Origin of the sequence: Pseudomonas sp. GV085, from assembly GCF_003050925.1 — a bacterium.
Classification (GTDB): Bacteria; Pseudomonadota; Gammaproteobacteria; order Pseudomonadales; family Pseudomonadaceae; genus Aquipseudomonas.
In genome coordinates, this window is the sequence record NZ_QAOV01000015.1 from 1 (window position 1) to 56742 (window position 56742).

General features: G+C 61.3%; 51 protein-coding genes and 2 pseudogenes (1 of these 53 only partly in view). 27 read left to right on the forward strand and 26 right to left on the reverse strand.

Going from position 1 to position 56742, the window contains the following annotated elements; genetic code table 11:
* Nucleotides 1–167: 167 nt before the first annotated feature.
* Nucleotides 168–1319 carry an MFS transporter gene (locus tag C8K63_RS25410; RefSeq protein WP_108219182.1) on the reverse strand — a complete coding sequence of 384 codons (1152 nt, stop codon included), beginning with the start codon at nt 1317–1319 and terminating at the stop codon, nt 168–170.
* 166 nt (nt 1320–1485) lie between these two features.
* Here C8K63_RS25410 and C8K63_RS25415 point away from each other — a divergent pair, with 166 nt between their 5' ends.
* Nucleotides 1486–2478, forward strand: a complete 993-nt coding sequence (locus C8K63_RS25415; RefSeq protein ID WP_108219183.1) for a diaminopimelate epimerase — start codon at nt 1486–1488, stop codon at nt 2476–2478.
* 109 nt (nt 2479–2587) lie between these two features.
* Here the strand turns inward: C8K63_RS25415 and codA are convergent, their stop codons facing one another.
* The 4 genes from codA to C8K63_RS25440 all read right to left on the reverse strand — a co-directional run bounded on the left by codA (nt 2588) and on the right by C8K63_RS25440 (nt 6495).
* Nucleotides 2588–3832, reverse strand: coding sequence for a cytosine deaminase (gene codA / locus C8K63_RS25420; RefSeq protein WP_108219184.1), 1245 nt, complete (start codon nt 3830–3832; stop codon nt 2588–2590).
* Between the two features lie 122 nt (nt 3833–3954).
* Nucleotides 3955–4776: an alpha/beta fold hydrolase gene (locus C8K63_RS25425; RefSeq protein ID WP_108219185.1), complete on the reverse strand. Its 822-nt coding sequence runs from the start codon at nt 4774–4776 to the stop codon at nt 3955–3957.
* A gap of 208 nt (nt 4777–4984) precedes the next feature.
* On the reverse strand, nt 4985–5341 hold the full coding sequence (gene queD / locus C8K63_RS25435; protein WP_108219187.1) for a 6-carboxytetrahydropterin synthase QueD: 357 nt from the start codon (nt 5339–5341) through the stop codon (nt 4985–4987).
* 74 nt (nt 5342–5415) lie between these two features.
* Entirely contained in the window at nt 5416–6495 is a 1080-nt protein-coding gene (locus tag C8K63_RS25440) for a hypothetical protein (RefSeq protein WP_108219188.1), read from the reverse strand.
* 225 nt (nt 6496–6720) lie between these two features.
* Between C8K63_RS25440 and C8K63_RS25445 the strand changes: the two genes are divergently transcribed.
* The 3 genes from C8K63_RS25445 to C8K63_RS25455 are packed head-to-tail and all read left to right on the forward strand — an operon-like array spanning nt 6721 to nt 9026.
* On the forward strand, nt 6721–7041 hold the full coding sequence (locus tag C8K63_RS25445) for a PepSY domain-containing protein (RefSeq protein ID WP_108219189.1): 321 nt from the start codon (nt 6721–6723) through the stop codon (nt 7039–7041).
* A gap of 3 nt (nt 7042–7044) precedes the next feature.
* Nucleotides 7045–7713 carry a response regulator transcription factor gene (locus tag C8K63_RS25450; protein WP_108219190.1) on the forward strand — a complete coding sequence of 223 codons (669 nt, stop codon included), beginning with the start codon at nt 7045–7047 and terminating at the stop codon, nt 7711–7713.
* A complete protein-coding gene (locus tag C8K63_RS25455) occupies nt 7710–9026 on the forward strand; it encodes a sensor histidine kinase (RefSeq protein ID WP_108219191.1) in 1317 nt (438 codons plus the stop codon). The genes C8K63_RS25450 and C8K63_RS25455 overlap by 4 nt, the downstream gene beginning before the upstream one ends.
* 128 nt (nt 9027–9154) lie before the next feature.
* On the opposite strand, the gene C8K63_RS25460 is transcribed toward C8K63_RS25455, so the two are convergent.
* The 3 genes and pseudogenes from C8K63_RS25460 to C8K63_RS31280 form a co-directional block, all read right to left on the reverse strand.
* Nucleotides 9155–10831 (reverse strand): MFS transporter, encoded by a 1677-nt coding sequence (locus C8K63_RS25460; protein ID WP_108219192.1) that lies wholly within the window; start codon nt 10829–10831, stop codon nt 9155–9157.
* 306 nt (nt 10832–11137) lie between these two features.
* Nucleotides 11138–11893, reverse strand: coding sequence for a methyl-accepting chemotaxis protein (locus tag C8K63_RS31275; RefSeq protein WP_371319125.1), 756 nt, complete (start codon nt 11891–11893; stop codon nt 11138–11140).
* Between the two features lie 102 nt (nt 11894–11995).
* Nucleotides 11996–13285 (reverse strand): annotated as a pseudogene (locus tag C8K63_RS31280) (HAMP domain-containing protein); the annotation flags it as partial.
* Between the two features lie 331 nt (nt 13286–13616).
* Between C8K63_RS31280 and C8K63_RS25470 the strand changes: the two are divergent.
* The 4 genes and pseudogenes from C8K63_RS25470 (at nt 13617) to C8K63_RS25480 (ending at nt 17084) form a co-directional block, all read left to right on the forward strand.
* Nucleotides 13617–14933, forward strand: coding sequence for a Na+/H+ antiporter family protein (locus tag C8K63_RS25470; protein ID WP_108219194.1), 1317 nt, complete (start codon nt 13617–13619; stop codon nt 14931–14933).
* Between the two features lie 197 nt (nt 14934–15130).
* Nucleotides 15131–15949, forward strand: a pseudogene (locus C8K63_RS31285) (cache domain-containing protein); the annotation flags it as partial.
* 102 nt (nt 15950–16051) lie between these two features.
* The gene (locus C8K63_RS31290) at nt 16052–16807 is read left to right on the forward strand and encodes a methyl-accepting chemotaxis protein (protein WP_371920807.1); all 756 of its coding nucleotides are present in this window, start codon (nt 16052–16054) and stop codon (nt 16805–16807) included.
* Nucleotides 16808–16922: 115 nt separating this feature from the next.
* A complete protein-coding gene (locus C8K63_RS25480) occupies nt 16923–17084 on the forward strand; it encodes a metallothionein (RefSeq protein ID WP_108219196.1) in 162 nt (53 codons plus the stop codon).
* Nucleotides 17085–17087: 3 nt separating this feature from the next.
* Here the strand turns inward: C8K63_RS25480 and C8K63_RS30390 are convergent, their stop codons facing one another.
* The gene (locus C8K63_RS30390) at nt 17088–17228 is read right to left on the reverse strand and encodes a hypothetical protein (protein ID WP_158273962.1); all 141 of its coding nucleotides are present in this window, start codon (nt 17226–17228) and stop codon (nt 17088–17090) included.
* 34 nt (nt 17229–17262) lie between these two features.
* Nucleotides 17263–17490, reverse strand: a complete 228-nt coding sequence (locus tag C8K63_RS25485) for a DUF6555 family protein (protein WP_108219197.1) — start codon at nt 17488–17490, stop codon at nt 17263–17265.
* A 146-nt stretch (nt 17491–17636) separates the two neighbouring features.
* Here C8K63_RS25485 and C8K63_RS25490 point away from each other — a divergent pair, with 146 nt between their 5' ends.
* The 5 genes from C8K63_RS25490 (at nt 17637) to mnmH (ending at nt 21907) form a co-directional block, all read left to right on the forward strand.
* A complete protein-coding gene (locus C8K63_RS25490; protein WP_108219198.1) occupies nt 17637–18416 on the forward strand; it encodes a helix-turn-helix domain-containing protein in 780 nt (259 codons plus the stop codon).
* A 106-nt stretch (nt 18417–18522) separates the two neighbouring features.
* A complete protein-coding gene (locus tag C8K63_RS25495) occupies nt 18523–18696 on the forward strand; it encodes a DUF1427 family protein (protein WP_108219199.1) in 174 nt (57 codons plus the stop codon).
* Nucleotides 18697–18724: 28 nt separating this feature from the next.
* Nucleotides 18725–19681, forward strand: coding sequence for a zinc-binding alcohol dehydrogenase family protein (locus C8K63_RS25500; RefSeq protein ID WP_108219200.1), 957 nt, complete (start codon nt 18725–18727; stop codon nt 19679–19681).
* Between the two features lie 88 nt (nt 19682–19769).
* On the forward strand, nt 19770–20804 hold the full coding sequence (selD, locus tag C8K63_RS25505) for a selenide, water dikinase SelD (RefSeq protein ID WP_108219201.1): 1035 nt from the start codon (nt 19770–19772) through the stop codon (nt 20802–20804).
* Complete coding sequence (gene mnmH, locus C8K63_RS25510) at nt 20804–21907, forward strand: tRNA 2-selenouridine(34) synthase MnmH (RefSeq protein WP_108219202.1); 1104 nt, start codon at nt 20804–20806, stop codon at nt 21905–21907. Before selD ends, mnmH begins: the two co-directional genes overlap by 1 nt.
* Before the next feature lie 138 nt (nt 21908–22045).
* On the opposite strand, the gene C8K63_RS25515 is transcribed toward mnmH, so the two are convergent.
* A complete protein-coding gene (locus tag C8K63_RS25515) occupies nt 22046–22717 on the reverse strand; it encodes a histidine phosphatase family protein (protein ID WP_108219203.1) in 672 nt (223 codons plus the stop codon).
* 363 nt (nt 22718–23080) lie between these two features.
* On the opposite strand from C8K63_RS25515, the gene C8K63_RS25520 reads away from it, so the two are divergent.
* Nucleotides 23081–23791, forward strand: a complete 711-nt coding sequence (locus C8K63_RS25520) for a glutathione S-transferase family protein (protein ID WP_108219204.1) — start codon at nt 23081–23083, stop codon at nt 23789–23791.
* 120 nt (nt 23792–23911) lie between these two features.
* Here C8K63_RS25520 and C8K63_RS25530 read toward each other — a convergent pair whose 3' ends face one another.
* Complete coding sequence (locus C8K63_RS25530; protein ID WP_108219205.1) at nt 23912–25447, reverse strand: FAD-dependent oxidoreductase; 1536 nt, start codon at nt 25445–25447, stop codon at nt 23912–23914.
* 137 nt (nt 25448–25584) lie between these two features.
* On the opposite strand from C8K63_RS25530, the gene C8K63_RS25535 reads away from it, so the two are divergent.
* On the forward strand, nt 25585–26676 hold the full coding sequence (locus C8K63_RS25535) for a DUF1615 domain-containing protein (RefSeq protein ID WP_108219206.1): 1092 nt from the start codon (nt 25585–25587) through the stop codon (nt 26674–26676).
* Between the two features lie 77 nt (nt 26677–26753).
* On the opposite strand, the gene C8K63_RS25540 is transcribed toward C8K63_RS25535, so the two are convergent.
* Nucleotides 26754–27194 carry a phage infection protein gene (locus tag C8K63_RS25540; protein ID WP_108219207.1) on the reverse strand — a complete coding sequence of 147 codons (441 nt, stop codon included), beginning with the start codon at nt 27192–27194 and terminating at the stop codon, nt 26754–26756.
* A gap of 261 nt (nt 27195–27455) precedes the next feature.
* Here C8K63_RS25540 and C8K63_RS25545 point away from each other — a divergent pair, with 261 nt between their 5' ends.
* Nucleotides 27456–28079: a glutathione S-transferase family protein gene (locus tag C8K63_RS25545; protein ID WP_108219208.1), complete on the forward strand. Its 624-nt coding sequence runs from the start codon at nt 27456–27458 to the stop codon at nt 28077–28079.
* A 64-nt stretch (nt 28080–28143) separates the two neighbouring features.
* Here the strand turns inward: C8K63_RS25545 and C8K63_RS25550 are convergent, their stop codons facing one another.
* Entirely contained in the window at nt 28144–28584 is a 441-nt protein-coding gene (locus C8K63_RS25550) for a CBS domain-containing protein (protein ID WP_108219209.1), read from the reverse strand.
* 332 nt (nt 28585–28916) lie between these two features.
* Here C8K63_RS25550 and C8K63_RS25555 point away from each other — a divergent pair, with 332 nt between their 5' ends.
* Nucleotides 28917–31277, forward strand: a complete 2361-nt coding sequence (locus C8K63_RS25555) for a DNA polymerase II (RefSeq protein ID WP_178086792.1) — start codon at nt 28917–28919, stop codon at nt 31275–31277.
* On the opposite strand, the gene C8K63_RS25560 is transcribed toward C8K63_RS25555, so the two are convergent.
* Both C8K63_RS25560 and C8K63_RS25565 read right to left on the reverse strand, forming a co-directional pair.
* Nucleotides 31242–31712 carry a DUF1810 domain-containing protein gene (locus C8K63_RS25560; RefSeq protein ID WP_108219211.1) on the reverse strand — a complete coding sequence of 157 codons (471 nt, stop codon included), beginning with the start codon at nt 31710–31712 and terminating at the stop codon, nt 31242–31244. The genes C8K63_RS25555 and C8K63_RS25560 overlap by 36 nt on opposite strands.
* A gap of 29 nt (nt 31713–31741) precedes the next feature.
* A complete protein-coding gene (locus tag C8K63_RS25565; protein WP_108219212.1) occupies nt 31742–32563 on the reverse strand; it encodes an aldo/keto reductase in 822 nt (273 codons plus the stop codon).
* A 397-nt stretch (nt 32564–32960) separates the two neighbouring features.
* Between C8K63_RS25565 and C8K63_RS25570 the strand changes: the two genes are divergently transcribed.
* A complete protein-coding gene (locus tag C8K63_RS25570; RefSeq protein WP_108219213.1) occupies nt 32961–33746 on the forward strand; it encodes a sulfite exporter TauE/SafE family protein in 786 nt (261 codons plus the stop codon).
* A gap of 20 nt (nt 33747–33766) precedes the next feature.
* Here C8K63_RS25570 and C8K63_RS25575 read toward each other — a convergent pair whose 3' ends face one another.
* Nucleotides 33767–34135, reverse strand: coding sequence for a VOC family protein (locus C8K63_RS25575; protein ID WP_108219214.1), 369 nt, complete (start codon nt 34133–34135; stop codon nt 33767–33769).
* 180 nt (nt 34136–34315) lie between these two features.
* Here C8K63_RS25575 and C8K63_RS25580 point away from each other — a divergent pair, with 180 nt between their 5' ends.
* Nucleotides 34316–34885, forward strand: a complete 570-nt coding sequence (locus C8K63_RS25580) for a DUF4174 domain-containing protein (RefSeq protein WP_108219215.1) — start codon at nt 34316–34318, stop codon at nt 34883–34885.
* Nucleotides 34886–34995: 110 nt separating this feature from the next.
* Here C8K63_RS25580 and C8K63_RS25585 read toward each other — a convergent pair whose 3' ends face one another.
* A complete protein-coding gene (locus tag C8K63_RS25585) occupies nt 34996–36219 on the reverse strand; it encodes an AAA family ATPase (protein WP_108219216.1) in 1224 nt (407 codons plus the stop codon).
* 523 nt (nt 36220–36742) lie between these two features.
* Between C8K63_RS25585 and C8K63_RS25590 the strand changes: the two genes are divergently transcribed.
* On the forward strand, nt 36743–37090 hold the full coding sequence (locus tag C8K63_RS25590; RefSeq protein WP_108219295.1) for a DUF6124 family protein: 348 nt from the start codon (nt 36743–36745) through the stop codon (nt 37088–37090).
* 194 nt (nt 37091–37284) lie between these two features.
* Here the strand turns inward: C8K63_RS25590 and ampC are convergent, their stop codons facing one another.
* The 3 genes from ampC to C8K63_RS25605 all read right to left on the reverse strand — a co-directional run bounded on the left by ampC (nt 37285) and on the right by C8K63_RS25605 (nt 41257).
* Nucleotides 37285–38394, reverse strand: coding sequence for a class C beta-lactamase (ampC, locus tag C8K63_RS25595; protein ID WP_371920808.1), 1110 nt, complete (start codon nt 38392–38394; stop codon nt 37285–37287).
* 148 nt (nt 38395–38542) lie between these two features.
* Nucleotides 38543–39886 (reverse strand): glucarate dehydratase, encoded by a 1344-nt coding sequence (gene gudD, locus C8K63_RS25600; protein WP_108219218.1) that lies wholly within the window; start codon nt 39884–39886, stop codon nt 38543–38545.
* Nucleotides 39887–39910: 24 nt separating this feature from the next.
* Nucleotides 39911–41257 (reverse strand): MFS transporter, encoded by a 1347-nt coding sequence (locus C8K63_RS25605; protein ID WP_108219219.1) that lies wholly within the window; start codon nt 41255–41257, stop codon nt 39911–39913.
* Nucleotides 41258–41538: 281 nt separating this feature from the next.
* Here C8K63_RS25605 and C8K63_RS25610 point away from each other — a divergent pair, with 281 nt between their 5' ends.
* Nucleotides 41539–42249, forward strand: coding sequence for a FadR/GntR family transcriptional regulator (locus C8K63_RS25610; protein ID WP_108219220.1), 711 nt, complete (start codon nt 41539–41541; stop codon nt 42247–42249).
* Between the two features lie 135 nt (nt 42250–42384).
* Here C8K63_RS25610 and C8K63_RS25615 read toward each other — a convergent pair whose 3' ends face one another.
* Nucleotides 42385–43296, reverse strand: coding sequence for a DMT family transporter (locus tag C8K63_RS25615; protein WP_108219221.1), 912 nt, complete (start codon nt 43294–43296; stop codon nt 42385–42387).
* 96 nt (nt 43297–43392) lie between these two features.
* On the opposite strand from C8K63_RS25615, the gene C8K63_RS25620 reads away from it, so the two are divergent.
* Nucleotides 43393–44256, forward strand: coding sequence for a LysR substrate-binding domain-containing protein (locus tag C8K63_RS25620; protein ID WP_108219222.1), 864 nt, complete (start codon nt 43393–43395; stop codon nt 44254–44256).
* Between the two features lie 23 nt (nt 44257–44279).
* On the opposite strand, the gene acnA is transcribed toward C8K63_RS25620, so the two are convergent.
* On the reverse strand, nt 44280–47021 hold the full coding sequence (gene acnA, locus C8K63_RS25625) for an aconitate hydratase AcnA (protein WP_108219223.1): 2742 nt from the start codon (nt 47019–47021) through the stop codon (nt 44280–44282).
* 298 nt (nt 47022–47319) lie between these two features.
* Between acnA and rlmM the strand changes: the two genes are divergently transcribed.
* Both rlmM and tusA read left to right on the forward strand, forming a co-directional pair.
* The gene (gene rlmM, locus C8K63_RS25635; protein ID WP_057715663.1) at nt 47320–48393 is read left to right on the forward strand and encodes a 23S rRNA (cytidine(2498)-2'-O)-methyltransferase RlmM; all 1074 of its coding nucleotides are present in this window, start codon (nt 47320–47322) and stop codon (nt 48391–48393) included.
* 192 nt (nt 48394–48585) lie between these two features.
* Nucleotides 48586–48837 carry a sulfurtransferase TusA gene (gene tusA / locus C8K63_RS25640; RefSeq protein ID WP_007987255.1) on the forward strand — a complete coding sequence of 84 codons (252 nt, stop codon included), beginning with the start codon at nt 48586–48588 and terminating at the stop codon, nt 48835–48837.
* A gap of 138 nt (nt 48838–48975) precedes the next feature.
* Here the strand turns inward: tusA and C8K63_RS25645 are convergent, their stop codons facing one another.
* A complete protein-coding gene (locus C8K63_RS25645; protein WP_108219296.1) occupies nt 48976–50379 on the reverse strand; it encodes an MATE family efflux transporter in 1404 nt (467 codons plus the stop codon).
* A gap of 266 nt (nt 50380–50645) precedes the next feature.
* Between C8K63_RS25645 and pdxB the strand changes: the two genes are divergently transcribed.
* Entirely contained in the window at nt 50646–51788 is a 1143-nt protein-coding gene (gene pdxB / locus C8K63_RS25650) for a 4-phosphoerythronate dehydrogenase PdxB (RefSeq protein ID WP_108219224.1), read from the forward strand.
* A 207-nt stretch (nt 51789–51995) separates the two neighbouring features.
* On the opposite strand, the gene C8K63_RS25655 is transcribed toward pdxB, so the two are convergent.
* Complete coding sequence (locus C8K63_RS25655; RefSeq protein WP_108219225.1) at nt 51996–52175, reverse strand: PA1571 family protein; 180 nt, start codon at nt 52173–52175, stop codon at nt 51996–51998.
* Between the two features lie 253 nt (nt 52176–52428).
* On the opposite strand from C8K63_RS25655, the gene C8K63_RS25660 reads away from it, so the two are divergent.
* A complete protein-coding gene (locus C8K63_RS25660) occupies nt 52429–54210 on the forward strand; it encodes an ABC transporter transmembrane domain-containing protein (protein ID WP_178086797.1) in 1782 nt (593 codons plus the stop codon).
* 40 nt (nt 54211–54250) lie between these two features.
* Here C8K63_RS25660 and C8K63_RS25665 read toward each other — a convergent pair whose 3' ends face one another.
* The gene (locus C8K63_RS25665) at nt 54251–56179 is read right to left on the reverse strand and encodes a transglycosylase SLT domain-containing protein (RefSeq protein WP_108219227.1); all 1929 of its coding nucleotides are present in this window, start codon (nt 56177–56179) and stop codon (nt 54251–54253) included.
* Nucleotides 56180–56394: 215 nt separating this feature from the next.
* Between C8K63_RS25665 and C8K63_RS25670 the strand changes: the two genes are divergently transcribed.
* Nucleotides 56395–56742 carry the start of an ATP-binding cassette domain-containing protein gene (locus C8K63_RS25670; protein ID WP_108219228.1) on the forward strand. It continues 1572 nt past the right edge of the window, so the window shows 348 of its 1920 coding nt (coding positions 1–348); the start codon lies at nt 56395–56397; its stop codon lies off the right edge, out of view.

The window sequence follows — 56742 nt, forward strand, 5'->3', positions numbered from 1 at the left end:
AATGACGGTCTCTGCCCCGCGCACGCTCTTCAACTCTAGCTCCCTCAGTTTGCTGCGCGACAGCGCGGCGTCGAAGACGAGGCGGCCCCTCCTACGGGTTTTGCGTACACCCGCAAAATGACGGTTGTACCGGACCCCTGTAGGAGCTGGCTTGCCAGCGAAGCTTTTCAGACCTTCAACACCTTCCCGCCAATCGCCACCGCCACCAGCAGCACCGCCATCAAGGCAAAGGCAAAACTCAGGCTGCTGCCATGGGCGATGAAGCCGATCACGGCCGGTCCCGCCAGAATGCCCGCATAACCCAGGGTGGTAATGGCCGGCACGGCGATGCTTTCGGGCATGACGGTCTGCTTGCCGACTGCGGTGTACAGCACCGGCACGATGTTCGAACAACCGGCACCCAGCAGCGCATAACCCACCAGCGCCGCCTCCCAGCTCGGTGCGAACGTCGCCAGGAACAAGCCTGCGGCAGCCGTCAGCCCGCCGAACACCATCACCCGTGTCGCGCCCAACCGCCGTACGATTTTGTCACCGGTCAAACGCCCGGCAGTCATGGTCAAGGCAAACGCCGCATAACCAAGCCCCGCATACGCCGTGTCTATACCGCGTTCCTGCGCCAGGAACACTGCGCTCCAGTCCAGCGCCGCGCCTTCGGCGAGAAATACAATGAAGCACATGCCCCCGATGAACAGGACGATGCCATGGGGTACCGCAAACGCCGGCCCCGAACTCTCGCTGCCGTAGGGCAACAGGTGCGGCACGGCCTTGGCCAGCGCGATCAGCAACATCACGATCACCACCAGCGTGGCCCCCAGCGGGGAAATCCCCAGGCCAAGCAATCCGCTGACACCCGCCGCACCGACAATCCCACCCAGGCTGAACAGGCCATGGAAACCCGACATCATGTTTTTGCCGCTGGCGCGCTCGACGATCACGGCTTGCAGGTTGACCGTCGAATCCACCGTGCCCAGGCCCGCGCCGAACATGAACAGCGCCGCGATCAAGGCCGGAATCGATGACACCGTCGCCAGCAGCGGCAGGGCGGCACAGATCAGCAGGGTGCCGCCGGTCGTCACCCGCCGGCAGCCGAAACGCGTGGCCAGGATCCCGGCCAATGGCATCGCCAGGATCGAACCCACCCCCAGGCACAGCAGCAACAATCCCAGGGTGCCTTCATCCAGCCCGGCCCGGGCCTTGGCATAGGGCACCAGCGGCGCCCACGCGGCGATGCCGAACCCGGCGATGAAAAAGGCGATGCGCGTGGACATTTGTTCCAGGCGGCCTGGAACGAAGGTGGTTTGACTGTTGAGGCTGGTCATATCAATCCCTGGCAAAAAAACGTCACGTCCTCAACGGACAGTGATCGACCGGTGAGGGTTCGATCAGTGCCTGGAAAGTTTTACGGTCAAACAGGGCGACATCCTTGCACAGTGCCGCTGTTTTTCGCGATATGTTGAGCCATTCCAATGACACGCGGAGGGCGCCATGGCGCAGCGGTACGATGCACGGGGCAATATTTACATCGTGGTAGCGCCCGAAGAACTGCGCCGCCAGGGTATCGACCTGCCCGATCAGGCCAGCCAGGCAACGAAAACCCTCGAAGCCTGGGCGGTGGCCGCAATCGAGGCTTGCTGCAGCTGGGCTCCAGGCACTCGACCGTCCGGCAGCAAGGATCATCGCAGCGACGGATTGCTGGTCGGACCGTTTCAGTCGTCGCCACCCTTTGATCTGTTGATCGTCAACACCGACGGTACCCTGGCCGAGCGCAGTGGCAACGGACTGACGATTTTTTCCCAGGCCCTCAGCGATCAAGGGCTGTTGCCGCAGAACGAAGCCTGTCTGCTCAGGGTTCATCACGACAAGGCTGATACGCCTTCGCCGGGGCAGACTTCAGTGAAAGCCGCAGAGGTAGATGGTGTGAAGGGTTTCTGGCTCGATCTGGGTCAGCCGGGATTCGGGCCGGCGGCGGTCAGTGCTCACGGGGTTGCAACGGCGATGTTCAACGGCCGCGAACTCAGCCACGTTAAACAGTTGTCGGCGCTCAATGGCGCCTGGTCGCGTAGCCAGTTCGCGCGGGTCGGTAATCCGCATTGCGTGACGCTGGTGGAAAACGCCGACGACTTGCCCGGCAATGAGCAGATGCGAGAACCGGGATTGTCTGAGGGGCTGACGCGAATCGCCTACGCGATGCCCACCGGGGCAGGGCAGCCCTGTGCGGCGGGGATCAATCTGCAATGGGCCACGCGCTTGTCCGAAGGGCACATCGCCGCGCGGGTATTCGAGCGCGGCGAGGGGCCGACGGCGTCTTCGGGGACCAGCGCCAGCGCGGTGGCCTGTGCGGCGTGGCGGGTAGGTTGGGTGACTGCCGGGGAAGTGAAGGTGACGATGCCGGGTGGCACGGCGCCGATCTTGCTGGAAGAGGAGATGGGGGAATTGAGTCGGGTCAGTCTGTTTGGTACGGCTCGAATGGTGGATTGACTTCGAAATAGCCATCGCGAGCAGGCTCGCTCCTACAGGTTTTATGTCGTTCACAAAACCTGTAGGAGCGAGCCTGCTCGCGATGGGGCCAGTCCGGTCAACGCAAATTTCAGCTCAGACCAGCAAACTCCACCACCGGCATCGTCCGCTTCATCAACACCTTGCCATTGCGTATCGAGTACAGCGGCAACCCCTGGCTGCGGATCACCTCGTAATCACTCTCTGCCGACAGAATCAGCAGATTCGCCGGCCGCCCACGTTCCAGGCCATAGCGATCGCCGAGGTTCATGGCTTTGGCGCTATTGTCCGTCACCAGGTCCAGCGCACTTTGCAGGTTGCGATAACCGAGCATGTGGCAGATGTGCAGCCCGGCTTCCAGCACCCGCAGAATATTGCCATTGCCCAGCGGATACCACGGATCGACGATCGAGTCCTGGCCGAAGCATACGTTCATGCCCGCTTCCAGCAACTCGTTGACCCGGGTCACGCCCCGGCGTTTCGGGAAACTGTCGAAGCGCCCTTGCAGGTGGATGCTCTCAGTGGGGCAGGAGACAAAGCTGATCCCCGAATGCCCGAGCAGGCGAAACAGCTTGGCGCAGTAGGCGTTGTCGTAGGAGCCCATGGCCGTGGTGTGACTGGCCGTCACCCGTGAACCCATGTCGCGGCAGCGGGCCTCTTCGGCGAGCACTTCGAGAAAGCGCGAATGCGGGTCGTCGGTTTCGTCGCAATGCACGTCCACCAGGCAGCCGCTGCGTTCGGCCAGGTCCATCAGGAACTTCACCGAGCTGACGCCCTGGTCGCGGGTGTATTCGAAATGCGGAATGCCGCCCACCACGTCCGCCCCCATGCGGATGGCTTCCTCCATCAACTCACGACCATTGCGGTAGGACTCGATGCCTTCCTGGGGGAACGCGACGATTTGCATATCGACCAGATGCCGGCTTTCCTCGCGCACCTCGAGCATCGCCTTGAGCGCGGTCAGTTGCGGGTCGGTGACGTCTACGTGGGTGCGCACATGCTGGATGCCATGGGCGGCGAGGGCCTGAATGGTTTTCCTGGCCCGGACCTTGGTGTCCTCCAGGGTGATGGTCGCCTTGCGCTCGCCCCAGCACTCGATGCCTTCGAACAGCGTGCCGCTCATGTTCCAGCGCGGATCACCGGCGGTCAGGGTCGCGTCGAGGTGGATGTGCGGCTCGACGAAGGGCGGCACCACCAGATTGCCGCCAGCATCCAGATCGTCGGGGCCCAGGGTCGGGGCTTCGATCTGGCGGGTGATGCTGCTGATCAGGCCGTTTTTCAGGTACAACTCATGCAGGCCTTCCTGGTTGCGCAGACGGGCGTTGATGATGTGCATCGGGCGAGTCCTTTTGGCGAATCGTGTAGGCAATACCTCTACGTTAGCTCGGTGTCGGCAACTCTTGCCAGTGACATTGATCAGCGCAGTCCAAATGTGGGGATGGGGTTTGTTCAGGAATATTACTGCCGAGGCAAAAACCGCAGCAGCGCCGCGACTATGGCTTCGGGCGCGTCTTCCTGAACCAGATGACCGGCGTTGGGTATCGGATAAAACTGCGACCCTGGAATCATCCGGTGCAGCGCGCGCCCGCGTTCGATGGAAATCCACTGATCGTCTTCACCCCAGAGAATCTGCACCGGGCAGCGTATCGTCGGGTACAGCCCCTCAGCTTCACGGGTATAACGCTCGTCCATCTGCGCGATCTGCCGATAGAACGCTGCTTGCCCCGGCTCTCCCAGCCATGGCTGCACATAGGGGGCGAGTTCGGCGTCGGGGATTTCGCGCTGGATGGCCCCGCGAATATAGGTCGGCACGATGGCGCGCTGGATGTAATCGGGCAGTCCGCTGAACGCCGCTTCATGCTGACGCACATGCTGCACGAACGGCGAACCCCAGGGCGTCAGCGCCACCGGGTCGATCAGCGTCAGGCTGCGGTAATCCTTGCCGTTGAGCAGATGTGTGCGCAGGGCGGTGGCGCCGCCGAAGTCGTGGGCCACCACGTCGGGGCGATCCAGGCCCCAATGTTCCAGCAACTGTGCCAGCAACTGGTTTTGCACGCCGAGCGAGACATCGGCGTCGGGTTGCGCCGACTGCCCATAGCCCAGCAAATCGAAGTAGTAGACGCGGTGAGTGGCCGTGAAATACGGTGCGATCCGGTGCCACACGCAAGAAGAAAAGGGCGTGCCATGCACCAACACCAGCGGCGGGCCGTCGCCGCGCACGGCGTAGCGCACCTGATGTCCGTTGAAGGCAAAGACCTGATCCAGCGGCCAGTCAGTCATGGGTTTGTCCTCTTGGCGGGGGAAGACGCAAAAGCATAGGCATAAAAAAACAGCCGATGAAGGCTGTTCTTTATTTCCCTGACAAAACGCAGGTCCCTTGTAGGAGCGAGCCTGCTCGCGAAGAACGTCAACGATAACGCGTGGTATCTGGCAGTCCGCGGTGCTCTGGCGTCCATCGCGAGCAGGCTCGCTCCTACAGGGGGGGTCTTTATTCGCCGCGATAGATGCAACCGCTGGTGCAGGTTTCGTGGATACGGATCGCACTGAGCTCCGGCAGCAATGGTTTCATTTCCTGCCAGATAAACTTGGCCAAGACTTCACTGGTCGGGTTTTCCAGGCCCGGAATGTCGTTCAGGTAGTTGTGGTCCAGGCGCTCGTACAGCGGCTTGAAGATTTCCTTGATTTCCGAGAAGTCGCGGATCCAGCCAGTGTGCGGGTCGAGGTCGCCGCTCAGGTGGATTGCCACTTTGAACGAGTGACCGTGCAGGCGGCCGCATTTGTGGCCATCCGGTACGTGGGGCAGGCGGTGGGCGGATTCGAAGGTAAATTCTTTGAAGATTTCCACAGTTTTTCAGCTCTGTTCAGGTGGCGTTCGCCGCAGCGATTCGGGCAGGTGGCGAGTTTACCAGTTTGTCCTGACTAAAGGGTCAGCAAGCGCTCGCCGAGGCGACCGTTGGCGGCCAGTTCGAGGAATTCGTCCCCCATGCGGCGGCTTTCATCCATGGTCGTGCGCCAGTATTTCTGCCGGCTCGGGGCGTCGCCCATGAAGCGCTTGAAGTCGTTGCGGTCCGGCAGTTTGCCGTAGGGCAGGCGCGCCAGGTAGTCCTTCGACGGCGCCAGCAGCAGCACGTTTTGCAAGCGTGCCGGGCAGGCGCGGCGCCATGGCAGGGTCTTGTCGAACCAGCCGGGAATCACCCGGTCGGTGAAGTGCGGGTAGAGCACAATGTCGTTGCCGCTGTAGGGCAGGTCCAGGTGGTAATCCAGCAGGCCGCCGTCGCGGAAGGTCCCGGTGCCGGCGCCCGGCAGGTCGCGCACCCCTTCCATCACCATCGGAATCGAGCCCGAGGCGAGCAAGGCCTGGCGCAAATTGCCGGCGTTGAGGGCGACGAAGCGCGACGGGAAGTCATTCAAGGCATTGACCGGCGGCGCCAGGCGCGGGTCGTGGATGATCAGGCGTTCGAAGTGCCGGGCCAGCCGCGCCCGGCCGCGCAGGTTGTCGGCGATGACCGAGGACAGACCCAGCCCGAGGCGGCCGCGATGATCGTCGGCCAGCAGGCCGTGGCTTTTGACCACCATGATGTTCAGGCGGTAATCACTGTTGCCGAGGATCGAGGCGTCGCGACCGTCGAGCAGCTCATTGAGCATGCGCCGGGAACTCTGGCTGATCTGCGCCATGGTCACGCCCTTGGCGAAATTCTGCTCGGTGTACAGCTGCCCGAGACGCCGGATGCCCTCGGCGGCGTCCGGCAGACAGGCGCTGGCGAAGCGCCAGGAACCCACTGATGCACCAATCAGCGAGCGTTCCCGCGGTGCCGCCGGCAGCCACTCGCCGAACAGCGCCAGGTCCAGTCCCTGAATCCCCAGCGCCTTCGGACCGCCGGCCGCACCGGGCAAGGTGCCGACCTCGGCGGCGTTAAGGCCGTTGGCGCGGATGTGCGCACAGGCGCGCGGACCGGCCTTGAGGGTCAGGGAAGGGAACTTGATGTGGATGGCGGTCATACCGGTCTCGATGTGTGTAGGAGCTGCGGTGTCAGTGATGATGGCAATTCAGATTCAATTAAGTTCAGCGGGTTAAGGTGGCTCGCCTGGACCCCGACGCAACGCTGAGGTAGCGCGACGCTGATACCATAGTGGCTTTCGAGAAGCTCACACCACTGGCACCGACCGGGATCTGGAATCAGACGCTGTCAGCGGGCAGGTTCTCAAGAATCATCAGGATTGGTAATGAAGGTGTTTCTATTCAAGCGATGCACCGGCAGCTGGATAGCGCTGGTGCTTCTGGCTTTTTGCTCGGCAGTGATGGCCCGCGACCTGGACCAGGATGAAGCCCTGCGCCTGCGTCAACAGGGCGTGATCCTGCCGCTGGAGCAACTGTTGCAGCAGGCAATGGATCGCTACCCCGGCGCGAAACTGCTGGAAGCCGAGCTCGAAGAAAAACACGACGTCTACATTTATGAAGTCGAACTGCTGACCCCTGAAGGTGTGGTCCGCGAACTGGGCATCGACGCCACCACCGGCCGTTTACTCAAAGACAAGGAAGACTGATCCATGCGTTTGCTGCTGGTGGAAGACCATGTGCCCCTGGCCGACGAACTGCTGGCCGGCCTTGACCGCCAGGGTTATGCGGTGGACTGGCTGGCCGATGGTCGCGACGCGGTGCTTCAGGGCAGTACCGAACCTTATGACCTGATCGTCCTCGACCTCGGTTTGCCGGGTGTGCCGGGGCTGGAGGTGCTGGCGCAATGGCGCGCCACAGGGCTGGCCACGCCGGTGCTGATCCTGACCGCCCGTGGTTCCTGGGCCGAGCGCATCGAAGGCCTGAAGACCGGCGCCGATGATTACCTGACCAAACCCTTTCATCCCGAAGAGCTGTTTTTGCGCATCCAGGCGTTGCTGCGCCGCTCCCATGGCCAGGTCAACCAGCCAACGCTCCAGGCCGCCGGGCTGCACCTGGACGAAGGTCGGCAGTGCGTTGTCCGCGACGGTGCGGACATTCAGCTGACCGCCGCGGAGTTTCGCCTGTTGCGTTATTTCATGCTGCACCCCGAGCGGATCCTCTCCAAAAGCCACCTCGCCGAGCACCTCTACGACGGTGAAACCGAGCGCGATTCCAATGTGCTGGAAGTCCACGTCAACCATTTGCGCCGCAAGCTCGGCAAAAGTGTGATTGAAACCCGTCGCGGCCAGGGTTACCTGTTCGGCGGGCAAGCCCGGTGAGATCGATCCAGCGCCGCTTGAGCCTGGGCCTGATCAGCGTGATGGTGGTCGTTGGCCTGGTACTGGCGCAAACCAGCCTGTGGTTGTTCGAAATGAGTTTGCAGCGCTACCTCGAAGCCGGGTTGCGCAACGACAGCGAGAACCTGCTGGCGGCACTGGTGCGCGGGCCGCAGGGCTTGCAACTGGATGAACGACGCCTGTCACCGGCCTATCAGCGGCCGTTTTCCGGGCATTATTTCCGCATCGATCTCGCCGACGGCCATTGGCGTTCCCGTTCTTTATGGGATCAGGAATTGCCGGTGCTCGATCACACCGGCCTGCATGGCAACCTGCAACTGGGGCCGGAAGGGCAGCAGTTGCTGGTCCTGCGTTCGGACTATCGACGTTCGGGGGTGCCGATCTCCATCAGCGTCGCCGAGGATTACACGCCAATACGCGAAAGTTTCCGGCTTATGCAACAGCTCGGGTTGGGCCTCGGTTTGACCGGGTTGCTGCTGATCCTGCTGCTGCAACGGATCACCGTGCGCCGCGCCTTGCGCCCGCTGGAACAGGCGCGCGAACAAATCGCGCAGTTGCAACAGGGCCAGCGCTCGCAACTCGACGATCGGGTGCCGGTGGAACTGGAGCCGCTGGTGGCGCAGATCAACCACTTGCTGGCCCACACCGAAGACAGCCTCAAGCGCTCGCGCAATGCCCTGGGCAATCTCGGCCACGCGTTGAAAACGCCGCTGGCGGTGCTGTTGAGCCTGGCCTCGAGCGAACAGCTTGAGGCGCACCCGCAACTGCGCAAGACCCTCAAGGAACAACTGCAACAGGTCGAGCAACGACTCAATCGCGAACTCAATCGTGCGCGGTTGTCCGGCGATGCGCTGCCGGGCGCGCTGTTTGATTGCGATGCTGAACTCCCCGGACTGCTGGCAACCCTGAACATGATCCATGGCGAACACCTGGCGCTGAGCTACCGCGCACCGACCGGCCTGCAATTGCCCTGGGATCGTGAAGACCTGCTGGAACTGCTGGGCAACCTGCTGGACAACGCCTGCAAATGGGCGGATGCCGAGGTGCGGCTGAGTGTGGTCGAGCGGGCGGAGGGGTTTGAACTGAGTGTGGAAGATGATGGGCCGGGCATTCCCGAAGAGCGTCGTGATCAGGTGTTCAGTCGGGGGACACGGCTGGACGAGCAAACCCAGGGGCATGGTTTGGGGCTGGGGATTGTGCGCGATATCGTTGATAGCTGGGGCGGCAAACTGTCGTTGCTGGAAAGCGAGTGGGGCGGATTGAAGGTCGTCATCGAGTTGCCCAAACACACCTGAGGCCACACCAAGAACCCTGTAGGAGTGAGCCTGCTCGCGATGGCGGAGTGTCAGTCGATGAAAATGTTGGCTGACACACCGCCATCGCGAGCAGGCTCACTCCTACATTGATTTGTGTTGTGTCTGGCTTATGTGTGATGAATCTCCCGATCCTTGGTTTCCGGCATGAAGAAAATACCCAGCACAGCCGTCATCACCGCGATGATGATCGGATACCACAGCCCGTAGTAGATATCCCCAGTGGCCGCCACCATGGCGAACGCCACTGTCGGCAGGAAGCCACCGAACCAGCCATTGCCGATGTGATAGGGCAGCGACATCGAGGTGTAGCGGATGCGCGCCGGGAACAGTTCCACCAGCCAGGCGGCAATCGGCCCGTAGACCATGGTCACGTAGATCACCAGGATGGTCAGGAGCAGTAGCACCATCGGGTAGTTGGTCTTGGCCGGGTCGGCCTTCTCGGGGTAGCCGGCGTCCTTGAGGGCAGTGACGAGGTTGGCGGCAAAGGCGTCGTTCCTGGCCTTGAAGTCGGCGGCCGGCATGCCGGTGCCCTCGAAGCTCTCGATCACTTTCTCGCCAATGCGCACCTGCGCAACAGCGCCCGGCTCGGCGTTCACGTTCTTGTAGGGGATGGCCTTTTTAGCCAGCACGGTCTTGGCCAGGTCACAGGAACTGGTGAATTTGGCCTTGCCCACCGGGTCGAACTGGAACGAACACTGGCCGGGATTGGCGATGACCGTGACCGGATTCTTCTCCTGCGCAATGAACACGTCCGGGCTACCGTACTGGGTCAACGCATGGAAGATCGGGAAATAGGTCACGGCCGCCAGGATACAGCCGGCCATGATGATGCCTTTGCGTCCGATGCGGTCGGACAGGCTGCCGAAAATGACGAAGAACGGCGTACCGATCAGCAGCGAGCCGGCGATCAGCAAATTGGCGGTCTGCGGGTCGATCTTCAGCGTCTGCAGCAGGAAAAACAGCGCATAGAATTGCCCGGTGTACCAGACCACTGCTTGACCTGCGGTACCACCGAGCAGGGCCATGATCACGATCTTGAGGTTGTCCCAACGAGCGAAGGACTCGGTCAACGGTGCCTTGGAGGACTTGCCTTCGGCTTTCATTTTCATGAACACCGGTGATTCGCTCAATTGCAGGCGGATGTACACCGAGATGATCAACAGCAGGATCGACAGCAGGAATGGAATCCGCCAACCCCAGGCTTCGAAGGCTTCTGTGCCCAGAGCGGTGCGGCAGGCGAGGATCACCAACAGTGAAAGAAACAGACCGAGGGTGGCGGTCGTCTGAATCCAGGAGGTGAAGTAGCCTCGTTTGCCCTTGGGTGCGTGTTCGGCCACGTAGGTCGCTGCGCCGCCGTACTCACCGCCCAGCGCCAGGCCTTGCAGCAGGCGCAGGCTGATCAGAATGACCGGCGCGGCTACGCCGATGGTCGCGTAGCCGGGCAGCAAACCCACCACAGCCGTGGAAATACCCATGATCACGATGGTGATGAGGAAGGTGTGTTTGCGCCCGATCATGTCGCCCAACCGGCCGAACACGATGGCGCCGAAGGGCCGGACGGCGAAGCCGGCGGCGAAGGCGAGCAGGGCGAAGATGAAGGAAGTCGTTTCGTTGACGCCGGCAAAGAAGTGCTTGGCGATGATCGCCGCGAGGGAGCCGTACAGGTAGAAGTCATACCATTCGAACACGGTGCCCAGGGACGAGGCGAAGATGACCTTGCGCTCCTCCCTGGTGATTCCGCGGTTGGGCGTGCTGCCCGTGGCTGTGCCGTAGATTGCCGTCATGAGTATTCTCCGTCTTGCTCTTGTTGTAGGCCGGAGTTCCCACCATCAATTACCGTACCCAGGCCCTGGGGCTGATGTCATCGGATTACGGGTCTTGCATAGAGGTTGACGCCACAAAATGCTGCAAGGTTCCTTGAAGCATAATCCGCTTGCGGCAGATATCCACTCGCCATCATTTTGTTGGGCTGCGCGCAGAAACAAATGTAGGAGCGAGCCTGCTCGCGATGACGGAGTGTCGGACACATTGATGTTGAATGTGTCACCGCCATCGCGAGCAGGCTCGCTCCTACAGGGGACTTGCCGGGTTCAGACGCGGAACTGATCCATCAAACTCTGCTGCTGGTTCGCCAGGCTGTTGAGCGACTGGCTGACCCGCGCCGATTCATTGGCCTGGCCCGACAGCGACTCGGTCACGTCGCGAATGGTCGCCACGTTGTTGTTGATCTCCTCGGCCACCGCGCTTTGCTCTTCGGCGGCACTGGCGATCTGCATGTTCATGTCGTTGATCACGGTCACCGCGTCGCCGATCTGGCGCAGTGCCGTCACGGCCTGGCCAACCTGCTCGACACTGCCCTGGGCCTGACGATGGCTGTTGTTCATCGAACCCACCACCTGCTGGGTGCCGTTTTGCAGTTGTTCGATCACCAGACGGGTTTCTTCCACGGACTCCTGGGTTCGCCGCGCCAGGTTGCGCACTTCATCGGCCACCACGGCAAAACCGCGTCCGGCCTCACCGGCACGGGCCGCTTCGATCGCGGCGTTGAGGGCCAGCAGGTTGGTTTGCTCGGCTATCGCACGGATCACTTCCAGTACCGTGCCGATCTTCTCGCTGTTGGCGGCCAGGCCTTCGACCTGGATCATGGCCGCGCTCATGTCGGCGGCGAGGTTGTCGATGCTGGCGGTGGTGCGGTCGATCACGGTCAGGCCCTGGCGGGTCGCCTGATCGGCATCCCGCGCGGCATGGGCCGCTTGCGCGGCGCTGCGGGCGACGTCCTGGGCGGTGGCGCTCATCTCGTGGGAGGCGGTCGCCACCTGATCCACCTGACGGTATTGCTGCTCCATGCCGGCGCTGGTCTGGGCGGCGATGGCGGACGACTGGTCAGCGGTGCTGCGGGCGTCCTGCACCGAGCGTTTCACTTCGGCAATGATCGGTTGCAGCTTGTCGAGGAAACGATTGAACCAGCCGGCCAGTTGGCCCAGCTCATCCTGCTTGTCGTAAGCCAGTCGGCGGGTCAGGTCACCTTCGCCGCTGGCGATGTCTTCGAGCATGTGTGCCACGCCGAGGATCGGTCGGGTGACGCTGCGGGCCATCAGCCACACCAGCACCAGGCCCAGCAGCGCGGCGAGTACCCCCAGACCCAGCTCGACCAGCGTACCGGTGGTATTGCTGTCATCGAGTTGCTTTTTCAGGGCTTCGGCGGGGCCGACCAGGACTTTCTCCGGCACGTCGAGCAACACGCCCCAGGATTTACCGCCGGGAATCGGCTGGAACGGTGCGAGCACTTTCAGTTGCTGCTGGCTGTGCAGGCTGGCGATTTTGCTGCTGGCGGCGAGCATGCGCAGCAGTTCGGCGCCGCTGGCCTTGTCCACGGCATCCAGGCGCTGGCTGAGTTTGCTGGCGTCCGGGCTGTAGCCGGCGAGCAGGCCGGCCGGGCTGATGATGCTGACGCTGGTCTGGCCGTCGTAGAGTTTCTTGCTCGCCCCCAGGCTGACTGCTTGCAGGCTGTTGAGGTTGATGTCGACCGACAGCGAGGCCATGACCTTGCCGTTGACCATCAGCGGGAAAACGATGCTGGTCATCAGCACGTTCTGACCGTCGATCTCATAGAAGTAGGGTTCGATCACGCACGGCTTGAGCGTGGTGCGCGGGCAGGTGAACCAGGCGTTGGCCGCTTCACCGCTGGGGCCGGCGCTGGTATCGGCCATGTCCTTTTCCGGCAGTGCCATCGACGTCACTTTGCCCGGCGTCGGCTGCGACCAGTAGAGGGCAAAACGGCCCTTGTCGTTGCTGCCAAGTTCCGCTTGCCCTGCGAACAGTTCGTCCTTGCCGTCCAGCCCGTTGGGTTCGAACACCAGGGACAGGCCGAGCAGTTCCGGGTTGGCTTGCAGGGCCGACTTGACCTGGCGGGTCAGGTCTTCGCGCAGGTCGAAGGCATCGAGAAAACGCTTCTCGGCCTGGTCGCGCAGGAACAGCACCTGCCGCGAGAAGCCGTGGCCGTACTGATAGGCGTCCATGAACTGCTGGCGAATCCCCAGCGCCTGGTTTTCGCCCTGGGACTCGATCCGCGCCTGGGCCGCTTCGGTCAGCATCTCCATGCTCGAGGCTTTCACCAGCCCGGAGCTGTGCTCCATGCGGTACAGCGAAAGACCCACCAGCAGGGTCACGATGCCCGCCAGGCACAACCCGGCCAGCAGGGTGATTTTCCATTGAATGGAAAGTTGTCTGAGTGGCATGGAGACGTCCTTATTCGATAAATATCTGAGACTTTGCCCTGTAGCGGCCGCGATCCGGCTTTCTTTATGCCGAGCCAATGAATATCGCCCCCCCCCCCACACACGTAGGAGCTGCCGCAGGCTGCGATCTTTTGATCTTCAGCGCCATCAAGGGAATGAAAAGCAAAAGATCGCAGCCTGCGGCAGCTCCTACCGGGAATTGTGTTGGCTTTGACAAGGCGGCAGCGGTCCGGCAAAGTGCGCGCCCTCTAATAAGACCCATTCCTTTTATCCGCTGGCAGCTCACGCAGACTGCCGGCCGGACTCTTTTCGCTTGCCCAGAGGTATGACAATGAATGCAGTAATTGCCGCGGTCGGCATCATGCTGGTGCTCAGCCTGTCCCGCGTGCATGTGGTGATCGCGCTGATCGTCGGTGCGCTGGTCGGTGGTTTGACCGGCGGCCTGGGGATCGAAGCGACGCTCAAGGCTTTCAACAGTGGCCTCGGTGGCGGGGCGACGGTGGCGTTGTCCTACGCCTTGCTCGGGGCTTTCGCGGTGGCCATTGCCAAGTCCGGCATGGCCCATGCGCTGGCCGACAAGGCCCTGGCGATGGTCGATCGCCAGCACGCCAACGGCGGTGGCCAGGTCAAATGGCTGCTGATCGGCCTGCTCTGGGTCGTGGCCATTGCCTCGCAGAACATCCTGCCGATCCATATTGCGTTCATTCCGTTGCTGGTGCCGCCGCTTCTATATGTGCTGACCAGGCTGCAACTGGACCGTCGCCTGATCGCCTGTGTCATGACCTTCGGTTTGATCACACCCTACATGTTCCTGCCGGTGGGCTTCGGCAACATCTTCCTCAATGAGATCCTGCTGGCCAACGTCGCCCGCAGCGGTGTGGACATCAGCGGCATCAATGTGACCCACGCCATGGGCATTCCAGCCCTGGGCATGGTGGCAGGCCTGCTGATCGCGTTTGTCAGCTACCGCAAGAAGCGTGTCTACGACCTGGAAAAGATCGAACAGGTCGAGCAAGTGGCGGTGCAATACAACCCGCTGAGCCTGATGGTGGCCGGCGTGGCCATCGCGGTGGCATTCATCATTCAGTTGTTGCTGGATTCGATGATTATCGGTGCATTGGCCGGTTTCCTGATTTTCTCGGTGTCGGGCATCGTCAAATGGCGCGACACCGATGACCTGTTCACCGAAGGCATGAAAATGATGGCGATGATCGGCTTCATCATGATCGCAGCCTCAGGCTTTGCCGAAGTGATGAAGGCCACCGGTGAGGTGCAGACGCTGGTCGAGTCGTCGGCGGCGTACATCGATCACAGCAAGGGCATCGGCGCCTTGCTGATGCTGCTGGTGGGGTTGCTGGTGACCATGGGCATCGGCTCGTCGTTCTCCACCGTGCCGATTCTGGCGGCGATCTTCGTGCCGTTGTGCGTGCAACTGGGCTTCAGCCCGATTGCCATCGTGTGCATCGTCGGCACCGCCGGTGCCCTGGGCGACGCCGGTTCACCGGCTTCGGACTCGACCCTCGGCCCGACCTCCGGCCTGAACATCGACGGTCAGCACCATCACATCTGGGACACCGTGGTCCCGACCTTCCTGCACTACAACCTGCCGCTGCTGGCGTTTGGCTGGGTGGCGGCGATGGTTCTGTAACCCGAAACCCCTGTAGGAGCGAGCCTGCTCGCGATGGTGTGTCAGCCGACACCAAGGTAGCTGACACACCTTCGCGAGCAGGCTCGCTCCTACAGGGGATCTTCAGTGTCCCTGATGACTGAATTCAACTTTTGATTTGACGTGCCGTTAAAGCTTTCAACCACGCCAACAAAATCAAAAGAGTGAACGTCATGCGCATGAGCCTCAAGGCTAAAGTCCTGTCCCTTGCCGTCCTCCCGGTGTTGCTGTTTGCGCTGGTCATCAGCCTGACCACGCTGTTCATTCTGCAGGATCAGGCGCGCAAGGAAGTGGAGCAGACCCGCGAGCGCCTGCTCAGCGATGCCAAGGCGACCTTGCAAAGCTACGTGGCCGTGGCCATGACCACGATCAAACCGCTCTACGACGCGGCCGCCCCCGGCGATGAGGCGGCGCGGGCCCAGGTGATCAAGCTGCTGTCGAGCATCACCTATGGCAAGGATGGCTACTTCTTCGGCTACGACTCCAACACCGTGCGCCTGTTCAAGGCCAACAGCCCCGAAGGCGTGGGCCAGAGTTTCAAGGACAACCGCGACCCGAACGGTGTCTACGTCAACCGCGACCTGGTGAAAGTCGCCAGGGACGGTACGCACTACCTGCAATACAGCTCGCCCTTGCCCGGCAACACCCAGGTGCTGGTGCCCAAGCTCGGCTACACCGAATACCTGTCGAAGTGGGACATGGCGGTCGGTACCTCGGTCAATCTCGACGGCATCGAAGCGCAAGTGGCGGTGGTCGAGGCCAAGGTCCAGGAGCGCATGCAAGGCATGGTGCTGAGCATCGTCGGCGTGGCGCTCGTGGTGCTGCTGGTGATCGCCGCTGCCGGGATGTTGCTGGCCAACACCATTCTGCGTCCGCTGCATCTGATGAAAGCCAACCTCGACGACATCGCGGCAGGTGAGGGCGACCTGACCCGCCGCTTGACGATCACCAGCCAGGACGAACTCGGTGAACTGGCCGGCTCCTTCAACCGTTTCGTCGACAAGATCCACGGGCTGGTGCGGCAGATCACCGAAATGACCTCGCAACTGACCGGACTGGTGAATCAGGTGTCCGACCAGGCCAACCGTTCGGACCAGGCCATGGAACGCCAGCGTCACGAAACCGATCAGGTGGCCACGGCCATCAACGAAATGTCGGCGGCGGCCCAGGAAGTGGCCAAGAGCGCGCAGAACGCCGCGGTGGCTGCCCAGCAGACCGACGAAGAAGGCCAGGCGGCCAAGCGTGTGGTGGCCGGCAGCATCGAGAAAATTCATGCGCTGGTGGACGACATCCGCAGCAGCGGCGTGTCCCTGGACAGCCTGCAAAAGGACGTGTCGTCGATCGTCAGCGTGCTCGGGGTGATTCGTTCGATTGCCGAGCAGACCAACCTGCTGGCGCTCAACGCGGCCATCGAAGCCGCCCGTGCCGGCGAGGCCGGGCGCGGCTTTGCGGTGGTGGCCGATGAAGTGCGGGCGCTGGCCAGCCGCACGCAAACCAGCACCCAGGAAATCCAGGGCATGATCGACCGCTTGCAGGCCGGTACCCGGTCGGCGGTGGAGGCGATGCGTCGTTCCAGCGAGGCCGGCGACGGCACCTCGGCCCAGGCCAACGAGGCGGGGGCTTCGCTGGACACCATGGCCCAACTGATCGCGACCATCAATTCGATGAACGCGCAGATCGCCAGTGCTGCCGAAGAACAGACCGCCGTGGCCGAAGAGATCAATCGCAGCGTGCATCAGATTGCCGTGGCGGTGGACAGCGTCGCCGACGAAACCCAGCTCGGCGCGCAGACTTCGCGCAGCCTGGCCGACCTCGGTCAGCGCCTGGGCGGTCTGGTGGGGCAGTTCCGGATCTGATTAAAACATTTGTGGCGAGCGAGCTTGCTCGCCACAAAAGATCGCAGCCTGCGGCAGCTCCTACACTTACTGTGTGCATCTGAGCACTGGCGACCACACAAGAGGAGTCAGCCCCATGATTGACCGCGAAAGTATCTGCGATTGCCCGAAATGTTCCTGCAAACTCGGTGAACATCCGATTGCCCGTCACGGCAAGCACTATTGCTGCGAAGCCTGTGCCAAGCATCACGAGCATGGCGAAGCGTGCGCTTCCCAAGGCTGCAAGTGTGCCCACTGAAAATCACGGCACACGCAAAAGTGGAGCCTGGTCTGGCTCCACTTCCAGTCCGATCAGGCACTCGGCGCTTTTGCTGATGCTCCCCGATAGCGTGTCCAGACCGTAGTCCAGCCGCGCAGGGCTGCCGACAGGTGTCGCGGTCATTTTCTTTCTGCCCGATCCTGATGGTTGCCAGTGATCAGTTCGTCGGCCGCCACTTGACGTTTTCCACGCCAAATTTTTCCGCCATCGGCTTGCTGGTCTTTTGCACTTTCTCGCGTCCGAAACGGGGGATTCGCCCCACCCCTGCGTCGCAGCTCGCCCAATGCCAGGCTTCTGCGTTATCCATTTTTTCCAGGCGGATAATGAATGATTTCGGAGCGCCATGGAGGGTGTACTCGATGACGAATAATTTTGCATTGTTCATAAAGCTCCGGTTCCTCCCTGTTGTACATAAAAGGATCGCGCGCCATCTGGAAAATTCATTCGGTTTGTCGGACGGCGGCGGTTGCTGGCGACAAGTTCGGTGCCTCGTTACCATGGGGCCTTCCCGCCCCCCAATGAACATAGACCATGGCCCTCGCCGCACCACCTGACCTGAGTGACACCGATGTGCCCGTGCAACCGCTGGCTCGCACCTATCCGCGGGGGTTGTACATCGAGCCTCACGAGCACGTCTGGGGCCAGTTGCTGTATGCGATGAGCGGGGTGATGTGGGTCGAGACGCCGCACGAGGCGCTGGTGGTGCCGCCGCAGCGGGCGGTGTGGTTGCCGCCCGGCGTGCCCCACGGGATTCGCGTGGTGTCCGACCTGCAAATGCGCAATATCTACTTGCGTCCATCCCTGGCGGCGACCCTGGATGACAGCGTGCAAGTCATTGAGGTCGGCGGTTTGCTGCGCGAGCTGATCGTCGGCCTGGTGGAGCAGGGCAACGACGGGCCGCCCGACTATTACGACGCGCTGGTGGGGCTGGCGCTGCTGGAACTCAAGCGCGCCAGGCGTTCGCTGCTGAAAATCCCGCTGCCGGACGATTCCGACCGGCGATTGATGAATTTGTGTCAGGCGGTCATGGCTGCGCCATCACTGGATATTCCTTTCGAACAACATGCAGATAACGCCGGAGCCAGCGTGCGCACCCTGGCGCGGCTGTTCAAGGACGGTCTGGGCATGGGCTTCGCCGAGTGGCGGCGTCAGGTGCAACTGGCGACGGCGGTGGCCGAGTTGATCCAGGGCGTACCGGTCAGTGCGATTGCCCGGGAGCTGGGCTATTCGCCAAGCAGCTTCAGTGACATGTTTCGTCGTGAGCTGGGTGTCGCCCCCTCGCAGTTTCCTGCGGCGCAACGCCAGGACTGAGTTCACAGGCGCCGTGCTTTGGCCGAAATTCAGAAGCACTTGGCCGATGCTCAAAGGTGTCGCCCTCTAGACTCAGCGCATACCTCAATTGCCCCCGGAGTCTGTCATGAACCTCCTCATGTCACTGGCCATCGGTCTGGGCGTCGGTCTGCTCTACGGCGCCCTGGATTTTCGTTCCCCCGCACCCCCGGCAATCGCGTTGGTAGGCCTGCTTGGCATGCTCGCCGGCGAAAAGCTCTGGCCGATGGGCCGAGAACTGGTGGCTGGCTGGGTCTCCTGAACCCTTCCTTTATTCAATGGACACGCCCATGAAAGCTCTGCAATTCGACAAAACCGGTGATCTCTCGGCCCTGCGCTACGTCGAGGTGCCGACCCCCGTGCCCGGCGCCGATGAAGTGCTGGTCGAGATCAAGGCCGCTGGTCTCAACCCCAGCGATGTGAAGAACGTGCTGGGACGTTTTCCCTACACCACCTTGCCGCGAATTCCCGGTCGGGATTTTGCCGGGGTGGTCGTGGCCGGCCCGCAGGCGCTGATCGGCCGGGAAGTCTGGGGCACAGGGCGGGAACTGGGCTTTTTCGCCGACGGTTCCCACGCGCAGTTCGTCAAGTTGCCGGCCAATGGCGTGGCGCTCAAACCCACGCACCTGAGCTTCGCCCAGGCCGCCAGCCTCGGCGTCCCGTACACCACGGCGTGGGATGCGCTGGAGCGCAGCCTGGTGACGGCCGAAAGCCGATTGCTGGTCATCGGTGGCGGGGCGGTCGGTAGTGCCGCGCTGGCTCTGGCCAAGGTGCGTGGTGCCCGGGTGCTGGCGGCCGCGCGACGTCCGGAACAGGTCAAGGACTTGCAGGATCAGGGCTATCAGACCCTGCAACTGGATAAACCCGAAGACCTGGGGGCTCAGGTCAACGCCGTGTTCGCTGGCGGCGCCGACGTGATTTTCGACACCACCGGATTCTGGTTGCCGGCCTCGGTACCCGCCCTGGCCGCGTTCGGCCGTATCGCGATCATCGCAGCGCCCGTGGACGGTCACGTGCAGTTGCCGGCCCTGGCGTTGTATCGCAAGGGTGGCTCAGTGGTGGGGATCAACTCGTTGCTGTACGGGGTACAGGCCTGTGCGGCGATGCTCGAGCAGTTCGGCAAGTTTTTCGATCAGGATCTGTTGCCGTTGCCCCGGGGCCTGTTCGAGTCGCCTTTGGCTGAAGGCCTGGAGCGTTATGCCGAAGTGAATCAAGGCAGCGGTGACAAGGTGATTCTGCTGCCATAACCGCTCCCACAATGTCCGCAGCCGCGCAACGCCTTGCGCCGGCCTCGCTCTGTTAGAATCGGCCCCATTGACCCAATGAGGTGCCCCCATGAGCGAACCGATTCGCCTGACCCAGTACAGCCATGGCGCTGGATGCGGTTGCAAGATTTCCCCCCAGGTGCTGGAAGTGATCCTGGCCGGCAGCGGGGCGCAGAACCTCGACCCGAAACTCTGGGTCGGCAACGCCTCGCGCGACGACGCGGCGGTGTATTCCATCGACGAAGAACGCGGCGTGGTCTCGACCACCGACTTTTTTATGCCGATCGTCGACGATCCCTTCGATTTCGGCCGAATTGCTGCCACCAATGCCATCAGCGACATCTATGCGATGGGCGGCGATCCGTTGATGGCGATTGCGATTCTGGGCTGGCCGGTGAACGTGCTGGCCCCGGAAGTTGCCCGGGAGGTGATACGCGGCGGCCGTGCGGTGTGTGACGAGGCGGGCATCCCGCTGGCAGGCGGGCACTCCATCGACGCGCCAGAACCGATCTTTGGCCTGGCCGTCACCGGTCTGGTGGAAAAGCGCCACATGAAGCGCAACGACACCGCCACCGCCGGTTGCCTGCTCTACCTCACCAAGCCCCTGGGCATCGGCATCCTCACCACCGCCGAGAAAAAGGGCAAATTGCGCAGCGCCGACATCGGCCTGGCCCGGGACTGGATGTGCACCCTGAACAAACCCGGCAGCCGCTTCGGCAAGCTCGACGGCGTGACCGCGATGACCGACGTCACCGGTTTCGGCCTGCTCGGGCACCTGGTGGAAATGGCCGACGGCAGCCAGCTCACGGCGCGCATTGAATATGACCGCGTACCGCGCCTGCCGGGGGTCGAATATTACCTGGAACAGGGCTGCATACCGGGCGGGACGCTGCGCAATTTCGACAGCTACGCCAGCAAACTCGGACGCCTTCAGGAACTGCACAAACGCGTGCTCTGCGACCCGCAGACCAGCGGCGGCCTGCTGATTGCCGTGACGCCCGAAGGCCGCGAGCAATTCCTTTCTGTGGCCGCTGAGCTGGGCCTGAGCCTGGAACCGATCGGTGAACTGGTCGAGCGACAGAGCAACGCGGTCGAGGTGTTTTGATGTCTGTCGATTACACCGATTACCGCGGCATCTTCCTCAACGACCGGCCCATGATGGACACCCGCGCGCCGGTCGAATTCGACAAGGGCGCGTTTCCCGGCGTGATCAACCTGCCGTTGATGAATGACCATGAACGCCAGCGGGTCGGTACCTGCTACAAGCAGCACGGTCAGCAAGCGGCCATTGTGCTGGGGCATCAACTGGTGTCGGGCGCGGTCAAGGCCGAACGCATCCAGGCCTGGGCCGATTTTGCCCGGGCGCATCCGGATGGATTGCTGTATTGCTTTCGCGGCGGCCTGCGCTCGCAGATTGTCCAGCAATGGCTCAAGGACGAGGCCGGCATCGACTATCCACGGGTGGGCGGCGGCTACAAGGCCATGCGCACCTTCCTGCTGGACACCCTCGATCAAGCCGTGGCCCAGTGCGATTTCGTCCTGTTGGGCGGGATGACCGGCACCGGCAAGACCGAGGTGCTCACGCAACTGAACAACGGCGTGGACCTTGAAGGTCATGCCAACCATCGCGGCTCCAGTTTCGGCAAGCGCGCCACGGGCCAACCCTCGAATATCGACTTCGAAAACCGGCTGGCCATCGACGTGCTGAAAAAACGCGCCCGGGGCATCGAGCAGTTCGTATTGGAAGACGAAAGCCGTGCGGTGGGCAGTTGTGCGCTGCCGTTGCCGCTGTACCAGGGCATGCAGCAGTTCCCGATGGTCTGGCTGGAAGACAGCTTTGAGGGTCGGGTCGAGCGGATCCTGCGCGACTACGTGGTGGATCTGTGCGCCGAATTCATCGGCGTGCATGGCGAGGAGGGCTTTGCGCTGTTTTCCGAGCGGTTGCTGGCGAGCCTGAACAATGTGCAGAAACGCCTGGGCGGCGAACGTCATCGGCGCCTGCTGGCTTTGATGGAAGAGGCATTGGCGGAGCAGGCCCGCAGTGGCGCGGTGGATCTGCACCGGGACTGGATCGAAGGGTTGCTGCGCGAGTATTACGATCCGATGTATGCGTTCCAGCGCGAGAAGAAAGACGCACGGATCGAGTTTTCCGGGGAGCGGGGGGCGGTGCTTGAGTATTTGCGCGAGAGGTTGAATCAGAAGGGTTGAAGTTGTTTTTGCTGGCCCCTTCGCGAGCAGGCTCGCTCCTACAGTCGATCTTCATCAAACACAGGTTTTGTGTTCGACGCAGATCCAGTGTAGGAGCGAGCCTGCTCGCGATGAGGTCCGATCAAACGACACACAACCTCAGGTCGGGCAAGTCTGAGAGCCATTATCCAGCCCTTGCTTGTACACATGGCTCTGCAAACTGGCCTTGCCGTCGTGCCAGGTCAGGGTCAGCACATACAGCGAGTCGTAATCACTGGACTCCCAGTCGTCGATGATCTTCGCATCCTGGCCGGTGGCTTCGCCGGCCACCGTGTTGATCAGCTCCGGCAGGTAGCCGTGGGACCAGGCGGTGTAGATGACCGAGTTGTGATACTTGCCCTGGAGCAGTTCTTCGGCCAGGTCATCGGTGTCGTTGGCGGAAAAATTGATGTTCACCGGCAGGCCCAGCTTGATGGCGGCGGGGCTGATGGTCATCAGGGGGCGGATGTAACTGTAGGAATTGTCGAACTCGCCTTCCTCGACGTTACGGGTCGGGTTGGCCGCAAACACATAGTTGGCGTTGCCGAATTTTTCCGGCAGCAGCGTCGCCAGGCCGATGGCGCGGTTCAGGCCCTGGCAATTGAGCTGGCCCAGGCCGCCGGCGGGTTTTTCCCCGTGGCGCAGGAAGACCAGCGTCTGGGTGCCATCCATCGGTTGGGCGCGGCTAGGGCCGGACTCCAGCGACAGGAACAACGCGCTGACTACCAACAAGGCGGGCAACAAAAGGTAAACGCGATGTTTAAAGCGTTGGGCAAAATTGAACAGGTTCATGAATAAAGGGATCTTCAGCACTATTCGGTTAAGGCTGACAAACCTTTACACCACGATTTGCCTGGTGCTTTCCATGTCGTTGAAACCGGTCCGTTTTCAAAGGAGTGGTGCTCTGAGTCCCCTGAACCCGTTTGGTTCGATTCCGGCCAAAAGCGCAGCAATGTACCGGTAACCTTCAACGGGTTGCAGCGAAGGATATCGACAGGATGTTTCGAATTTTTGGCTAAGGTACACCGGATGGTGTTGAAACCGGTCGTGATCTCTTTTGATCTCCTCTATCAGCGAGATTGATGGCTTCAAGGGATCGCTGAGTGGATATCTACATTATGATCGTCACTCTCAATGTCTTCGTGGATCCAGCCCATGACCGATTTGTCCGCATTCCCCATCACCCGCAAATGGCCTGCCCAATACCCGGAGTGGATTCAGCTGTACTCCTTGCCGACCCCCAACGGCGTCAAGGTCTCGATCATGCTCGAAGAGATCGGCCTGCCTTATGAACCGCACCGGGTAGGCTTCGACACCAATGACCAGATGTCCCCGGAATTCCTGTCGTTGAACCCCAACAACAAGATCCCGGCGATCCTCGACCCCCACGGTCCGGACGACCGGCCGTTGGCGCTGTTCGAGTCGGGGGCGATCCTGATCTACCTGGCCGACAAGAGCGGGCAATTGCTGGCCCAGGAATCGGCTGCGCGCTACGAAACGATCCAGTGGCTGATGTTCCAGATGGGCGGCATTGGGCCGATGTTTGGCCAGCTCGGGTTTTTCAACAAATTCGCCGGCAAGGACTACGAAGACAAGCGCCCCCGTGACCGCTACGTCGAGGAGAGCAGACGCCTGCTCAAGGTGCTCGACGGCCGGCTTGAAGGGCGCGACTGGATCATGGGCGAGCGCTACACCATCGCCGACATCGCCACCTTCCCGTGGGTGCGCAACCTGATCGGCTTCTACGAGGCCGGCGATCTGGTGGGCATTCAGAACTTCCCTAATGTCACGCGGGTGCTGGAGCGGTTCCTGGCACGGCCAGCGGTGATGCGCGGGTTGCAGATTCCGAGTCCGGTCGCGAGCTGATCCACCGCAAAACCTGTGGGAGCGAGCCTGCTCGCGAAGAGGCCGGCACATTCAACATCCATGTCGTCTGGCACTCCGCTTTCGCGAGCAGGCTCGCTCCCACAAGGTGATGTTGTGTTCTCAGGGTGCGCCAAAAAACGGCCGGATCCCGTGGTCACGGAAGTACCGTTCGATCACTTTCGGGTCCGCACACGTCTCGGCAATCGCCACGTAGGTATCGGGCCGCAGCAGATAAAAGCCGTTGCGCCCCAGGTTTGCCGCTTCGAACGCCGGCCGCCAGTCGAACACATGCAGCGGTAGGTGGTGCTCGTGGCACCAGGCGATCATCTCGTCGCTGGTGTCGCCATAGACATGCACTTGCCAGGTCAGGCATTTCAGCGACTCAAAGTTATCCCCCTCACCGTCATGGGCCCAGGGCAGGCGATCGCCGCCATGCACGTGCCCGGCAACGCCCGTGCTCAATGGCATGCCCCGATAATTCAGGGTGATCTGCGACACCGTGCGAAACAGGAACTGACGGGAGGTTTCGAACGAGGTCATTTTCGGTAACAAGAACGGGGCCAGGCGCGTACGCAGCAAATCGGCAATCGGCCCGTCGGCGGTGACGAAGGTGAAGACCCGGTCGGTGGTGGCCACCAGTTTGCGGGCGAAGGCGATGCGCTCGGTTTCATAGGTGTCGAGCAGTCTGGCCTCGGCACCGCCGCTCAACACGGCCGCGAGTTTCCAGGCCAGGTTGATGGCGTCGCCGATCCCGGTGTTCATGCCCTGGCCGCCCGCAGGACTATGGACGTGGGCAGCATCGCCCAGCAAAAACGCCCGGCCGTCGCGGAAGTGATCCGCCACCCGGTGATGCACGCGGTAGGTCGAAAACCAGTTCAGTTGCTCGATTTTCACCTTCATGTGCTCGATGGCCCGGCTGCTGACGTCCTCGAAGCGCAGGGTCTCGGCGTGTTCGGCGCGTTCGTCGCGCACCGTGCCGATCAAGCGCGCGCGACCACCGCTTCCCAGTGGGAACACGGCGAGGAAGTCCGCCTCATCGAGATCCACATGCAATTCGCCGTTGAATGTCGGGCCGCTGCCCTGCACGTCGGCGACGTAGAAAATCTGTTGGTAAGTCCCGCCGGGAAACCCGGTGTCGAGGGTCTTGCGCACAATCGACCGGGCACCGTCGCACCCGGCCAGGTAACAGGCCTGGCAGATTTCCTGTTGACCGTCAGGCAGGTGCAGCGTGGCCGTAATGCCGTCTGCGGTTTGCTCGAAACCTGTCAGTTCGGTGTTGCGTTCCACCGTGATACCGAAGGCTTCCAGGCGCTCGATCAGCAGCCGTTCGTGTTCGTCCTGCGGGAAGATTTCGAGAAACGAGTAGGGCGTCAGGCCCTCACCGATCTGAGACAGGGGCAGGTGCGCCACGGGCTCACCCTTGACCCAGAAGTTGCCGGCCTTTACTTGATGGCCGTTTTGCACCACGGCGTCGTCCAGTCCGAGCTGGCGATACAACTCCAGCGTCCGTGCCTGGACGGCCAGCGCCCGGGAGGTTGTGCCGGGGGCGGAGGTTCTGTCGACGATCCGCACGCGCACGCCCAGTTTGCTCAGCCACAACGCCAGGACCAGCCCGGTCGGGCCGGCGCCGACGATCAACACGTCGCTGCGGTGCATGAACCTGTCCTCCTCGCTATGTGGAACAAGTATGGTCCAGTCGGGGAGGGCGGCAACCATCGGACTGCCATGGCCGTAGCCGCTGACCTGCCATTGGTCGTATGGTTGGCCCGGACCAACGGATCAGATGGAACGACATGCAAATCAGATTGATCACAAGCGTCGCCGTGTTGCTGGTTTTGACCGGTTGCGGCAGTCAGCGGACCCAGGAGTCGACGACGCGCACCCCGGCCCAAGTGAAGGCAGAGATTGTGCGTTTGCTGCCGGCGAAAGCTGCCGATCCCCAGGGTTGGGCCACGGATATCCAGGTGGCGTTTACCGCGCAAGACATCTCGCCGACCACGCAAAACCTGTGCTCGGTGCTGGCCGTGACCGAACAGGAGTCAACCTTTCAGGTCGATCCGGGCGTACCGGGCCTGGGCAAGATCGCCCGCGACGAGATCGACCGCCGCGCCGCCAGGGCACACATTCCCGGCCTGCTGGTGAACGGTGCGTTAATGCTCGATTCGCCCAACGGCAAAAGCTACAGCGACCGCCTGAACGCCGCGCGCAGTGAAAAGGAACTGAGCGCGATTTTCGACGACTTCATCGACATGGTGCCGATGGGAAAAAAACTGTTCGGCGGCTTCAACCCGGTGCATACCGGCGGGCCGATGCAGGTCGGCATCGATTTTGCCGAGCAGCAGGCCAAGGGCTATCCGTATCCGGTGAAGGGTTCGATTCGCCATGAAGTGTTCACCCGGCGCGGCGGCATGTATTTCGGCATCGCGCATCTGCTTGGGTACCCGGTGAGCTACCCGCAGCCGCTGTACCGTTTTGCGGACTTCAACGCGGGTTGGTACGCCAGCCGTAACGCCGCGTTTCAGAACGCAGTGAGCCGGGCGTCCGGTATCCCGTTGGCGCTGGATGGCGATCTGGTGAACTACGGTTCGATCATGCCCGGCACCACGGAACTGGCCGTGCGCACCCTCGGCAAGCAACTGGACCTGCGCAATCCGACGATCCGCGAGCAATTGGAAGAGGGGAAAACCCTGGCGTTCGAAGACAGCAAACTCTATCGGCGGGTTTTCGAGCTGGCCGAACGGGCCGAGGGCCGGCCGTTACCCCGTGAGGTGTTGCCCGGGATCGTGCTGCAAAGCCCGAAAATCACCCGCAAACTCACCACCGCGTGGTTCGCCAAACGGGTCGATGAACGTTACCAGCGCTGCATGGCGCGGGCAGGGAAGTAATTGCGGTGCAAAAAAAGCATAAAAAACCCGGCGGGTGAGGCCGGGTTTTCGTCGAGTCCTGCGGTAAAGCACTGCATTCAGACAGCGCGGCTTTCGATCAGACGATCCGAACCGCCTTCAGCGACGCGGTTTTGCAGCAGTTTGTCGGAACCGCCTTCGGCGACGCGGTTTTCCAGGAGTTTGTCGGAACCGCCTTCGGCAACACGGTTTTGCAGGAGCTTGTCGGAGCCGCCTTCGGCAACGCGGTTTTCCAGCAGCTTGTCGGAGCCGCCTTCGGCAACGCGGTTTTCCAGCAGCTTGTCGGAGCCGCCTTCGGCAACGCGATTCTGCAGCAGTTTGTCGGAGCCACCTTCAGCCACACGATTCTCGATCAGGCGATCGGAACCACCCTCGGCCACACGGCTTTCAATCAGACGATCCGAGCCGCCTTCAGCGACCACAGGTTGAGCAGAGGTAGCGGCGAAAGCGTTAACTGCGAAAACCGAGAAAGCGATGCTGAGGAGGGTTTGGCGTTTCATGATGGTGTGCTCCGGGGTGCTTGTGGGTGGGTATGGAGCAGATGTTACGCCGGGGATTTTTTAAGAGAACTTCATTGAGGTGATGGTGAGTATCGACGGCAATGATAGGGCCTGCGCGATACCCCTTGTGAGCGTGATGGTGCGATCGTCGGATGGCCGCTGTGTGGCGGGTGGCGGCTTCTACACTGGATAGCTGGCGCGTTCCTCTGCCGGGACGGATGATGAGGCACTGCAGAGATCGCGGTGTGAAAGGAGACGTTTATGTACCAGCTCTACGGTTATCAGAACTCCGGGGCGGCGGCCATCGAAGCCGCCCTTGAACTCTGTGATGTTCCTTATCGCTTCATCGATGTCGAGACCTCCGCAGAGGCGGCCCAGGCGCTGGAGAAACTCAACCCGCTCAAACAGATTCCGACCTTGCAGCTACCCGATGGCGGCGTCCTGACCGAGAGCGCGGCGATCCTGATTCACCTGGGGCTGACCTTTCCCGCGTCGGGGTTGTTGCCGTCAGACCCGGCCGAGCGGGCCCAGGCCATTCGCGGCATGGCGTACATCGTCAGCAATTGCTATGCGGCCATCGGCATCATCGATTACCCCGAACGCTGGCTGGCCGAGGCGGATGAGTCGTCCAGGCACAACCTCATGGAGGGCGCCCGCAGGCGCCTGCACTGGAGTTGGGAGGTGTTTGCCGATCAGTTCTCGGGCGAGTTGTACCTGGGCAGCGAGAAGCCAGGGGCGCTGGATGTGCTGGCGGCGGTGGTCTCGCGATGGGCGGGCAGTCGGGAGCATTTGCGTAATGCCAGGCCGGGGTTTTTCGCCTGGCTGGAACGCATCGACCGCTACCCGGCGCTGACGCCGGTATTCGCCCGGCATTGGCCAGCCTGAACACCCAACCCCCCCTGTAGGAGCGAGCCTGCTCGCTCCTACAGGGGGGGCGGCGTGTGCGGATTCACTCCCCGCGAATGTACTGCTCCAGCTGCTTGATCAGCTCCGCCTGTTCGGCGATCGCTTCCTTGACCAGGTCACCAATCGACAACAGGCCAATCAATTTGCCGCCTTCCACCACCGGCAAGTGCCGCAGGCGTTTTTCGGACATGATGCCCAGGCAGGTCTCCACGGTTTGATGGGTGTCGACGGTAATCACCGGCGACACCATGATGTCGCGCACCGGCGTACCCACCGAAGAGCGGCCGTGCAGCACCAGTTTGCGTGCATAGTCCCGTTCGCTGATGATGCCCAGCACTTCATCATTCTCCACCACCAACAAGGCGCCGACGTTTTTCTCGGCCATCTTCATCAGCGCTTCGAGCACCATGTGATCGGGTTTGATCTGGTGCACTTCCTGATTCTTCTGATCTTTGAGCTTGAGCAGTTGGGCGACGGTTTTCATGGTGGTTACTCGGGTGTTGTCGTTGTTCTTGAAGAATCGTAGACACGAGCGTTCAGGGCAAGGGCGAAAGCGGCAGATAACGCGCAAAAAACGTCATTCGACGGTTTTTCTTTGGCAATCCCCTCATTTCTGTCCCGGCACACTACCTGTAGGAGCGAGCCTGCTCGCGATGACCGACTGACAGCCAATATCTTCGTTGAAGGTTAATCCGCTATCGCGAGCAGGCTCGCTCCTACAGTTAGTGTGTCTGCCTGACAGGCCTGCGGCAAACGCGCTATCGCGACTGATGACGGGTAGAATCACCCTCTGAATCAGTTTCGAGGTTTGCAGTGGTGGATCTACAGCAGGGCTTCGTCCTGACCCGGCATTGGCGCGACACCCCGGCCGGCACGGAAGTCGAGTTCTGGCTGGCGACCGACAGCGGTCCCCGGCGCATCCGCCTGCCTCATCAACCGTCAGTGGCGTTCATCCCTGCTGCGCAGCGTCAGGCGGCCGAAGGCGTTTTGCATGACGAGAAAAACGTCGAGCTCAGGCCCCTGGCCCTGCAGGATTTCGAACATCGCCCGGTCCTCGGGCTTTACTGCCAGCAACATGGCCAGTTGATGCGCCTGGAAACCGCGCTGCGCCGGGCCGGTGTCGAGGTGTTCGAAGCCGACGTGCGCCCGCCGGAACGCTACATGATGGAGCGCTTCATCACCGCGCCGGTGCGTTTCAGTGGCACGCCGAATGCCGAGGGCCTGCTGCTCGACGCGCAGATGAAACCCGACCCCGACTACCGGCCGAGCCTCAGACTGGTGTCCCTGGACATCGAGACCACAGCCCGGGGCGAGTTGTATTCCATTGCCCTGGAAGGTTGCGGCGAGCGTCAGGTGTACATGCTCGGTCCGCCGAATGGCGACGCCAGCCAGGTGGATTTCCAGCTCGAATACTGCGACTCGCGGACCTTGCTGCTGAAAAAACTCAACGAATGGTTTGCCCGCTTCGACCCCGACGCGATCATCGGCTGGAACGTCGTGCAGTTCGACTTGCGGGTGCTTCACGAACACGCCCGGCGCCTGGCGGTGCCGTTGAAACTGGGGCGTGGCGGCGAGGAAATGCAGTGGCGCGAACACGGCAACGGCAACCATTACTTCGCTTCTGCGGCTGGCCGCCTGATCATCGACGGTATCGAGGCCCTGCGCTCGGCGACCTGGAGTTTCCCCTCGTTCAGCCTGGAAAACGTCGCGCAAACCCTGCTCGGCGAGGGCAAGTCCATCGACAACCCGTACCAGCGCATGGACGAAATCAATCGCATGTTCGCCGAGGACAAACCGGCGCTGGCCACCTACAACCTCAAGGACTGCGAACTGGTCACGCGGATTTTCGCCAGGACCGAGTTGCTCACCTTTTTGCTGGAGCGGGCCAGCGTCACCGGTTTGCCGGCCGACCGCATGGGCGGTTCGGTGGCGGCGTTCACTCACCTGTACATGCCGTTGATGCACCGCCAGGGTTTCGTTGCGCCGAATCTGGGTAGCAAGCCACCCGAAGCCAGCCCCGGCGGTTTTGTCATGGACTCGCAACCGGGACTGTACGAATCGGTGTTGGTGCTGGACTACAAAAGCCTCTATCCGTCGATCATCCGCACCTTCCTGATCGACCCCGTGGGGCTGATTGAAGGGCTCGAGCACCCGGACGACAGCGAGTCGGTGCCGGGTTTTCGTGGCGCGCGCTTTTCGCGCACCCGGCATTGCCTGCCATCCATCGTCGCCCGGGTGGCCGAAGGCCGGGAAACCGCCAAGCGCGAACACAACGCACCGCTGTCCCAGGCGCTGAAAATCATCATGAACGCCTTCTACGGTGTACTGGGCTCCAGCGGTTGTCGCTTCTTCGACACGCGCCTGGCCTCGTCCATCACCTTGCGCGGGCACGAAATCATGCTGCGCACCCGCCAGTTGATCGAGGCCCAGGGGCATGCAGTGATCTATGGCGACACCGATTCGACCTTCGTCTGGCTGCGTCGGGCCCATGGTCAGCAGGAGGCGGCGCAGATCGGCCAGGCGCTGGTGGCGCACGTCAATCAGTGGTGGCGCGAGCACGTGAAGCAGGAATACGGCTTGCAAAGCGTTCTCGAATTGCAGTTCGAAACCCACTACAAGCGCTTTTTGATGCCGACCATCCGCGGCGCTGAAGAAGGCAGTAAAAAGCGCTACGCGGGGCTGGTAACCCGTGCCGACGGCAGCGACGAAATGGTCTACAAAGGCCTGGAAACCGTACGCACCGACTGGTCGCTGCTGGCCCGGCAATTCCAGCAGGAGCTGTATTCGCGGATCTTCCTGCGCCAGCCCTATCAGGATTATGTGCGTGACTACGTGCGCAAGACCCTGGCCGGTGAATTCGATGACCGGCTGATCTACCGCAAGCGCCTGCGCCGCAGCCTCGATGACTATCAGCGCAACGTGCCGCCCCATGTGCGCGCGGCGCGTCTGGCCGACGAGTACAACGACCGGCAGGGTCGCCCGCGCCAGTATCAGAACGGCGGCTGGATCAGCTACGTGATCACCGTCGCCGGCCCCGAACCGCTGGAAGTGCGCAGCGCGCCCATCGATTACGACCACTACATCACCCGGCAGCTGCAACCGGTGGCGGACGCGATACTGCCGTTTGTCGACGACGACTTCTCAACCCTGATTGGGGGGCAACTGGGCCTGTTTTGAGTCCATCAGCGACAGGGTCCAGTCATCCAGGATGCCGTGGAAGTATTGGTTCAGGGCTTGCTGGAAAAGGCTGTCGGCGGCGGTGACCTGGGCAAACAGGGTCATCGAGGAATGAAACTTCAGGTCGTCGGGATGGCCGAAAATCCCGGCCACCGAGCGCTCCCGGATGTTCAGCACTTCCTGGGTGCAGGCGCGTAGCCGGGCGCCCAGCAACGGGTGCTCAAGGTAGGCCAGGGCTTCCTCCCGCGAGCGGATGGCAAAGCGGCGCGACATCTCGCTGCCGCCGAGCCCGGCGAACTGCGGAAAAATGAACCACATCCAGTGACTGCGCTTGTGCCCGTTGCTCAGCTCGGTTTGAACCCGGTTGAACACCGGGTCCTGAGCCTCGAGAAAACGTTGCAGATTGAACGGGTCCAGGTGGTCGGTGCTTCTCATGGTGAAGCTCTCTGACTGACTGCGGTGGTTCAGACCATGGCCAGCCGCTGTTTGCGTTGTGGCGCGTGAAACGCTTGGTCCAGCGCCTCCAGATCCCCGGCTTCAAGCTGCAATCTGGCAGCCTGGGCATTGAGCCGTACATGCTCTGGGCGGACCGCTTTGGGGATAGCGATCACACCGTCCTGACGCACAATCCATGCCAGCGCAACTTGCGCCGGCGTCACGCCGTGTCGGGCGGCCACCTGTTTGAGAGTGGCATTGGTGAGCAGTTTTCCGCCCTGGTCGATCGGACAGTAAGCCATGACCGGCAGCCGTCGTTGTCGGCCCCAGGGTAATAAATCAAATTCTATGCCCCGTTGTGCCAGGTTGTAGAGCACCTGATTGGTGGCGCAGGCCGGGGCGTCCAGTTCCAGCAAGTCGTCGAGGTCGAAATTGGACACGCCCCAGCGACCGATCTTGCCGTCTTCGCGCAGGCGTTCGAAGGCTTCAACGGTTTCCTCCAGGGGATACTGGCCGCGCCAATGCAGCAGATACAGATCGATGTAATCGGTGCCGAGCCGGCGCAGGCTTCGCTCGAATGCCAGGGGAATGCCCTGGCGGCTCGCGTTGTGCGGGTACACCTTGCTGACTAGAAAGACGCTGTCGCGCTGGCCGGCGATGGCATCGCGGACCACTTCCTCGGCGCCGCCTTCGGCGTACATTTCAGCAGTGTCGATCAGGGTCATGCCCAGTTCGATGCCCAGGCGCAGGGCCGCGACTTCTTCCGTGTGCCGTGAGCGGTCTTCACCCATCTGCCAGGTCCCCTGTCCGATAACCGGGACCCTGGCGCCAGCCAATTCAAGCGTGCGCATGCAAACCCTCCTGTGTGTATTCGGTGAATAGTGCAGGAGCTGCCGCAGGCTGCGATCTTTTGACTTTGATTGTTCAAGATCGAAAGATCGCAGCCTGCGGCAGCTCCTACAGGGAGTGTGTACCGAGCTGATGATTTTCTGATCCGTTTTTTCTTTGAACATTCCCCTGCCAGTGCCGCCCGATTCTGCACTTTTTCGCCATGTCCGGCTCTATCCATGGCAGCCTGCGGCGATCCCCTCCGTCGGCCCACCCCTTCAAGTCTAAACATACAAGTGAGCTTGCTCCCACAAGGGAAGTGCCTAAGGCATAAAGATAGATCGCATCGATATAACTGGTTATAAGAAATGTCGCTATGCTGCGGGCCAGATTTCCCTTGCGCTCTTTGTGGACGTATTCATGGATTTAGTGAACATCGGGTTGGTCGTTGCCGGGCTGGTTGTCGGCTTCATCGTCGGCATGACTGGCGTGGGTGGCGGGTCGCTCATGACCCCGATCCTGCTAGGGTTCGGCATCAACCCGGCGACGGCGGTCGGTACCGACCTGCTGTACGCCGCCATCACCAAATCCAGCGGCGTACTGGTTCACCGCAAGAACAACAACATCGACTGGGCGATTACCGGCTGGCTGACCTTGGGCAGCGTGCCCGCGGTGGCGTTGACGCTGTGGTTCCTCAGCACTCTGCACAGCGCCCCCGAGGCGATGAACGCGATCATCAAGCAGGCCCTCGGTTTTGTGTTGTTTGCCACGGCACTGGCGATCCTGTTCAAGAAGCGCCTGCTCGACTTCGCCCACAAACGGGCGGGCGGCCATTACAACCCCAGCGGGTTGCGCTTGAACGTGTTGACAGTCATCACCGGGCTGGTCCTTGGCACCATGGTCGCGCTGACATCCATCGGCGCCGGTGCGCTGGGTACCGTGGCACTGTTCATTCTCTATCCGATGCTGCCGACCCGCCGCCTGGTGGGGACTGAAATCGCCCACGCCGTGCCGCTGACCCTGGTCGCGGGCCTTGGCCATGCCAGCATGGGCAACATGGATTGGCACGTCCTGGGTTACTTGCTGGTGGGTTCGTTGCCGGGGATTTACCTGGGCAGCCACCTGACCGGGCGCATCTCCGACGAACTGCTGCGCCCTTGCCTGGCGACCATGCTGTTGTTGATCGGCTACAAACTGGCGTTCTGATTCAAGCCGCCACGCCAGCTTCATTCGCGGGTGAATATTTCCAGCAGATGCCCGTCCGGGTCATCGAAATACACCCGCCGTCCTCCCGCATAATCATTGATCTCCCTCAGTCGCTGCTTGCACGGGTCGGCCCACCATGGCTGACCGTTGGCTTGCAGGCGTGCGAAGGCCGCATCGAAATCCTCGTCGCCCATCAAGAATGCATAGTGCTGGGACGCAATCGGCGGGTCGTTGTCGTAAAAATCCAGTGACACGCCGTTATCCAGTTTGACGATCAGCATGGGCCCGAAGGGCTGCGGGGCAGGCAGGCCGAGGAGGCTGGCCAGGAAGTTCGCCGAAACCTGCTTGTCCCGGCACCAGACGATGGTGTGGTTCAACTGAGTGCTCATGCACAAGTCCTCACGACGGATCAGGCGGGTTGTCATGAGTCTTCAGATTAGCCCAGCCTGTTGCGCAATGACCGCCCTGACCTAAGCTTGGGGCAAGGCGAGACATATTTGCGGTACGTCACCCGGAACGATCGCCGCAATGCGCAATCATTAGAGCGTGGATATCAAAAGGAGATGCGCATGCTCATCAGGTCACTGACCCTGGCTACTTTGCTGGCGATTGCCGGCACTTCGTTCGCCACTGATGGCGACTCACCGCTGGACATGGACAAGGGCAGGGCCCGACCACTGATTGTCATCGCTCCGAGTGCTGTTGATCCGATCTGGGTCAGCCTGAAAAAGTCGCTGGATGAACCGGCCAATCGCAAGGGGTTCACCGACCGCAACATGGTGCTCTACACCGTGCTCAACCTGATGGGCCAGCGCGACGGCAAGGACCTGGGGCCACAGGACACGGCGGCGCTGATCCGCTCGCTCAAGCTCGGTGCCGGCGCCAGGACCAAGGTCATCCTGGTCGGCAAGGACGGCGAAAAGAAACTCGAACAATCGGACGCCATCAAGCTGGAAACGATTTTCAGCGCTGTCGATCAGTTGCCGGCGACCGAGAAAGAATTCACCGCGACCGTGGCGGCTCCGGTCACTGAGGCCGAGCCGGCGACCAAGGACGCCAAAGGCACAAAAGGCACAAAAGGCACAAAACCGGGCAAACCCGCCAAGCCCGCCAAACCGCCTGAAATGCCGGATGATTGAACCGATACTGAATTCTTGTGGTGAGCAATTAACCTGTGGGCGAGCTTGCTCCGGGCGGCGTTCCGACGATGGCGTCGTAACAGTCGATATCGATGTTGAATGTCAGGCCGTCATCGCGAGCAAGCTCGCTCCCACAGGTTTTGTGCCAGGTTGCGTTCTTCCAGAAGCACCTGATTGGCATCCAATCCATACAGGCCTGATTGTTCGTGCAGTTCCCCGTCATTGAGCACGTAGCACAGCACGTCTTTCGCGTCGCTGATGACCAATGGCGAGTGAGTGGTCAGGACAAATTGGCAATTGGGGAAAGTCTCACTCAACTGCCGAATCAAACTGCGCTGCCATTTAGGGTGCAGGTGCAAGTCGACCTCGTCGATCAGTACGATGCCGTCACCTTCCAATGGGTTGTCCAGAGACTGGTTCATCATCGCCAATCTGCGAGCGATGTCGCCGACCAATGCCATCATCGATTTCTCACCCTGCGATAGCTGGGAGACATTCAGCGTTACGCCGTTTTTGTCGATGGCCATGTGCAGACGCGGCTTGCGTTGCACTCGCAGGTTGCTGAAGCCGGGCATGAACGCGGCGATGGCGGAGCGTACGGCTGTTAACTGACGGTCACGGGACGAGGCTTTCAACTGGGACAGAGTTTTCCAGATGTCACTGTCGTTGCCGAATTTTGCGGAAATTTCGGCGAGCGCGGTGTCGGACACGCCGGTTTCGTTTTCACTGTCTTCGCGTTCTCGGAACCATTCGAAGAAACGGCGGAAGTCCACACCGCGATTCAATGCGTTGTCGTAGCCGTCGAGTTGATCAAAGGTGTGTTTGGTTCGGATTTTTAGTGGGATTTCCAGGACCGAGCGTTCTACCGGGTAGTAGGCGATCAGAGGGAGTGAAGCTTTTTCATCAATGGTTAGTTGAGTGCGATAGTGGTCTGCAAGGAGGCTGGCTTCCGCTAACTCACTATGGACATCACTCTTTCGCCCTTGCCTGCTACGAGCAATGGCCCAGTTAAAGAGATCATGTTTTGAATAATCGTCGGGGGAACGTGGTTGCGCCGGCGAACTGTCTGATACGGAAGTCAAAACGACTGCGACTGCAGCGCCGTTTCGAATGTCTTCATTTGTAAGGTAACTGCCAACACCTTTCTCAGTACGAATCCTGGCAACTAGCCAACTCAATGAGGTGGCCAATGATTTTAAAAGGGTGGTTTTCCCGGCACCGTTGTTTCCTACAAGCACCGTCACATTTGAGCGGTGTTTGGGGGTGGGGGCCAGGTAAACGGTCATATCGGTGAAGCGACCGACATCCTTGAGCTGAAAGCTGAAAATTTCCATTACAACGCCCTTTTAGGGTCAGTCGGTTTGATTAGGTGAGCGCGCATTATGTCATTCCCGGTCACGGATTGATCCGATGCCGTTCGCAGGCTTGGGAGGTCCATTAGATACAACGGTTTCACCTGCATCACAACGGTCATGAGCAAAAAGGTATTTGTAACTGGATGCTCAGAAAATCGAGCGTAGGCGAAGGACTTCAGCTGCGTCGGAAATTTCCTGCATGACGTGGCGCACCCCGTGAACTGGTGCCCGTTGGGCCGTATCGATAACCTTCTTCAGCCGCTGCAAATCAGCGGTCGGATGTGGAAGTCCGTTGGTTCAAGCCATCTACCAATGCCCCTAGAGCGCAAGTCGACATTTTTTATGTCAACATCGCCGCGTTTTGGCGGCTGTGCGCGGGAGCACTTACGAGTGCACCGGGTTTTGGTGGATTGACCTGGACTTCCACACCTGCGTACAGCTGCCACCCTCATGTGGAAGTGAGATGGGTAGTTTTCTCAACAATCCCCAATGGTACTTCTTCATGAAAAAGTTAAGTCCGAATCCCCCGGAATCCCCATCCGACTCAGATGTCCCACTCTCCGACATCACCGAACCCGCCGTCAGCGCTCGCTTGCGCAACCCCAAACACGCTGACCCTGTCAGCCACATCTTCACCATCCTCCCAAACGTCGACACCCCAACGCTGCTGTGCCACGCCTGTGAAACCCTCGCGTCCCTGAACGTGCTGGTCACCGATCTGGCCTGTAACCTGGAAAGCTCCAACCGCAATGTGGCGCTGTCGATTCAGCAATTGGCAGTCGTGGGCGAGTTGTTGGTCAACCGCGCACTGGACAATATCGACCCGTCCGAAGGTGTGCCGATAAAGTAAAAAAAGGTGACCTCTGGAGGTCAATGCCGATCAGTTAAGGACTCTGTAGGAGCGAGCTTGCTCGCGATGGTCGTTAACGATAACGCGTATTTACTGGCTAAACGCGGCGCTCTTGAGTCCATCGCGAGCAAGCTCGCTCCTACACAACATTAACCTGTAGAGGTCGCCCTTATCTATGGAGAGGGCGGCAAGGCTTATTGAGTCAGGGTACTCAATATCTGATGAGCAATCTTCACCCGCTCCGCATTGGGATAATTCTTGTTGGCCAGCATCACAATGCCGATGTCCTTAGATGGCACGTACGCCACGTAAGCACCAAAGCCCCCGGTTGAACCGGTCTTGTTGACCAGCACGCTCTGCGGCTGCGCCTGCGGCGGGTTCAGCCACTGGGCCTTGTGCGCCTCCATGGCCATCGGCGTGGAGTTGCCGTCCAGCAGGCGATCCAGTGTGATCGGGTAGCGATACATCTCCCAACCGAGGCCCTGGGTCATATCGCCTACGGTGTAGTAACCGCTATGAGTCAGGGCGATGGCTTGCTGCAACGGCTTTTCCAGGGACGCCGGTTTCATGTTCGCGCCAACATAGCGCAGCAAGTCCGCGGCGCTGGTTTTCACCCCGTACGCCTCGGAATCCAGCGCACCCGGAGTGACCCGTACCGGTTTGCCGTCCTTGTTGTAGCCCTGGGCGTACAGCGCCATCTGATCCTGTGGCACATGTACGTAGGTATGCTGCAAGCCGAGTTTCGGCAGCAGGGTTTTCTCCATCAGCTCATCGAACGGCTGGCCCATGCTTTGCGCAGCGAGGTAGCCGAACAGGCCAAGACTGGGGTTTGAATACAGTCGGTGGCTGCCGGGGGCGTAGAGCGGTTTCCATTGTTGGTAGTAGCCGAGCATTTTGTCGGCCGAATCAAATTCAGCAGGAAACTGCAGCGGCAGGCCGCCCGCGCTGTAGGTGCCCAGTTGCAGCACGCTGATGTGGTCGAACGCGGTGCCGCGCAAGGCCGGCAGGACCTGGCTGGCCTTGTCCGACAGCGACAGCCTGCCGGTGGCTTGGGCGTAAGCGGCGAGGGTAGCGGTGAAGGTCTTGCTGACGGAGCCGATCTCGAACAGGGTGTCTTGCGTGACAGGGTTGCCGGTTTCTTTCGAGGCGACGCCATAGTTGAAGTAATGCGCCTGGCCGTTGACGGTGACTGCCACGGCCATGCCTTGAATAGCCTGGGCTTGCATCACCGGTTGTACAGCGGCGTTCACCACCGTCTCGATTTGATCCTGTGCCACGCACTGGCCCGCGGCGAATAGCGCCATGCAAGCGGCGATGGTTTTCAGCCTGTCCATATTGGTTGCATCCGTCGTTGATTCAGGTGCGCGCCATTCTAGGGGGAAAACCCTGTTTTTAAATCCGACCGCCCACAGGCGGGTCGGATTTATTGTTACAAGGTGCGCAACCGTTGATTCAACGCACCAGGCACGGCCGCTTGTTATCGAACTTCCAGTCCGGAATCAAAAACTGCATCGCCACGCTGTCATCCCGCGCCCCCAGGCCCATGCCTTTGTACAGTTCATGGGCCTTGGCCAGTTGATCCATGTCCAGCTCGACCCCCAGCCCCGGTTTCTGCGGCACCTGCACGCTGCCGTCGACGATTTGCAGCGGGGCCTTGGTCAGGCGCTGGCCGTCCTGCCAGATCCAGTGGGTGTCGATGGCGGTGATTTCGCCCGGCGCGGCCGCCGCCACATGGGTGAACATCGCCAGGGAGATGTCGAAGTGGTTGTTGGAGTGCGAACCCCAGGTCAGGCCCCATTCGTGGCACATCTGCGCCACGCGTACCGAGCCTTGCAGGGTCCAGAAGTGCGGGTCGGCCAGGGGAATGTCGACTGACTGCAACTGGATCGCGTGGCCCATCTCACGCCAGTCGGTGGCGATCATGTTGGTCGCGGTTTTCAGGCCCGTGGCGCGGCGGAATTCGGCCATGACTTCGCGTCCCGAGTAACCGTTTTCCGCCCCGCACGGGTCTTCGGCGTAGGCCAGTACGCGGTGCTGATCGCGGCACAGGCGGATGGCTTCTTTCAATGACCAGGCACCATTCGGGTCGAGGGTGATGCGCGCATCGGGGAAACGTTCGGCGAGGGCCGTGACCGCCTCGATTTCGGCATCGCCGCTGAGCACGCCGCCCTTGAGTTTGAAATCCTTGAAGCCGTAACGGGCATGGGCCGCCTCGGCCAGGCGGACCACCGCGTCGGCGGTCATGGCTTTCTCGTGTCGTACGCGGAACCAGTCGTTGTCGGCGTCCGGTTCGCTGCGGTAGGCGAGGTCGGTTTCATTGCGATCACCGACATAAAACAGATAGCCGAGCATCTTCACTTCATCGCGCTGCTGGCCTTCGCCGAGCAGAGCGGCCACCGGCACGTCCAGGTGCTGGCCGAGCAAATCGAGCAATGCGGCTTCCAGGCCGGTGACCGCATGGATGGTGATGCGCAGGTCGAAGGTCTGCAAACCGCGCCCACCGGCATCGCGGTCGGCGAAGGTCTGGCGCACCTGATTGAGGATCTTCTGGTAAGTGCCAATCGGGCTGCCGACCACCAGGCTGCGTGCGTCTTCGAGGGTCTGGCGAATGCGCTCGCCCCCCGGCACTTCGCCGACGCCGGTGTGGCCGGCGTTGTCCTTGAGGATCACGATGTTACGAGTGAAGAACGGCCCATGGGCGCCGCTCAGGTTGAGCAGCATGCCATCGTGGCCGGCGACCGGAACCACTTGCATGCTGGTGATGACCGGGGCTTTTGCGGTGTCTTGTGGGTTCATTTTCCAATCCTTAAAAAGCTGAATTCAGGCGTGGTTGGCCGCGGGGTTGCCCGGCGCGCCGGCGGGTGCGGGTTTCGGTGTGTTGCGGGCGGCAAACACGATGATGGCGGCGATGATCGAGGTCGCGGCCAGGCCGTACAGCCCGCCCTGAATGGAGCCGGTGTTTGCTTCGAGCAGGCCGAAGGTGGTCGGCGCAACGAAGCCACCGAGGTTGCCGACCGAGTTGATCAACGCGATGACGCCAGCGGCAATGCGCGCATCCAGGTAGGCCTGGGGAATCGGCCAGAACAGCGACGAGGCCGATTTGAAGCCCAGTGCGGCAAAGCAGATCGCAACGAAGGCGAACACTGGCCCGCCGGTGGTGGACATGAACATCCCGGCAGCGGCGATCAGCAGGGCGGCAGCGACCCAGGCTTGCTGGTGTTTCCATTTGGCCGACAGGGACGCGAAGGCGTACATGCCGACAATCGACAGCAACCACGGAATCGAGTTGAACAGCCCGACCTGGATGTCGCTCAGGTCGCCCATCTTCTTGATGATGCTCGGCAGCCAGAACGTAGCGGCGTAGATGGTCAGCTGGATAAAGAAGTAGATCAGGCAGAACAGGATGATCTGGCGATCCTTGAGCAACTTGCCCAGTGACGGTTTGATCGGCGTCGCCGCTTCCCGGGCCAGCTGTTCGTCGTCGATGGCCTTGACCAGCGCGTCCTGTTCCTCGCGGCTCAGCCATTTGGCGTCATGGGGTCTGGAGTCCAGCCAGAACCAGACGAACACGCACAACCCCACCGAAAACATACCCTCGATGAAGTACATCCACTGCCAGCCGTGCAGGCCCAGGCCGCTGATTTGCAGGAGTAGCCCGGACAGCGGGCCGGAGATCAGCGAGGCAATCGCCGAGCCGCTGAGGAAAATCGCAATCGCCTTGCCACGCTCCACGCCGGGCAACCAGCGGGTGAAGTAGTAGATCACCCCGGGAAAGAACCCGGCTTCGGCTACGCCCAGCAGAAAACGCAGGATGTAGAAGTGGGTTTCGTTCTGGATGAACGCCATGCCCGCGGCGACCAGGCCCCAGGTCAGCATGATCCGGGTCAGCCAGATGCGTGCGCCGACTTTCTGCAGAAGGATGTTGGAGGGCACCTCGAACAGTGCATAACCGATGAAGAACAGACCGGCACCCAGGCCATAGGCGGCAGCGCCAATGCCCAGGTCGTGTTCCATGTGGGCGCGGACGAAGCCGATGTTCACGCGATCGATGTAATTGACGATGAACATGATGACGAACAGCGGCAGGACGTGACGTTTGACTTTGGCGATGGCGGACTTCAGCGCTGAATTGGCGTCGTCGTGCATCGCGGAGATGGATGTATTCACTGCGTTTTCTCCCACTCGTTATTTTTATGCGGGGTAGGGCTGGGTATTGCTGTGTTACTAGACATCATACAACTAGGTTTTTTCTTCGTGCAACCCCGTATGTCCAATGAAATGGCGCTTATTAGGCAAATTTTTATTCTGGTGGCGCTGTTTGCTGACTATAAAAATGACTCGATATGGGCGTTTTGTTGAGTGTTGTCATACAAGTTTGGTGAAATTTTTACAGGATTCCCGCCAGGCGCGGTGCTACGATTCGATAGCCCTGTGTTCCGGATATCTCCATGCAAGAAGACCTCGACGCGCCTGCCCGCAAGCGCACTCACAACCTGGCCCATGATCTGGTCGAAAAATTGACCCAGCGCATCCTGCTCGGCCAGATGTTGCCCGGCGACAAGTTGCCGTCGGAAAACACCATCGTTCAGGAGCACGGGGTCAGTCGCACGGTGGTGCGTGAGGCCATCTCGAAGTTGCAGGCCTCGGGGCTGGTGGAAACCCGGCATGGCATTGGCACGTTCGTGATCGAGCGCGCACCGGAGCAGGGGCTGCGGCTGAATGTCGATACGGCGTTGGGGGTGCGCAGCATTCTGGAGTTGCGCATGGGCCTGGAAACCCAGGCGGCGGCGCTGGCGGCAACGCGCCGCACCGATCTGCAGCTGGCGCAGATGCGTGAAGCACTGGATGACTATCAAAGCCTGCTGGCCAACAACGACAGCTGTGTCGAAGCGGACCGGCGTTTTCATCTGCTGATCGCCGAAGCCACTGGCAATGTGTGCTTCACCGAGATCATGCAGCACCTGGGCAGTGCGATGATCCCGCGCACCCGGGTCAATGCCGCCGAGCGTGGCGCAGTGGACCTGAGCAAGCTCGGCCAGTTGGCCAACCTTGAACACGAGGCGATCCTCAACGCCATCAAGCGCCAGGACCCGGACGCGGCGCGGGCGGCGATGTGGTTGCACCTGACCAACAGTCGTGACCGGTTTTCGCCCAGTTGATGGTCAGTGATACTGCGTCATCGTTCTTCGCGAGCAGGTCGGATCGCCGCACCGTCGCTCCCACATTGGAATGCGTACCCCTGTGGGAGCGAGCCTGCTCGCGAAGGCGTCAGTTCTGACAACAAATATCCTGGATCAGACCCGCACAACCTGAACAACCACAACCCGCCGCTCCAGATTCAACGCCAGCACACTCGCCAACACCACCAGCCCACCGACCACGATCATCAATGTCGGCCGTTCACCGAGCGTATAAGACGCAATGACCATCGCCGTCGGCGGCGTCAAATACAGCGTCATCGTCGCTCGGCTCAAGTCGACATGCGCCAGCACATAGGCCCAGGCCAGGTACGCCAGGGCGCTGGGGAAAATCCCCAGCGCCAACACGGCGAACTGCACAGGCAGCGGCGCAATCGCGATTTGATCCATCAGGCCGGGCAGATAAATCAACAACAACACCGTCCCGGACCACACCGTGTAACACACCAGCGTCAGCCCGTCGTAACGCCCGGTGTGGTGCTTTTGCAGGGCAAAGTAGAGGCTCCAGGACACTGCCGCCAACAGGATCAGCAAGCCGTGGGCGTCGAGGCTGCCCAGGCCATGATCGCCGGCCACCACAATCAGCACGCCAAACAACCCGAGCAGCACACAACCCCAGCGCCACAGGCTCACCTGATCCTTGAACACGAAGCGCGCGATCAATGTGCTGAACAGCGGCGTGGTCTGGGCCAGGACGCTCGAAGCCCCGGCGCTGATACCCTGCTGTCCGAAGTTGATCGCCACGTGGTGCAGGCTCACGGCAAAGAAACCCAGGCCGAACATCAGCGGCAGATCTCGAAGCCTGGGCAGGCGGATGCCCTTGAGTATCGCGATCACCGCCATGAACACGGAGGCCAGCAGAAAGCGCAGGAGCGCCAGGTGTACGGGGTCGTAGGCCTGCAGGCCGATATGGATGCCGGTTGGGGAATACCCCCAGCACGCCACGACAAACGCCATGGCCAGGATGATTTTCCAGGGTGAAACGGGGGAGGGTGTGAGCGGCGTCATGGTCGTGCACCTGTGGGCGGATGCACCGAGTATCAGAAAGCGCACCGTTCACCACAACTGACTTATAATGCTCAAACCGTTCACTATGGATGATGTATGGAGCTGGCACAGATTCGCATGTTCAAGACCGTGGCCGACGTCGGCAGCATCGCCCGCGCGGCCGAGGTGCTGCATTGCGTGCCGTCGAACATCACGGCACGGATCAAGGCTCTGGAGGTCGAGCTCGGCGTCGCGCTGTTTCTGCGTGAGGGTCGAGGGCTGCGCATCAGCCCGTCGGGGCAGACCTTCCTGGCCTACGCTTCGAAGATTCTTGCCCTCACCGCCGAGGCCAAGCGTGCGGTCGACCCGTCGGCCGAACCCTCCGGCCCCTTGCGCATCGGGGCCATCGAGTCGTCGGCCACCGGGCGTTTGCCGCGTCTGCTGGCGAAATTCCACAAGCGTTTTCCGCAGGTGGCGCTGGAGCTGACCACCGGCTCCTGGGGGCAGTTGCTCGACGACACACTCAATCACAAACTCGACGGCGCCATCGTGGCGGTGGATGTCGAGCGTTCGCACCTCAAGCGCACGCCGATGTACCGCGAGGATTTATTGCTGATCGCCTCGACCTCCCTGGGGCCGCTGCGGGACATCAGCGACTTGCGGGACCAGACCGTATTCATGTGGCCACAGGGCTGTCCGTACCGGGCGGCGCTGGAGCATTGGTTGCTGCGACAGGGTCAGGCACTGCCGATTGTCAGCCTGGCCAGTTATGGCGCGATTGTCGGTTGCGTCAGCGCCGGGGCCGGGGTGGCACTGGTGCCCAAAGGTGTGTTCGACCAATACGCCAAAGGTGCCGGGTGTGCGGGGTTTGAATTCCCCGAACTGACCGCCGTCGACAACCTGTTTTACTGGCACGAAAACGCCGGGGTGCACCCGGCGCGCGAGGCGTTCGTGGCGATGCTGCGCGAGGAATTTGCCTGATTTGCACGCGTGGGAGCGAGCCGTTATGAGGCAATCAACTGCCGCAACACATAATGCAAAATGCCTCCCGACTTGAAGTATTCCACTTCATTGAGCGTATCGATCCGGCACAACACCTCGACCTTTTCCTTGCTGCCGTCTTCACGGGTGATGACCAGCGACAGATTCATCCGTGGCGTCAGCTCGACGCCGGTCAAGCCGAGGATGTCCAGGGTTTCACTGCCATTGAGGTTCAGGCTCTTGCGGTTCTGATCCAGCTTGAACTGCAGCGGCAACACGCCCATACCCACCAGATTGGAGCGGTGAATCCGCTCGAAGCTTTCGGCAATGACCGCTTTCACCCCCAGCAGATTGGTGCCCTTGGCCGCCCAGTCGCGGCTCGATCCGGTGCCGTATTCCTGGCCGGCGATCACCACCAGCGGCGTGCCCGAAGCCTGATAGCGCATGGCGGCGTCGTAGATCGGCATTTTTTCCCCGGTGGGAATGTAGCGGGTGTTGCCGCCTTCCTCGCCGCCGAGCATTTCGTTGCGTATGCGGATGTTGGCGAAGGTGCCGCGCATCATCACTTCATGGTTGCCGCGCCGCGAACCGTAGGAGTTGAAGTCCCGTGGCTCCACGCCTTTGTCGCGCAGGTATTGCCCTGCCGGGCTGTCGGCCTTGATGTTGCCGGCCGGGGAGATGTGGTCGGTGGTCACCGAGTCGCCGAGCAGTGCGAGGACCCTGGCGCCGCTGACATCCTTGACCACAGGCGGCGGGCCGCCGATGTCGTCGAAGAACGGTGGGTGCTGGATGTAGGTCGAGTCGTCCTGCCAGACATAGGTCGCCGCCTGCGGAACCTCGATCGCCTGCCATTGCGCGTCTCCGGCAAACACTTCGGCGTATTCCTTGTGGAACATCGCGGTGTTGACCTGGTTCACCGCGTCGGCAATTTCTTTGCTGCTTGGCCAGATGTCCCGCAGGTAAACCGGTTTGCCGTCCTTGTCATCGCCCAACGGCTCGCGGCTGAGATCGGTGCGCACCGTGCCCGCCAGCGCGTAGGCGACCACCAGTGGCGGGGAGGCCAGCCAGTTGGTTTTCACCAGCGGATGTACCCGGCCTTCGAAGTTGCGATTGCCTGAGAGCACCGATGCCACCGTGAGGTCGGCTTGCTGGATGGCTTTTTCGATGGGCTCTGGCAGCGGTCCGGAGTTGCCGATGCAGGTGGTGCAGCCATAGCCGACCAGGGCAAAGCCCAATTCATCGAGGTAACGGGTCAGGTCGGCCGCCTTATAGTAGTCGGTGACCACTTTCGAGCCGGGGGCCAGCGAACTCTTCACCCAGGGTTTGCGTTTCAGGCCTTTTTCCACGGCCTTCTTCGCCAGCAGCCCAGCCGCCATCATCACGCTCGGGTTGGACGTGTTGGTGCAGGAGGTGATCGCGGCAATCACCACCGCGCCGTTTTTCAGGCGATAGGTCTGGCCTTCGTAGTGGTAATCCGCTTCGCCGGCCAGATCGGCGTTGCCAACGGCGACGCCGCCGCCACCCTCGCTTTCCAGGCGGCCTTCTTCCTTGCTGGTAGGTTTGAATTGCAGGTCGACGAAGTCGCTGAAGGCTTGGGCGACATTCGGCAGCGATACCCTGTCCTGCGGGCGTTTCGGCCCCGCGAGGCTGGCTTCGACGCGGCCCATGTCCAGCGCCAGGCTGTCGGTGAATACTGGCTCCTGGCCAGGCAGGCGCCACAGGCCCTGGGCCTTGCTGTAGGCCTCGACCAGTTGCACCGTTTCCAGGGGGCGGCCGGACAGGCGCAGGTATTCCAGCGTGATGTCGTCCACCGGGAAGAAACCGCAGGTGGCGCCGTATTCCGGGGCCATGTTGGCGATGGTCGCGCGGTCGGCCAGCGGCAGGTCGGCGAGGCCATCGCCGTAGAACTCGACGAATTTGCCTACCACGCCTTTCTTGCGCAGCATCTGGGTCACGGTCAGCACCAGGTCGGTGGCGGTGATGCCTTCCTTGAGCTTGCCGGTGAGTTTGAAACCGATGACCTCCGGAATCAGCATCGACACCGGTTGCCCGAGCATCGCCGCTTCCGCCTCGATACCGCCGACGCCCCAGCCGAGCACACCGAGGCCGTTGATCATGGTGGTGTGGGAGTCGGTGCCGACCAACGTGTCGGGGAAGGCATAGGTGCGGCCGTCCTCGTCCTTGGTCCACACCGTGCGACCGAGGTATTCAAGATTGACCTGGTGGCAGATCCCGGTGCCCGGTGGTACTACGCTGAAATTGTCAAAGGCACTCTGGCCCCAGCGCAGGAACGCATAACGTTCGCCATTGCGCTGCATTTCAATGTCGACGTTTTGCTCGAAGGCGCTGCTGCTGGCGAACTTGTCGACCATCACCGAGTGGTCGATCACCAGGTCTACCGGCGACAGCGGGTTGATCCGCTGTGGATTGCCGCCGGCCCTGGCCATCGCCGCACGCATCGCAGCCAGGTCGACCACGGCGGGAACGCCAGTGAAGTCTTGCATCAAGACCCGCGCCGGGCGGTACTGGATTTCGCGCTCGGAGCGACGCTCCTTGAGCCACGCGGCCAGTGCCTTGAGGTCGGCGCCGGTGACGGTTTTTTCGTCTTCCCAGCGCAGCAGGTTTTCCAGCAGGACTTTCAACGACATCGGCAACTTGTCCAGGTCGCCCAGGCTTTTGGCAGCTTGCGGCAGGCTGAAGTAGTGGTAGGTCCTGTTGCCGACTTGCAGGGTCTTGAGCGTTTTCAGGCTATCGAGGGACGGCATTACGATCACTCCTTTGAGTCCGCACGGTTACGGACTGAGGGGACGGGCAGAACATTAAACCTAGCCCTGTTTTAAGTAGCTGGCTAATAACTGGACTCTATGAACAGACCCCAGGTTCCGAAGTCAGCTATCATGCGCCGGTTTTCGTGACAGGCTTTGCTTCAACGCAAGCGGTCTCTCTTTGTGGGAGCGAGCCTGCTCGCGATGGACGTTAACGATAACGCGTGTTTTCTGAGTAAACGCGCCGCCCTTGAGTCCATCGCGAGCAGGCTCGCTCCTACAGGGTCCAGGAGTAAGAATGAACACCCTATTCATGCATTGCCGGCCGGGCTTCGAAGGCGAAGTCTGTTCCGAGATTTCCGACCTCGCCGCGCGGTTGAACGTGGCCGGTTATGCCAAGGCCAAGGCCGCCACGGCTTGCGCCGAATTCGTCTGCACCGAAGAAGACGGCGCCGAGCGCCTGATGCGCGGGCAGCGTTTCGCCGAGCTGATCTTCCCGCGCCAGTGGGCCCGGGGGATTTTCATCGATCTGCCGGAAACCGACCGCATCAGCGTGATCCTCGCGCATATGGCGGACTTTCCGCTGTGCGGCAGCCTGTGGCTGGAAATGGTCGACACCAACGACGGCAAGGAGCTGTCGAACTTCTGCAAGAAGTTCGAAGTGCACCTGCGCAAGGCGCTGATGGCCGCCGGCAAGCTGGTGGAAGACGCGCACAAGCCGCGCCTGTTGCTGACCTTCAAAAGCGGCCGCGAAGTGTTCATGGGCCTGGCCGAGTCGAACAACTCGGCCATGTGGCCAATGGGCATTCCGCGCCTGAAGTTTCCACGCGAAGCGCCGAGCCGTTCGACCCTCAAGCTGGAAGAGGCCTGGCACCACTTCATCCCGCGCGACCAGTGGGACGAGCGCCTGCACGGCGACATGACCGGCGTCGACCTCGGGGCCGCTCCCGGTGGCTGGACCTGGCAACTGGTCAACCGCGGCATGCTGGTGACCGCCATCGACAACGGTCCGATGGCCGAAAGCCTGATGGACACGGGGTTGGTGCAGCACTTGATGGCCGACGGTTTCACCTTCAAGCCCAAGCAACCGGTGGACTGGATGGTCTGCGACATCGTCGAGAAGCCGGCACGCAACGCCGCGATGCTGGAAGAGTGGATCGGCGATGGCCATTGCCGCGAGGCGGTGGTCAACCTCAAGCTGCCGATGAAACAGCGCTATGCCGAAGTGAAGCGTTTGCTCGAGCGCATTGCCGACGGCTTCAAGGCTCGGGGCATCAAGGTCGAGATCGGCTGCAAGCAGCTGTACCACGACCGCGAGGAAGTGACCTGCCATTTGCGCCGGCTTGATGTGAAGAAGCCCAAGTCCCGCTGAAACACCGCAACCCCCTGTAGGAGCGAGCCTGCTCGCGATGGACCTGAGAGCACCACGGGGTGTCAGGTCTCCCGCGTCATCGTTGACGACCATCGCGAGCAGGGCTCGCTCCTACAGGGGGGCGGCGTAATGCCACAGATGACGTTACACCCGGCAATGCGCGACAATGCCGGCCAGTTTCAGGAGTGAATCATGAGTGAAATGCTTGATACGCCGGTAGACGGCACCCTCGACGCCACCGGCCTCAACTGCCCTGAACCGGTGATGATGCTGCACCAGCACATCCGTGACCTGGTGCCCGGCGGCCTGCTCAAGGTGATCGCCACTGACCCGTCGACCCGTCGCGACATTCCCAAGTTCTGCGTGTTTCTCGACCATGAACTGGTGGCGCAGCACGAAGAGGCGGGTACCTACCTCTACTGGATTCGCAAGAAGTCCGGCTGATCAGCCCCCCCCTGTAGGAGCGAGCTTGCTCGCGATGGACGTCAACGATAACGCGTAATACCTGATGCCCCGCGGTGTCCTGGCGTTTTTCGCGAGCAATCGAGCGTCGACCGGCTGCTCCTACAAGGGGTGCGGCGATCAACCCCGGCTGTTACGGATCCGCCTGCGCGCACTGAGCGTCAGGCGGATCGACAGCATCAGCGCTGCACAGCTCAAGCCGGCAATCAGCCCTTCCCACAGCCCGCTCGGGCCGCTGGCCGGACCGAACCAATCGGTCAGTCCCAGCACGTAGCCGACCGGCAGGCCGATGCCCCAATAGGCGAACAAGGTCAGGATCATCGTCGCCCGGGTGTCCTGGTATCCACGCAGCGCGCCCGCGCAGATCACCTGGATGGCATCGGAAAACTGGTACAGCGCGGCATAGACGATCAACATCGACGCAATTTGGATCACTGCCTTGTCAGGCGTGTAGATCGAGGCGATGGGTTCGCGCAGCAGCAGGATCAGGCTCGCCGAGAACGCCGCGAACACCAGTGCTGCGCCAAGCCCGACCTTCGCCGCGAAGCGCGCCTGCCAAGGATTGCCGGCCCCCAGTGCCTGACCGACCCTCACGGTCACCGCCATGCCTAGCGAATAAGGAATCATGAACAGCAACGAGCTGATGTTCAGGGCGATTTGATGCCCGGCCACCACGGTAGAGCCAAGACTGCCGATCAACAGGGCGATGACCGCGAAGATGCTGGACTCGGCGAAGACGGCGATACCGATCGGCAGGCCAATGCCGACCAGGCGCTTGATCACGACCCATTGCGGACGGTCGAAGCGCACCAGCACACGAGTGCGGGCATAGAACGGAGCCCAGAACGTCCAGCCGGCCATGCTCAACGCCATGAACCACATCACGATGCCGCTGGCCCAGCCACAACCGACGCCGCCCAGGGCCGGTGCGCCGAAATGGCCATAGATCAACGTGTAGTTCAGCGGGATGTTCAGCAGCAGGCCGCACAAGCCGATGACCATGCTCGGACGGGTGCGCCCCATGCCATCGCTGTAGCAGCGCAGTACGTAATAAAAAGCCATGCCCGGCAAACCGAAGGCGATCCCGTGCAGATAACCCATGCTTGGCTCGATCAATTGCGGATCGACTTTCATCCAGTGCAGGATCGGCTCGGCGCCGAGCAGCAGGCCGCTGCCGATCAACCCGACACACAGTGCCAGCCACAGCGCCTGGCGTACCAGCGGACCGATTTCGTCAAACTGCCCGGCGCCAAAGCGTTGCGCGACCTTGGGGGTGGTGGCCAATAGAACGCCGGACATCAACAGGTAGACGGGAATCCAGATCGAGTTGCCCAGGGCCACCGAAGCCAGGTCCCGTGGGCTGACGCGGCCGGCCATCACCGCATCGACGAAGCCCATGGCCGTGGTGGCCAGTTGCGCGATCATGATGGGCAGGGCCAGGTTGAGCAGGCCTTTGAGCTCCAGGCGAACGGGTGTTGTCCGCGCAGGCGCAATGGCGGCGGTATTCTCGATTGCAGGATTCAATGGCGAAACGTCCAAAAGGTTTTGATGCACAGGCGCGCATTCTACGCGTTGACGCGCCGGTCAGGAAAAGACCCGTGTTACCGATTTGTAATCAACTCTCTGTAGGAGCGAGCTTGCTCGCGATGGACGCAAGGATGCCACGTTCATTCAGGCATCCCGCGTCATCGTTGACGTCCATCGCGAGCAAGCTCGCTCCTACAGAGAGATGCGTCTAGGCGCGATGCGTCATCTACGCCTAAACTGCCGATCCGCCAAAGGAGCCTGCCATGCTGATTGTTGCCGACGAAAATATCCCCCTGCTCGATGCCTTCTTCGAAGGCTTCGGTGAAATCCGCCGGGTGCCGGGTCGTTCCATTGACCGTGCCACGGTCGAACAGGCCGATGTGCTGTTGGTGCGTTCGGTGACCAACGTCAATCGCGCGCTACTCGAAGGCAGCAAGGTGCGCTTTGTCGGTACGTGCACCATCGGCACCGATCATCTGGACCTGGATTACTTTCAGCAGGCCGGAATCACCTGGTCCAGCGCGCCGGGCTGCAATGCCCGCGGCGTGGTCGACTATGTGCTCGGCAGCTTGCTGACCCTGGCCGAAATCGAAGGTGTCGACCTGACCCGGCGTACCTACGGCGTAGTCGGTGCCGGCGAAGTGGGCGGCCGATTGGTCAAAGTCCTGCAAGGCCTGGGCTGGAAGGTGCTGGTGTGCGATCCGCCACGGCAGGCCGCTGAAGGCGGTGACTACGTCAGCCTCGAGCAGATCATCGAAGCGTGCGACGTCATCAGCCTGCACACGCCGCTGACCAGGCAGGGACAGCTATCGACCTGGCATTTGTTCGATGAGACACGCCTGAACCAGCTCAAGTCCGGCACCTGGCTGATCAATGCCAGTCGCGGACCGGTGGTGAACAACGCGGCCCTGCGCGATGTGCTGCTGCAGCGCGAAGACCTGCAAGCGGTGCTCGATGTGTGGGAAAGCGAGCCTGAAGTCGACGTGGCGCTGGCCGAGCTGTGCGTGCTGGCAACGCCGCACATTGCCGGTTACAGCCTCGACGGCAAGCAGCGGGGGACCTCGCAGATTTATCAGGCGTATTGCGATTTTCTCGGGCAACCGGCCCGCGTCAGCCTGAGCGATTTACTGCCGGCACCGTGGCTGTCGCACGTGACCCTGAATGCGCAAAGCGACCCGGCCTGGGCCTTGGCGATGCTGTGCCGTGGCGTATATGACCCGCGTCGTGACGATGCGGATTTCCGTCGCAGCCTGGTCGGCAGTGTCAGCGAGCAGCGTGCGGCATTCGATAGGCTGCGCAAGCATTACCCGTTGCGCCGGGAGATCGACGGATTGCAGGTGCGGATCGAAGGTGAATCGCCTGAGCTGCAGAGGATTGTGGCGGCGTTGGGGGCGATGGCAATCTGATTGACCACAGCGGCCCAATCGCGAGCAGGTCGGATCGTCGCACCGTCGCTCCCACAGGATCCGTGCTGGATACAAATGTTGTGTACGACCCGGATCCCCTGTAGGAGCGAGCCTGCTCGCGATGGGCGCGCCACAGTCCCGGATTGGATCAAGCAGGCATAAAAAACCCGGCCAACAAAGGGCCGGGTCAAGAAGACGGTGGCTATATCACTTTTGTTTGGCAGGTTTGACCAATCGCTTTTCCAGTTCGCTGCAAGCTTTCTGGATCATTTTTTCAGTGATCGGTACTTCGCGACCCTGCTCGTCAATAATCGAGCAACCCAGAGACTGGTCCGGTTGCGTGCGGATCACTTGAATCTTGTCATCGCTGCTGTGTTGCAAGGACATGGCCTGTCTCCTCATCAGGTTGTGTACTTACTGTATAGCCGCCAGGTGACCGGGCTATGACAACTCCCTGCGATCTTTCCGGGCGGACAGAACAAGTCCACCAGAAATGCCGGCACGTGGCTAGCCGAACTTTAGACCAATAGCGTCTAGCCTCTAGTGTTGGTGGACATAATTAACCTGACTCATTGTGATTTGCAGCGAGCCACCCCATTGAGCGGAGTAGGCTGACCCTAAAATGACTGCTTTGTCCTGGATGATTGCGATGCTCTCTGCCCGTCACCGCCGTGCCGTTCGCCTGGCCCGTCGTTTCATCGCGCCGTATCGCTGGCAGGCCTTTGGCGCCTTGCTGGCGCTGATCGCCACCGCCGGCATCACCTTGTCCATGGGGCAGGGCATTCGCCTGCTGGTGGACCAGGGGTTCATGACCCAGTCACCGCATCTGCTCAATCAGTCCATCACGCTGTTCATGTTGCTGGTCATGGGGCTGGCGATCGGTACGTTTGCGCGGTTTTACCTGGTGTCGTGGATCGGTGAACGCTGCGTCGCCGATATCCGGCGCAACGTGTTCAATCATCTGATTTACCTGCACCCGGGGTTTTACGAAGACAATCGCAGCTCCGAAATCCAGTCCCGCCTGACCGCCGATACCACGCTGCTGCAATCGGTCATCGGTTCTTCACTGTCGTTGTTCCTGCGCAATCTGTTGATGGTGATCGGCGGGATCGTCCTGTTGTTCATCACCAACCCCAAGCTCACCAGCATCGTGGTGGTGGCCTTGCCTTTGGTGATCGCGCCGATCCTGATCTTCGGCCGCCGGGTACGTAACCTCTCGCGCCTGAGTCAGGACCGGATTGCCGACATCGGCAGCTATGTGTCCGAAACCCTGGGCCAGATCAAGACCGTGCAGGCCTACAACCATCAGGCCGAGGACGAGCGCCGGTTTGCCGTGACCGTGGAGGAGGCGTTCAACACCGCGCGCAAGCGCATCTTCCAGCGGGCCTGGCTGATTACCCTGGTGATCGTCCTGGTATTGGGCGCGGTCGGGGTGATGCTCTGGGTCGGCGGCATGGACGTCATCGCCGGGCGAATTTCTGCCGGCGAGCTGGCGGCGTTCGTGTTCTATAGCCTGATCGTCGGCAGCGCGTTCGGCACCTTGAGCGAAGTGATTGGTGAATTGCAGCGGGCCGCCGGCGCAGCCGAGCGGATTGCCGAATTGCTGCGTTCGCAAAACATCATCCTGCCGCCGGTGGCAGGCGCGGTGACACTGCCGGACCGGGTCGACGGCCAACTGCAACTGCAAAATGTGCGTTTTTCCTACCCGTCGCGGCCGCAAAGTTATGCCGTCGACGGGTTGAACCTGACCGTCAATGCCGGTGAGACGCTGGCGCTGGTCGGGCCATCGGGGGCCGGAAAATCGACGGTGTATGACTTGCTGCTGCGTTTTTACGACCCGACCGAGGGACGCGTCCTGCTCGATGGCGTGCCGTTGACTCAACTCGATCCGCTGGACCTGCGCCGCTGTTTCGCCCTGGTGTCGCAAACCCCGGCACTGTTTTTCGGCAGCATTGAAGAAAACATTCGCTACGGCAGTCCGAAGGCGACTTTGGCCGAGGTACAGGAAGCGGCAAAAATCGCTTATGCCCATGACTTTATCGAAGCCATGCCCAATGGTTACCAGACTCATCTGGGGGACGCTGGTCTCGGTTTGTCCGGTGGCCAGCGCCAACGTCTGGCCATCGCCCGAGCGTTGCTGGTGGACGCCCCGATCCTGCTCCTAGACGAAGCCACCAGCGCCCTCGACGCCCAGAGTGAACACCTGATCCAGCAGGCGCTGCCGAGCCTGATGAAAAACCGTACCACCCTGGTGATCGCCCATCGCCTGGCCACGGTGAAAAACGCCGACCGGATCGCGGTGATGGACCAGGGGAAACTGGTGGCGGTGGGCACGCATCAGGAGCTGATTGCCAGCAATGCGCTGTATGCGCGGTTGGCGGCGTTGCAGTTCAACGATGGCAAGGTCGTCGCCGAACTGTAGGAGCTGCCGCAGGCTGCTCCTACATAACCGGCATTACCGGTCATTGATCGTCAAAAAACCGCTCATGCCAATCCACGATCGGCTGTGGCGCATTGAGCTTCTGGCCGTAGATCACCGAGTACGACAGCACGTTTTGCACGTACTGGCGGGTTTCGTCGAACGGGATGCTTTCCACCCATACGTCGAAACTCAGGTGGTCCGCACCACGCAGCCATTGGCGTACGCGGCCGGGGCCGGCGTTGTAGGCGGCGGAGGCGAGGACGCGGTTGCCGTTGAACTGGCTGTGCACCTGGCTCAGGTAGGCGGCACCGAGCTGGATGTTCTTGTCCGGATTCAGCAATTGCTGTGGCGAGCTATAGGGAATACTGAACTTGCGTGCGGTTTCCTTGGCGGTGGCGGGCATCAGTTGCATCAGGCCCGAGGCGCCGACCCCGGAGCGGGCGTCGTCCATGAACGCACTTTCCTGGCGGGTGATGGCGAACGCCCAGCTCGGATGCAGGCCGCGGCTCTTCGCTTCACGCACCAGGGTCTCGCGGTGGGCCATCGGGAAGCGGATATCCAGGTCATCCCAATACTGCGCCTGGCTGATGGTGCGGATCGCCGGGAAGTACCATTTCAGGTCGTAGGCCAGTTTGGCCTGGGCGACCATTTCGTCGCGGCTGAAGTGACGGCTGACGTAGTACCACTCACGGCGGCCATCGACGATCTGCCCGCGGGCGTGCAGCTCCAGGGCGCGGCGTACGCCGGGCGTGTTACGCACCTTGTTGATGGTGGCCTGACTGAGCACCAGCGGTTTGTTGAGCAGCGAGTAGGGCGACTGCGAGCGATCGGCGGCGAGGAAACCATAGAAGTCGCGTTCGCGGGCCAGGCTTTTATAGAGCGTCTGCGCTTCCGGATTCTGCGGTTGCGCCAGCTCCAGGCTGCGGGCCTGCCAGTAACGCCAGCGGTTGGTGGTGGCCAGGTCCTGGGGCAGGCGGCGGGTCAACTGATAGGCGTCGTCCCAGCGCGCCAGGCGCAGGAGCAGGCGCAAGCGCCATTCGGAAACGGTGTTGTCGCGCAGCTCGGGGTCGTATTTGGTCATGACATCCAGTGCACGGCTGTCGAAACGTCGTGCGAGGGTCAGGCCGATTTCCCGGGCGATCGCCACCTTTTCATCCCGGGAGAAGTGCATGCTACTGGCGTAACCGTCGAGCAGGTCCATGGCCTTGTCCGGGTCCTGGCGAGCCAGGCGGCGCAGGCCGAGACTGACCACATCGGACATGGCTTCGTCGGCCGGGGTGAAGCGTGACGACTGGTTGAGCAGTTCCGGTTTCTGCGCGACGTCCACCAGCAAGCGACCGCGAGGGGCGAGGTTGGTCATGCCGTTGATCAGGCTGTTGGCCAGCGGGTAGTTGCGCGCCTGGGCGGCGAGTTTGGTGCGCTCCCAGCGTTTTTGTTCGGTCAACTGACCTTCGGCGGCCCACATGCCGAACAGCGTGTCACAGGCTTCAGGTTGGGATTTGCCGGTCAGCCAGAGTTTTTCGGCGTTGGCGTTACCTTCGGTCTTGAGATTGTGGCTGAGCTGGTACTGCGCATTCAGGCAGTCCAGTTCGGTGAAGTTCATTTTCGGGTCGTAATACTTGACGAAGGTCGCCCAGTCGCCTCGATCCGCCAGCCAGCGCAACCAGCGCAGTTTCATCCAGTTGGCCTGGGGCAGGTCGCCGTGTTCGGTGAGGAATTTCTCGATTTCGGCGTTGCTCGCGGTTTTCAGGCGTGCGGTCAGCTCGTCGTACGCCAGGTAGGGTTCCAGCGGATAATCGGCGAGGGCCTGGCTGTAACGGAAGTACGGGCCACTGTCGCCCTTGGCCAAGGCGCGTTTGGCTTCATCGTAATACTGGCGTTGGGTGGACAGGTCCACCGCCTGGGCGGATTGGACGGCAGCGGCAGACAATAAAAAAGCAGATAAAAGATTGAAAAGGCGACTGCGCATGAGACGTCCGGGCAGAGAAAAATCATGACAAGTGCGGGCCAGGCTCGCACTGAATTGTCTGTAGCTTAGCCTTTTGCCAGCAGCCGGTGAAAGCTTTGCGGGTCTTCCCACGTCAGTTCGCAACATTTGTCATGCAGAGTGCTACGAGAGTGAAATTGCCGGCCTTCTGAAGCCTCAAGTCAGGTAGAATGCGCGCCCGGTTTTTGGAGAAGCTCATGACCCTGCTCAAATTCAGCGATGTGTCCCTTGCTTTCGGCGCTATGCCGTTGTTGGACAAGGTGTCCTGGCAGATCGCCCGTGGTGAGCGGGTGTGCATCATCGGCCGCAACGGCACTGGCAAGTCCAGCATGATGAAGCTCGTCAAGGGCGACCAGAAGCCCGATGACGGCTCGGTGTGGCGTGCCCCCGGTCTGAAAATCGGCGAATTGCCGCAAGAATTGCCGGTGGCCGACGAGCGGACCGTGTTCGACGTGGTGGCCGAAGGCCTGGACGGCGTCGGTGCCTTGCTCGCCGAGTATCACCACCTGAGCCAGAACTGCGTCACCGACGCCGATCTGGACAAA

Excerpts from the sequence above, each read along its gene's own strand:
- C8K63_RS25460 (WP_108219192.1), bottom strand. The coding sequence starts at position 10,831 with ATGACGGCAATCTACGGCACAGCCACGGGCAGCACGCCCAACCGCGGA.
- mnmH (WP_108219202.1), top strand. The coding sequence starts at position 20,804 with ATGTCTGTCGATTACACCGATTACCGCGGCATCTTCCTCAACGACCGG.
- C8K63_RS25615 (WP_108219221.1), bottom strand. The coding sequence starts at position 43,296 with ATGACGCCGCTCACACCCTCCCCCGTTTCACCCTGGAAAATCATCCTG.
- C8K63_RS25660 (WP_178086797.1), top strand. The coding sequence starts at position 52,429 with ATGATTGCGATGCTCTCTGCCCGTCACCGCCGTGCCGTTCGCCTGGCC.
- C8K63_RS25445 (WP_108219189.1), top strand. The coding sequence starts at position 6,721 with ATGAAGGTGTTTCTATTCAAGCGATGCACCGGCAGCTGGATAGCGCTG.
- C8K63_RS25515 (WP_108219203.1), bottom strand. The coding sequence starts at position 22,717 with ATGAACCTGTTCAATTTTGCCCAACGCTTTAAACATCGCGTTTACCTT.
- C8K63_RS25530 (WP_108219205.1), bottom strand. The coding sequence starts at position 25,447 with ATGCACCGCAGCGACGTGTTGATCGTCGGCGCCGGCCCGACCGGGCTG.
- C8K63_RS25440 (WP_108219188.1), bottom strand. The coding sequence starts at position 6,495 with ATGACCGCCATCCACATCAAGTTCCCTTCCCTGACCCTCAAGGCCGGT.
- C8K63_RS25575 (WP_108219214.1), bottom strand. The coding sequence starts at position 34,135 with ATGAGCACTCAGTTGAACCACACCATCGTCTGGTGCCGGGACAAGCAG.
- C8K63_RS31275 (WP_371319125.1), bottom strand. The coding sequence starts at position 11,893 with ATGGAGCAGCAATACCGTCAGGTGGATCAGGTGGCGACCGCCTCCCAC.
- rlmM (WP_057715663.1), top strand. The coding sequence starts at position 47,320 with ATGAACACCCTATTCATGCATTGCCGGCCGGGCTTCGAAGGCGAAGTC.
- C8K63_RS25450 (WP_108219190.1), top strand. The coding sequence starts at position 7,045 with ATGCGTTTGCTGCTGGTGGAAGACCATGTGCCCCTGGCCGACGAACTG.
- C8K63_RS25665 (WP_108219227.1), bottom strand. The coding sequence starts at position 56,179 with ATGCGCAGTCGCCTTTTCAATCTTTTATCTGCTTTTTTATTGTCTGCC.
- C8K63_RS30390 (WP_158273962.1), bottom strand. The coding sequence starts at position 17,228 with ATGACCGCGACACCTGTCGGCAGCCCTGCGCGGCTGGACTACGGTCTG.
- C8K63_RS25565 (WP_108219212.1), bottom strand. The coding sequence starts at position 32,563 with ATGCGCACGCTTGAATTGGCTGGCGCCAGGGTCCCGGTTATCGGACAG.
- C8K63_RS25410 (WP_108219182.1), bottom strand. The coding sequence starts at position 1,319 with ATGACCAGCCTCAACAGTCAAACCACCTTCGTTCCAGGCCGCCTGGAA.
- C8K63_RS25655 (WP_108219225.1), bottom strand. The coding sequence starts at position 52,175 with ATGTCCTTGCAACACAGCAGCGATGACAAGATTCAAGTGATCCGCACG.
- C8K63_RS25425 (WP_108219185.1), bottom strand. The coding sequence starts at position 4,776 with ATGACTGACTGGCCGCTGGATCAGGTCTTTGCCTTCAACGGACATCAG.
- C8K63_RS25585 (WP_108219216.1), bottom strand. The coding sequence starts at position 36,219 with ATGGAAATTTTCAGCTTTCAGCTCAAGGATGTCGGTCGCTTCACCGAT.
- C8K63_RS25560 (WP_108219211.1), bottom strand. The coding sequence starts at position 31,712 with ATGAGAAGCACCGACCACCTGGACCCGTTCAATCTGCAACGTTTTCTC.
- C8K63_RS25490 (WP_108219198.1), top strand. The coding sequence starts at position 17,637 with ATGGCCCTCGCCGCACCACCTGACCTGAGTGACACCGATGTGCCCGTG.
- tusA (WP_007987255.1), top strand. The coding sequence starts at position 48,586 with ATGAGTGAAATGCTTGATACGCCGGTAGACGGCACCCTCGACGCCACC.
- pdxB (WP_108219224.1), top strand. The coding sequence starts at position 50,646 with ATGCTGATTGTTGCCGACGAAAATATCCCCCTGCTCGATGCCTTCTTC.
- acnA (WP_108219223.1), bottom strand. The coding sequence starts at position 47,021 with ATGCCGTCCCTCGATAGCCTGAAAACGCTCAAGACCCTGCAAGTCGGC.
- C8K63_RS25415 (WP_108219183.1), top strand. The coding sequence starts at position 1,486 with ATGGCGCAGCGGTACGATGCACGGGGCAATATTTACATCGTGGTAGCG.
- C8K63_RS25535 (WP_108219206.1), top strand. The coding sequence starts at position 25,585 with ATGCAAATCAGATTGATCACAAGCGTCGCCGTGTTGCTGGTTTTGACC.
- C8K63_RS25520 (WP_108219204.1), top strand. The coding sequence starts at position 23,081 with ATGACCGATTTGTCCGCATTCCCCATCACCCGCAAATGGCCTGCCCAA.
- C8K63_RS25485 (WP_108219197.1), bottom strand. The coding sequence starts at position 17,490 with ATGAACAATGCAAAATTATTCGTCATCGAGTACACCCTCCATGGCGCT.
- C8K63_RS25620 (WP_108219222.1), top strand. The coding sequence starts at position 43,393 with ATGGAGCTGGCACAGATTCGCATGTTCAAGACCGTGGCCGACGTCGGC.
- codA (WP_108219184.1), bottom strand. The coding sequence starts at position 3,832 with ATGCACATCATCAACGCCCGTCTGCGCAACCAGGAAGGCCTGCATGAG.
- selD (WP_108219201.1), top strand. The coding sequence starts at position 19,770 with ATGAGCGAACCGATTCGCCTGACCCAGTACAGCCATGGCGCTGGATGC.
- C8K63_RS25540 (WP_108219207.1), bottom strand. The coding sequence starts at position 27,194 with ATGAAACGCCAAACCCTCCTCAGCATCGCTTTCTCGGTTTTCGCAGTT.
- C8K63_RS25580 (WP_108219215.1), top strand. The coding sequence starts at position 34,316 with ATGCTCATCAGGTCACTGACCCTGGCTACTTTGCTGGCGATTGCCGGC.
- C8K63_RS25480 (WP_108219196.1), top strand. The coding sequence starts at position 16,923 with ATGATTGACCGCGAAAGTATCTGCGATTGCCCGAAATGTTCCTGCAAA.
- C8K63_RS25590 (WP_108219295.1), top strand. The coding sequence starts at position 36,743 with ATGAAAAAGTTAAGTCCGAATCCCCCGGAATCCCCATCCGACTCAGAT.
- gudD (WP_108219218.1), bottom strand. The coding sequence starts at position 39,886 with ATGAACCCACAAGACACCGCAAAAGCCCCGGTCATCACCAGCATGCAA.
- C8K63_RS25550 (WP_108219209.1), bottom strand. The coding sequence starts at position 28,584 with ATGAAAACCGTCGCCCAACTGCTCAAGCTCAAAGATCAGAAGAATCAG.
- C8K63_RS25610 (WP_108219220.1), top strand. The coding sequence starts at position 41,539 with ATGCAAGAAGACCTCGACGCGCCTGCCCGCAAGCGCACTCACAACCTG.
- ampC (WP_371920808.1), bottom strand. The coding sequence starts at position 38,394 with ATGGCGCTATTCGCCGCGGGCCAGTGCGTGGCACAGGATCAAATCGAG.
- C8K63_RS31290 (WP_371920807.1), top strand. The coding sequence starts at position 16,052 with ATGGAACGCCAGCGTCACGAAACCGATCAGGTGGCCACGGCCATCAAC.
- C8K63_RS25570 (WP_108219213.1), top strand. The coding sequence starts at position 32,961 with ATGGATTTAGTGAACATCGGGTTGGTCGTTGCCGGGCTGGTTGTCGGC.
- C8K63_RS25470 (WP_108219194.1), top strand. The coding sequence starts at position 13,617 with ATGAATGCAGTAATTGCCGCGGTCGGCATCATGCTGGTGCTCAGCCTG.
- C8K63_RS25545 (WP_108219208.1), top strand. The coding sequence starts at position 27,456 with ATGTACCAGCTCTACGGTTATCAGAACTCCGGGGCGGCGGCCATCGAA.
- C8K63_RS25500 (WP_108219200.1), top strand. The coding sequence starts at position 18,725 with ATGAAAGCTCTGCAATTCGACAAAACCGGTGATCTCTCGGCCCTGCGC.
- C8K63_RS25495 (WP_108219199.1), top strand. The coding sequence starts at position 18,523 with ATGAACCTCCTCATGTCACTGGCCATCGGTCTGGGCGTCGGTCTGCTC.